Source organism: Aeromicrobium sp. IC_218 (assembly GCF_004336805.1).
Classification (GTDB): Bacteria; Actinomycetota; Actinomycetes; order Propionibacteriales; family Nocardioidaceae; genus Aeromicrobium.
Genome location: NZ_SJXM01000007.1, coordinates 1 through 56150 on the forward strand (window position 1 = coordinate 1; position 56150 = coordinate 56150).

Here is a 56150-nt window from a genome sequence, read left to right on the forward strand (position 1 = left end):
CCACCCCGCCCGGGAGGCACCATGAGCGACGAGGCGCCCATCCCCTACGAGCAGGCCCGCGACGAGCTGATCTCGGTCGTCCAGCGGCTCGAGACCGGCGGCACGTCGCTGGAGGAGTCGCTCGCGCTGTGGGAGCGCGGCGAGGAGCTGGCGGCGATCTGCCAGCACTGGCTCGACGGCGCGCGCACGCGCCTGGCGGCGGCCTCGGGTCAGCCGGCCGAGGGCGCGGCCGATGCCGGCTGACCGGCCGGCCGCAGGGTCGCCACGTAGTCCTCGACCTGGGCCCTCGGCGCCGTCGCGGTGACCAGCACCGCGGTGTCGTCGATCGTGGTCACCAGCACCACGGGGTTCTCGGCGCCCTTCAGCACGCGCCAGGTGCGCCCGTCGATGTCGACCGTGCCGGCGTCCTCCGCCCCGTCCGCGAACTCGCGGACGAGCTGAGCCTCGCTGCGCTTGAACTGCTCCAGGCCGATGTACTCGTCGTCGGCGGTCAGCACGCCCAGGTGCCAGCCGCCGCGCTCACCCGGCTCGAAACGGGCCGAGTTCGACTGCCAGCCATCGGGCAGCTCGGCCGGCACCAGCACGCCGAAGTCGGCCGCGCGCTGGGACGTCTGGGCGGCCGTGGCGTAGTCGACCTTCGGCGCCGGCGACTCGGGGTCACGGCCGTAGATCAGCTGGCCGATGCCGTAGATGACGACGAGCACGAGACCCAGCACGAGCACCGAGCGCAGGATGTCCCCCATCGCCGGGTTCCCACCGCTGTAGCCGCGTCCACTCACGTCCGTCTCCTTCGTCGTCGCCGCCGGCCAGCCTACGGGGACGTGCACAGCGCCCGACCGTCCGCCCGGCGCGACCGGCCTGGCGGCCCGGCGCTGCGCCGGTAGCATGCGGCCATGACTGAGCACAGCCTGCAGCCGGCCGCCCAAGCCCCCGACCGCAACCTCGCGCTCGACCTCGTGCGCGTGACGGAGGCCGGGGCCCTGGCCGCCGGCCGCTGGGTCGGACGCGGCGACAAGAACGGCGCCGACGGCGTGGCCGTCAACGCGATGCGCAGCCTCATCAACACCGTGCAGATGCGCGGCGTGGTCGTCATCGGCGAGGGCGAGAAGGACGACGCCCCCATGCTGTTCAACGGCGAGGAGGTCGGCGACGGCACCGGGCCCGAGTGCGACGTCGCGGTCGACCCGATCGACGGCACGACGCTGACCGCCAAGAGCATGCCGAACGCCGTCTCGGTCATGGCCGTCGCGCCGCGCGGCTCGATGTACGACCCGTCGGCCGTCTTCTACATGGAGAAGCTCGTCACCGGCCCCGAGGCCGCGGACGTCGTCGACATCCGCCTGCCGATCTCGGAGAACATCCGCCTCGTCGCCAAGGCCAAGGGCGTCTCGGCCGGCGACATCACCGTCTGCGTCCTGGACCGCCCGCGTCACGCCGAGCTGGTCGAGCAGATCCGCGCCACGGGCGCCCGCATCAAGTTCATCACCGACGGCGACGTCGCCGGCGCCATCACCGCCGCGCGTCCGGGCACCGGCGTCGACCTGCTGGTCGGCATCGGCGGCACGCCGGAGGGCATCATCGCCGCCTGCGCCATGAAGTGCGTCGACGGCGTCATCCAGGGCCGGCTGTGGCCCACGGACGACGACGAGCGCCAGCGGGCGATCGACGCCGGGCACGACTTGGACCGCGTGCTCTACACCGACGACCTGGTCACCGGCGACGACGCGTTCTTCGTCGCCACCGGCATCACCGACGGCGAGCTCATGGACGGCGTCCGCTACCTGCCGGGCCGCGCCGTGACCGAGTCGATCGTCATGCGCTCGCGCAGCGGCACGATCCGCAAGATCACCTCCGAGCACCGCCTCACCAAGCTCCAGGCGTACTCGGCGATCGACTACAACAGCTGACATGACCGAGCGCGTCGCGGCGCTGCCGTCCGGCATCGACCTGTGCTTCGAGACGTTCGGCGAGCCCACCGACCCGACGGTGCTGCTCGTCATGGGCGTCGGCGGGCCGATGGGCTGGTGGGACACCGACCTGTGCCGGATGATCGCCGACCGCGGCTACCAGGTCGTCCGCTACGACAACCGCGACACCGGGCGCTCGACCAAGCTCGAGGGCTTCGAGGTCTCGCGGGTCGACGTCGTCCGTGCCTGGCTCGGCCTGGGCAAGGCGCCGTACGGGCTGGACGCGCTCGCCGACGACGCGTTCGGCCTGCTCGACCACCTCGGCGTCCACCGCGCGCACGTGGTCGGGGTGTCGATGGGCGGGATGATCGCCCAGACCATGGCGATCGCCCACCCCGAGCGCGTGGCCTCGCTGGTCTCGATGTCGTCCACGACCGGGCGTCGGCGGGTCGGCTACCAGCACGCCAGCGTGCTCAAGCCGTTCCTGGCCGACGAGCCGATGGACCGCGACGCCTACGTGACCCGGACGATCCGGGGCAGCGCGCTCATCGGTTCGCCCGGGTTCCCGACGACCGAGGACGTCCACCGCAACCGCGCCGAGGAGACCTACGACCGTGGCTGGATCCGCGGGGGCTCGCTGCGCCACACCCTGGCCGTGCTGACCCAGCCCGACCGCACGCGCGACCTGGGCGACCTGACGATGCCGGTCGCCGTGGTGCACGGGCTGCGCGACCCGCTCGTCGACAAGTCGGGCGGGCGCGCGACCGCCGCCGCGATCCCCGGCGCCGAGCTGCTCGAGATCGCCGGCATGGGCCACGACCTGCCCGCCCCGCTGTGGCGCACGTTCGTGGACGTCGTCGCGCGCACCGCCGCCCGCGCCGGCGACCCACCGCGGTCCTGATCCTCGGTACCGTGCCGGACATGGACCGGATCGATCGCATCGCCTTCGTCGCCGCCTGTCGCACCGCCTTCGACCTGGCGTCGAGCCCCGAGGTCGCCGACGCCTGGACGTCCGAGAGCAGCTGCGAGGGCATGACCGTGGGCGGACTCGCCCAGCACCTGCTCGCGCAGGCCGAGCACGTCGTGCGCATCCTCGGCACCGAGCCGGCGGGCGACCCGATCCCGGCCATCGAGCACTACCGGCGCGCCGCCTGGGTGCGCGGCGACGAGTCGGCTCCGGCCAACGTCGGTATCCGCACGAGCGCGGACGAGGCGGCCCAGGCCGGTCCCGACGCCGTGCTGGCCGAGATCCGCGAGGTCCTCGACGCGCTGCCGGACGCGCTGTCCGCCCCCCGCTCCCCCGACGTCGTGGACGTCTCGTGGCAGGGCTGGTCGCTGACCACCGACGACTTCCTGCTCACCCGCTCCCTGGAGCTCGTGATCCACAGCGACGACCTGGCCAGCAGCGTCGGCCTGCCGACGCCGCCGATGCCCGAGCGCGTGGCCGAGCCCGTGCTGGCGCTGCTCTCGCGGCTGGCCGTCGAGCGGCACGGGCAGGCCGCGCTCGTGCGCACCCTCAGCCGTCCGCAGCGGGCGCCCGGCGTCGTGTCGGCCTTCCACGACGGGGACGCATGAGCGAGGCGCAGGCATGACCGAGGAGCACCCCGACGAGAACGGCGAGGACGAGGTGACGCTGCGCCGGCGCGAGGACGGCTCGGTCGAGCTGCGGGTCAACGGCGTCTTCGTCATGGACGACGTGGAGACCAGCAGCGAACGGCTGCTGGCCCGCGCCGTGGTCGACCTCGGCGCGTCCGAGGTGCTGGTCGGCGGGCTCGGGCTCGGGTTCACCGCCCGCGAGCTGCTGTCGGCGCCGTCGGTGCAGCGCGTCGTCGTGGCCGAGCTGCACGGCGAGATCGTGGGCTGGATGCGCGACGGCACGCTGCCGGGCGCCGAGCTGCTCGACGACCCGCGCCTGCAGGTCGTGGTCGGCGACGTGCGCGACGTGGTGTCCACGCAGCCCGAGGCGTCGCTCGACGCGATCGTGCTCGACGTCGACAACGGCCCGGACTTCCTCGTGCACGACCAGAACGCCGCCGTCTACGAACCCGACTTCGCCGACGTGTGCGCGTCCCGGCTGCGCCCCGGTGGCCACTTGTCGATCTGGTCGATGGCCGACTCCGCCGACGTCCGGGCCGTGCTCGAGGAGCGCTTCGAGCAGGTCGGCGCGACGGCTGTCCCGGTCGACCTGCAGGGCCGCGACGAGACCTACTGGGTGCTCACCGGGTCGGCTCCGCGACGCGCCGGTTGACCCCACGCGGGCGCGGGTGAAGAAGCCCACAGGCCTGTCCGGATGCGGTCGGATATGGTGCCGAGCATGACCGAATACCGCATCGAGCACGACACCATGGGCGAGGTCAAGGTCCCGGCCGACGCCCTGTGGCGGGCCCAGACCCAGCGCGCCGTCGAGAACTTCCCCATCTCCGGCACCCCCATCGAGTCGGCCCAGATCAAGGCGCTCGCGCAGATCAAGGCCGCGTGCGCGAAGGCCAACGCCGAGCTCGGCATCCTCCCGCAGGACGAGGCCGACGCCATCGTCGCCGCGGCGGCCGAGGTCGCGTCCGGCCAGCACGACGACCAGTTCCCGATCGACGTCTTCCAGACCGGCTCGGGCACGTCGTCGAACATGAACACCAACGAGGTCATCGCGACCCTGGCGTCCAAGAGCCTGGGCCGCGAGGTGCACCCGAACGACAAGGTGAACGCCTCGCAGTCGTCCAACGACGTCTTCCCGACGTCCATCCACGTGGCCGCCACGGCGTGCGCGCTGGAGAACCTCGTCCCCGACCTGACGCACCTGGCCGAGTCGCTGGAGCGCAAGGCCGAGGAGTTCAAGGACGTCGTCAAGTCCGGCCGCACCCACCTCATGGACGCCACCCCGGTCACCCTGGGCCAGGAGTTCGCCGGCTACGCCGCGCAGATCCGCAAGGGCGTCGCGCGCGTGCAGCAGTCGATCCCGGCCACGGCCGAGGTCCCGCTGGGCGGCACCGCCGTGGGCACCGGCATCAACACGCCCCAGGGCTTCCCGCAGCGGGTCATCGCGATCCTGGCCGAGGACACCGGCCTGCCGCTCACCGAGGCGGTCGACCACTTCGAGGCGCAGGGCGCGCGCGACGGCCTGGTCGAGATGTCCGGCCAGCTGCGCACCATCGCGGTCAGCCTCGTGAAGATCTGCAACGACCTGCGCTGGATGGGTTCGGGCCCGCGCACCGGCCTGGGCGAGATCGCGCTGCCCGACCTGCAGCCGGGCTCGAGCATCATGCCGGGCAAGGTCAACCCGGTGCTGCCCGAGGCCACGCTGCAGGTCTGCGCGCAGGTCATCGGCAACGACGCGGCCATCGCGTTCTCCGGCACGACGGGCAGCTTCGAGCTCAACGTCATGCTGCCGGTCATGGGCCGCAACCTGCTGGAGTCGATGCGCCTGCTCGGCAACGCCTCGCGCGTCCTGGCCGACCGCTGCATCGACGGCACCACGGCGAACGTCGAGCACTGCAAGCGCCTGGCCGAGTCGTCCCCGTCGGTCGTGACGCCGCTCAACCGCTTCATCGGCTACGAGAACGCGGCCAAGGTCGCCAAGACCGCGGTCAAGGAGCAGAAGACGATCCGCGAGGTCGTCATCGAGTCCGGCTTCGTCGAGCGCGGCGAGATCAGCGAGGCCGACCTCGACAAGGCGCTGGACGTCATGAGCATGACCCACCCGTGACGCGTCCCTGACGCAGCCGCGACGAGGCCCCCGGTCCGTGAGGACCGGGGGCCTCGTCGCGTCCTGGGAAGGTCGCGTCGGTTTACCTGGTAGACCAGGTAAACCGACAGGAGCCAGGCGAACATGCCCCGGTTCCGTCGGTTTACCACGTAAACCAGGTAAACCGACGACCCGAGCCCCCTACCGCCTCGCGGCGAGCTGGAAGCCCTCGTCGAGGTGCACGAGGTCGTAGGGGACGCCGAAGGTCTCGGTGGCCCAGGCCGCCGCGTCCGTGGGCGAGCCGTACTGGCCGGCCTCGACGAGCACGTAGTCCGGACGCGCGTCCGGCGTCACCGTGCCGATCCAGTACGCGTCGCGGTCGGTGACGAGGTGGGTGAGCGTCGCGATGTCGGCCACCACGGACGAGCCCGAGGGCACTCGGTCGACGGCGCCCTGCGCGGCCTGGGCGCGCACCGGCGTCTCGTACGTCGCGGGGTCGGCCAGGTCGCCGAGCGGCGAGGTCGGCAGCCGCACCAGCGCGACGGCCACCGCGACCGCGGGCACCCACCGCGCCACCCGCCACACGGCCGGGGTGGACCGTCGCCGCAGACGCACGAGCCCGTCGACCATGGCGACGAACACCACCGGCATCAGGAGCAGCGAGTAGTGCCACTCGGTGCCCCAGTAGAACGGCACCGCGCCGACGAACCGCCACGCGAAGGTCGGCAGCACCAGCAGCACCCACGGCGACCAGCACGCGGCGAACGCCGTGACGCCGAGCGTCAGCAGCACCGTGCCGAGCTTGACGTCCACGTCGGTGAAGAGCGTGCCGAGCACGCCGTCGTCACCCCCGAGGTTGCCGGTGTAGTCGTAGCCGCCGGACGTGTTGAGGGCCGGCAGCAGCACGGTCACCACGAGCACCCAGCCGAGCACGCCCGCGGCCGCCAGCGCCGCCCCGATGCGTCGGGCGCCACCGAGCCACACCACCGCGCCGATCACGGCGATCGTGAGCCCGAGGTCCTCCTTGACCAGCAGCAGCGGGAGCGACCACAGCGCCACCGCCCGCCAGTCGCGACGGACGTAGGCCGCACCGGCCAGCGCCAGCAGCGGCACGCCGAGCGCCACCTCGTGGAAGTCGGCGACGACGGCCGACTGCACCCCGAACGACAGGCCCATCGCCAGCGCCACGGCCACGCCGCTCCACGGACCCAGCTCGCGCGCCGCGAGACGTCCGACCACCGCGACGCCGACGCCGATCGCCACGACCTGGGCGATCAGCAGGGTCTGGGCGGACGGCACGAGCGCGTAGACCGGGGTGAGCAGCGCGATCGCCGGGTGGAAGTGGTCGCCCAGCAGGTTGTAGCCCGGCCCCTTGATCTCGACGAGCGGCCAGCCGCGGTCGGCGTACGACTGCAGCGCCTGCTCGAAGATCGCGTTGTCCCACGAGGACGGGTCGAAGCGGGCGAACCGGCGCAGCGAGAGCACGGCCAGCGCGAGGCTGGTCAGGACGGCCACGACGACCGGCGCCGCGGCGACCAGCGCGGTGCCACGACGCACGCGTCCGGTGGTCGAGGCGCTCATCGCCCCGATCCTGTCACGGGACGCCGTAGGGTCCGCTCATGAGCCGGGTCATCCTCATGTGCGGCCCGTCGGGCTCGGGCAAGTCCACGTACGCCCGCGGCCTGGAGGCCGGCGGGATGGTGCGGCTGTCGTTCGACCACGAGACCTGGCGCCGGGGGCTCACCGCGCCACTGAGCGTCGAGGCGGCGACCGAGATCGAGGCCGTCCTGCGCGCCCGGCTGCTCGAGCTCGTCCGGTCCGGCACGGACGTCGTGCTCGACTTCTCCTTCTCCACCCGGGCGCTGCGCGACGACTACCGCGCGCTGCTCGCCCCGCTGGGCGTCCTGCCCGAGACCGTCTACCTGGCCACCGACCGCGACACCGCCCTGGCCCGGCTGCGGTCGCGCCGAGGCCAGGGCGGCGACGACCTGGTGCTCGACGCGGACGTGGCCGCCCGGCACTTCGACACCTTCGAGGTGCCGACCCCGGACGAGGGCCCGCTCCGGGTCGTCGGCGACGACCCGGAGCGGGATCCGGACGTCAGAGGGTGACGTCCTCCAGCATCTCGGTGACGAGCGCCGCGACGGGCGAGCGCTCGGACCGGCTGAGCGTGACGTGTGCGAACAGCGGGTGCCCCTTGAGCTTCTCGACCACCGCGACGACGCCGTCGTAGCGGCCCACCCGCAGGTTGTCGCGCTGCGCGACGTCGTGGGTCAGCACGACCTTGGAGTTGGCACCGATGCGCGAGAGCACGGTCAGCAGGACGTTGCGCTCCAGCGACTGGGCCTCGTCGACGATGACGAACGCGTCGTGCAGCGAGCGTCCGCGGATGTGCGTCAGCGGCAGCACCTCGAGCATCCCGCGCTCGACGATCTCCTCGACGACGTACTCGCTGGCCACCGCGCCGAGGGTGTCGAACACCGCCTGCGCCCAGGGCCCCATCTTCTCGGACTCGCTGCCCGGCAGGTAGCCGAGCTCCTGGCCGCCGACGGCGTACAGCGGGCGGAAGACCACCACCTTCTTGTGCTGGTGGCGCTCCATCACCGCCTCCAGACCGGCGCACAGGGCCATGGCCGACTTGCCGGTGCCGGCGCGACCGCCCAGCGACACGATGCCGACCTCGGGGTCGAGCAGCAGGTCGAGCGCGACGCGCTGCTCGGCCGAGCGCCCGTGGACGCCGAACGCCTCGCGGTCGCCGCGCACGAGCTGCACCTGCTTGTCGGCGGTGACGCGTCCCAGGCCCGAGCCCTTGTCGCTGAGCAGCACCAGGCCGGTGTGGGTCGGCAGCTCGCGCGCCGCCTCGAGGTCGAGGCGGCCGTGCTCGTAGAGGTCGTCGAGGTCGAGCGAGTCGACCTCGAGCTCGACCATGCCGGTCCAGCCCGTCTCGACCGCCAGCTCGGCGCGGTACTCCTCGGCAGCCAGGCCGGACGCCGACGCCTTGACCCGCATCGGCAGGTCCTTGGACACGAGCGTCACCGTGCGTCCCTCGTCGGCCAGGTTCTTGGCCACGGCCAGGATGCGGGTGTCGTTGTCGCCGAGCCGGAAGCCGGCCGGCAGCGAGGAGGCGTCCACGTGGTTCAGCTCGACGCGCAGCGTGCCGCCCTCGTCGCCGATCGGCATCGGGGCGTCCAGGCCGCCGTGCTGCACGCGGAGGTCGTCGAGCAGCCGCAGCGCCTGCCGGGCGAAGTAGCCGAGCTCGGGGTGGTGGCGCTTGGCCTCCAGCTCGGTGATCACCACGACGGGGATGACGACCTCGTGCTCGTGGAAGCGGGTCACGGCGCCGGGATCGGCCAGCAGGACGCTGGTGTCCAGGACGTACGTGCGAGGGGTGCTCATGCTGTCGGCCACGATGTGCTCCTCGTGGGACCCGCGCGCGCCCTCGCCGGTCCCCTTACTCGGTAGGGGGGACCAGAACCTTCGGCTCCGGGGCGGGCGTCACAGGACGAACGTACGACCGCCGCGCGCCGCGACACGGGATTGCGGGCGTGTCGCGCGTTGCCGTCAGGTGAACAGTCGTCCCACGCGTCTCAGCGGCCGAAGCGGCGCTCGCGCCCGGCGTACGAGCGCAGCGCGCGCAGGAAGTCGACGCGGCGGAACGCCGGCCACAGCGCGTCGCAGAAGTAGAACTCCGAGTGGACGCTCTGCCACAGCAGGAAGCCCGACAGCCGCTGCTCGCCGGACGTGCGGATGACGAGGTCGGGGTCGGGCATGCCCTTGGTGTAGAGGTGCTCGGCGATGTCGTCGACGTCGAGCGTGTGGGCGACGTCGGCCAGGCTGCGGCCGGACTCGGCCTCGGTGAGCAGCAGCGACCGGATGGCGTCGGTCAGCTCCTGGCGCCCGCCGTACCCGACGCAGATGTTGACCACGGAGTCCGGGACGCCGCTGGTCGACTCGGCGGTGCGCTTGAGCCGCTCGGCGGTGTCGGGCGGCAGCAGGTCGAGGCTGCCGAGCAGCTGCACCCGCCGGCGTCCGGTGCCCGCGAGCGTCTCGGCGAGCTGCTCGATGACGGCGAGCAGACCGCGCAGCTCGTCGGCCGGACGAGCGAGGTTGTCGGTGGACAGCACCCACAGGGTGACGATCTCGATGCCCAGCTCGTCGCACCAGCCGACGAACTCCACGATCTTGTCCGCGCCGGCCTTGTAGCCCCCCACGAGGTCGGCTCCGGCACCCTTCGCCCAACGCCGGTTGCCGTCGACGATCGCACCGACGTGACGGGGCAGACGATCGGGCCGGATCTCGCGCTGGAGCCTGCGCTCGTACAGCTGGTAGACGAGGTGGTTCAGGCCCATGCGGGCTACTCTAGAGCCATGCCAGAGACCAGGACGCCGGACGCTGCCCACGAGCTCGGTGACCGCCTCCGGGACACGGCACAGGAGATCAAGCCCAAGCTGCGGGGGTGGCTGCACGCCGCCACCTCGCCGCTCGCGTTCTTCAGCTTCCTCGTGCTGCTGGTGCTTGCCGACGACACCCGGGTGCGGGTCGGTGCGGCCGTGTTCATGGTGTCGGCGCTGCTGCTGTTCACGGTCAGCGCGCTGTACCACACGCGCACCTGGTCGGACCAGGCTCGCGTGGTCTGGAAGCGCTTCGACCACGCCAACATCTTCATCCTGATCGCCGGCTCGTACACGCCGTTCTCGATCATGCTGCTCGAGCCCGACCACGCCGCGATCATGCTCAGCCTGGTCTGGGGCGGCGCCCTGCTGGGCGTGTTCTTCCGCATCTTCTGGGTCACCGCGCCGCGCTGGCTGTACGTGCCGCTGTACCTCGCGCTCGGCTGGGCCGCGGTCATCTACCTGCCCGAGTTCGCCGCGGAGGCGCCCACCTCGGTGTTCGTGCTGATGATCGTCGGCGGCGGCCTGTACTCGCTCGGCGCCGCGGTCTACGGCTTCAAGAAGCCCGACCCGTGGCCGCGCTGGTTCGGCTTCCACGAGGTGTTCCACACCTTCACCATCGCCGCGTTCATCGTGCACTACATCGGCGTGAGCATCCTGGCCTACCAGGGCTACTGAGCCCGGCTCCGACTCCGCTCCCGCTCCCGCTCCCTGAGCCTGTCGAAGGGATCCTCTCGACAGGCTCGAGGAGCGGACGCACCTGAGCCCCGCTCCCTGAGCCTGTCGAAGGGACTAGCCGCCGAGCAGGGACGCGAGCTCGGCCGGCGTCGTGACCGGCCGGTCGCAGACGAACCGACGGCACACGTACGCGGTCGCGTGCCCGTCGACCAGCCCGCGGTCGGCGAACAGCGGCACGTCGAGCCCCGGCTCCCCCGCCACCACCACCGCGCCCGGCGACGCGGACGTCAGCGCGGTGCGCCGCAGCGCCGCGAGCTCGTCCCCCGAGCCCACCAGCGCCACCTCGAGCGGACCGGCCAGCAGCGCCTCGGCGGCGGCCAGCGTCCACCCGGCGAAGCGCGGGTCCTGGCGGGCGATGCCGGCCGCCGACTGCACGCCGGACTCGGCCGCCTCGCGCCAGCGCTCCTCCCCCGTGACCGCGGCCATCGCCAGCAGGGCGTGGACGACGGCGGACGTGCCCGACGGGTAGGCGTTGTCGGACGGGTCCTGCGGGCGGACGAGCAGCGCGTCGGCCTCCGCGTCGGTGTCGTGGAAGCCGACCTCGGCGGCGAACCGGTCCAGCACCTGGTCCAGCAGCCCCTGTGCCCGCTCGAACCAGACCCGGTCACCGGTCACGCCGAGCAGCACGAGGTAGGCCTCGGCGACGCAGCCGTAGTCCTCGAGCACGCCCGCGTGCGCGCCGGCCCGGCCGTGGCGCGAGACGCGCAGCAGGCGACCGTCGTCGGACGTGTGGACGGTCGCCAGCAGCTCGGCCGCGGCGATCGCGGCGTCCAGGTAGTCGGGGCGCTCCAGCACGACCGACATCTCCGCCAGCGCGCTGACCGCGAGTCCGTTCCAGGCCGCCACGACCTTGTCGTCGACCGCCGGCTGGGGACGCTCGCCGCGCGCCTCCAGCAGCCGCCGGCGCACCCGGTCCAGCCGCTCGTCGTCGGCCGGTGGGTCGAGCAGCTGCAGGGTGGAGGTGCCGTGCTCGAACGTGCCCTGCTCGGTGACGGTGAAGACGTCCGCGGCCCAAGTGCCCTCGTCCGCGCCCAGCACCGCGACGAGCTGCTCGGGCGTCCAGACGTACGTCGCGCCCTCGACCCCCTCGGTGTCGGCGTCCAGGGCGGAGGCGAAGCCGCCCTCGGACGTCCGCAGGTCGCGCAGCAGGAAGTCCGCGACGTCGGCGGCGACGCGGCGGAACCGCTCGGCGTGCTCGCCGCGCCGGCTCGCGTGCGTGTAGACGCGGGCGAGCTGGGCGTTGTCGTAGAGCATCTTCTCGAAGTGCGGCACGCGCCAGAACCGGTCGACGCTGTAGCGGGCGAACCCGCCGGCGAGCTGGTCGTGCATGCCGCCGGCCGCCATCGCCAGCAGCGTGTGGTCGGCCAGGCGCGTCGCCCGCTCGTCGCCGGTGCGGGACTCGTGGCGCAGCAGCCACTCCAGCACCATCGACGGCGGGAACTTGGGGCTGGTGCCGAAGCCGCCGGCCTCCTCGTCGTAGGTGCGGGCGAGGGCGTCCAGCGCCCCGTCCAGGTCGGCGGCCGACAGCACCTCGCCGGGCACGTGCCCCGCGCTGCCGAGGTGGTCGACGACCTGCTGGCCGATGCGCAGCACCTCGTCGCGGCGGTTGCTCCAGGCGTCGTGGAGGGCCTGCAGCACCTGGGTGAACGCCGGCATGCCCTGGGCCGGCACGGGCGGGAAGTACGTGCCGCTGAAGAACGGCTCGCCCTCGGGCGTCAGCACGCAGGTCATGGGCCATCCGCCCTGGCCGGTCATGGCCTGCACCGCGCGCATGTAGACCGCGTCGACGTCCGGACGCTCCTCGCGGTCGACCTTGACGTTGACGAAGTGCTCGTTCATGTACGCCGCCGTGGCCGCGTCCTCGAACGACTCGTGGGCCATCACGTGGCACCAGTGGCACGCGGCGTACCCGACGCTCAGCAGGATCGGCCGGTCCGTCTCGCGGGCCAGCGCGAACGCCTCGGGGCCCCACTCGTACCAGTCGACCGGGTTGTCGGCATGCTGGAGCAGGTACGGGCTGGACGCCTGCGCGAGTCGGTTGGCCATGCCCGCCACGCTAGCGAGCACGGCCGCCCGCCGCCGCGCGAGACGTCGTGGCACCGCACCCTCCCGACGATCGGCGCGCGCCCGCCGCGAAGCCGCAGGTGGGGCACAGCCGGCCGACCGGTGAAGGTGTCGGTGCCCCGTGCGATCCGGCTCGGCTGCCCGGAGATGCCGGAGCCAGGAAGGAAGTCTCGCCGTGTCGCCAACAGGGCCCGCGTCCATCAGTAAGGTTTCGTCCGTGATCACGGGTGAGTTGAAGAGCAAGATCGACCGCGTCTGGGACGCCTTCTGGTCAGGGGGCATCAGCAACCCGCTGGAGGTCATCGAGCAGATCACCTACCTGCTCTTCATCCGCCGTCTCGACGACATCCAGACCCTGGCCGAGAAGAAGGCCCGCATCACCAAGACCGAGGTCGGGAACCCGGTCTTCCTGCCCGGTCAGGCCGATCTGCGCTGGAGCCAGCTCAAGAACACCTCCCCCGAGGTGATGCACAAGACCATCGCCGACGAGGTGTTTCCGTTCCTTCGCGCGCTCGGGGACGGCAGCACCTACAGCGAGCACATGAAGGATGCCCGCTTCACGATCCCAGCCCCGGCACTGCTGTCCAAGGTCGTCGACATGCTCGACGACATCCCAATGGCCGACCGCGACACCAACGGCGACCTGTACGAGTACCTGCTGTCTAAGATCGCCTCCGCTGGTGTCAACGGACAGTTCCGTACCCCTCGCCACATCATCGACCTGATGGTGAAGATGACCGCGCCGCAGCCCGCCGACGAGATCTGCGACCCGGCCTGCGGCACGGCCGGTTTCCTCGTCACCGCGAGCGAGTACGTCCGCGACAACCACGGCGCAGCTCTGCTCGATTCTGTTCAGCGCCAGCACTTCCACCAGTCGATGTTCCACGGCTACGACTTCGACTCCACCATGCTCCGCATCGGCAGCATGAACATGCTCCTGCACGGCATCGAGTCCCCCGACATCCGCTACCGCGACTCGCTCTCCGAAGGCGCGGCCACAGATGCCGACAAGTACACGCTGATCCTCGCCAACCCACCCTTCGCCGGGTCGCTCGACTACGAGTCGACCGCGAAGGACCTCCAGCGGGTCGTGAAGACGAAGAAGACCGAGCTGCTCTTCCTCGCCCTGTTCCTCAAGCTGCTCAAGCCCGGCGGACGGGCCGCCGTCATCGTGCCCGACGGCGTGCTGTTCGGCTCCTCGAAGGCCCACAAGGACCTGCGCCGAATCCTGGTCGAGGATCAGAAGCTCGACGCCGTCGTGAAGCTGCCCTCCGGGGTCTTCCGCCCGTACGCCGGCGTCTCGACCGCAATCCTGTTCTTCACCAAGACGAACTCGGGAGGCACGGACGACGTCTGGTTCTACGACGTCCGCGCCGACGGCTTCAGTCTCGACGACAAGCGCAACCCGGTCGAGGCCAACGACCTCCCCGACGTGCTGAGTCGGTGGTTGAACCTGTCGAAACCCGACTCGCCGGAGAAGGAGCGTGCCCGCACCGAGCAGTCCTTCCTCGTACCCAAGGCCGACATCGTCGCCCAGGGATACGACCTCTCCGTGAACCGCTACAAGGAGATCGTCCACGACGAGGTCGAGCACCGGGCCCCATCGGCGATCATCGCTGACATCGAGATTCTGGAGGAAGAGATCGCCAAGGGCCTCGCCGAGCTGAAGGCAATGCTCTCGTGAGGACCGTCGAACTTGGATCCGTCGCCACGATCGAGCGCAAGGGCGTTGACCCTCTCGCGGTACCTCCGGAAACCCTCTACATCGGACTGGAGCACATCGAACGCGGCGGACGCATCATTGGCCACGACACTGTGGCGGGCGCGGAGCTCGCGAGCACGAAGTTTCAGTTCAGCCCGGACCACGTCCTCTTCGGGAAACTCCGGCCCAACCTCGGGAAGGTCTGCCGCCCCAATTTCACCGGAGTGTGCAGTACGGACATTCTGCCAATCCGTCCCGGCAAGGATCTCGACCGAAACTACCTCGCTTACTATCTCGGGCAGCCGAGCATGGTTGAGTTCGCCGCTTCGCGCACGTCTGGCGCCAATCTCCCGCGCTTAAGCCCGACGGTGCTGGCAACGTTTCCGGTTCCCCTTCCGCCCCTCCCCGAGCAGCACCGCATCGCCGCGATCCTCGACCACGCCGACGCCCTCCGCGCCAAGCGCCGCCAAGTGCTCGCCCACCTCGACTCGTTGTCCCAGTCGATCTTCCACGACATGTTTGGCGATCTGCATGGAGGTCGATGGGAACGAGTGCCATTCGGCGAACTAGTCCCCCGAGTCGACAACGGCACTAGTCCGAACTGTGAGGCGCGGCCAGCAGCATCCGACGAGTGGGCCGTGCTCAAGCTCGGTGCTGTCACGTACGGCTACTTCAGGCCCGAGGAGAACAAGGCCTACCTCGGAGACCTCGGCAACATGGACTCAAACGAGGTTCGCAGCGGGGACGTCCTCATGACCCGCAAGAACACCCGCGAACTAGTTGGCGCCGTGGCGCTCGTCGACGAGGTTCGTCCCCATCTCCTACTGCCTGACCTCATCTTCCGTTTGCACCTCGACGGATCTCGCCTCGACCGGAGGTACTTCCAGGCTCTGATGATGAACCCGCAGAAGCGTCCTTCGGTGCGCGACTTGTCAAGCGGATCGGCGTCAAGCATGCCAAACATCTCGAAGGCGAGACTCGCCAAACTTCCGCTTGAGTTGCCGCCGCTCGCGCTCCAGCGAGAGTTCGCCGCCCGAGTCGATCTCATCGGAGGCCAGCGCGCTCGGGTGGAAGCTGCTTCCGCGGTCGACGACATGCTCTTCGCCTCCCTGCAGTCCCGCGCCTTCCGAGGGGATCTGTGACCGATGCCCGTTGAGATGAGGATGTGGCGCATCGACGGCGACGAGCCGAAGCCGCTGACCACCTCGGTGCTCCCTGCGGAGAAGGACCTGCACGAGTTCCTCAAGCGCGACCCGTCCCTCCTCGGCGAGCGCCTGCTGGTGATCGGCAGCGAGGTGATCACGCCGTACGGTCCTCGTCTCGACCTGCTGGCGATCGACGCCGAGGGCAACCTCCACCTGCTGGAGCTCAAACGCGACAAGACTCCTCGTGAAGTCGTTGCCCAAGTGCTCGACTACGGCTCGTGGGCGTCGACGCTGTCGCGTGACGACATCATCGACATCGCCACTAAGCACCTCGATCAACCGTTCGAGGCCGCGTTCGAGGACGTCTTCGGAACCGCCCCGCCCGATGAGCTCAACGGCGACCTCAGCCTCACCATCGTGGCTACCGAGCTCGACGCCAGCTCCGAGCGCATCGTCAACTACCTGCGCGACTTCGGCGTTCCGGTCAACGCCGTCTTCTTCTCCTACCTGGAGGACGACGGGCGTCGTTACCTCGCACGCTCCTGGCTTGCCGCGGCCGACGAGGACTCCCCTGCCACTCCCACCGTCAGCAAGAAGAGCAAGCGGGCGGCCTGGAACGGCGTCGACTGGTACGTCTCCTTCGGGGGCGGCAGGCCATGGGAGGACGCCCGCACGTTCGGCTTCGTCTCTGCCGGAGGCGGGAAGTTCTACTCCCAGTCCATCCGCTCCCTCCCAGCGGGATCGAGGATATGGGTCTGCATCCCCGGCGCCGGCTATGTCGCTGTGGGTACGACACTCGCGCCGGCCAGTCGCTTCGAGAAGGCGAAGGTCCAACTCGATGGCGTGTGGACCGACCTTCCCACGCAGCCCCTCGCCGGGTCATACAACGCCGGCGACGCCTTCGGTGACGATGACGTCGAGTGGGTCGTACCCGTGGACTGGATCGACACCCGCCCACTGAGCCAGGCGTTCTGGGAGAAAGGAATGTTCGCCAACCAGAACAGTGCCTGCAAGCTGCGGCAGGAGTTCACTCTCGGACGCTTGGCCGACCACTTCGACATCGAGGGTGAGTGATCGACGACCATGGGGAACTTCGACTTTGTCCGCCGGACGCTGCCCTCTCTGCACGACGACTGCGCCCGTGGCGAGTCGTATCTGTCGTCCGACCCGCGCTCGGCATGCTTCTACAGTCGCCGGGTGGTCGAGGAGCTCGTCGGCTACCTCTACGACGTCCTCTCTTTGCCCCTCCCCTACCGCGACGACCTCGCGGCGAAAATCAACGACGCTGCGTTCAAGGCCCGCGTGCCGCAGGGCATCACGCAGAAGCTGACTGCGATCCGGCGCATCGCCAACACGGCCGTCCACGAACAGAGGCAGATCCGGCCTGACGTGTCGCTGGCCGTGCTGCGCGAGCTGTTCAACGTCGTGGTGTGGACCTCGTACCACCACTCGCCGCAGCCGGACGTCGTGCCGTTGCAGGCGCAGTTCGATCCAGCACTTGCCGCGAAGGCGGCCCCCCTTTCCCGCGACGAGCTCGCTCGGCTGGCCGCGAGGTTCAAGGCACAGGACGAGGCGCACGCCCGAGCACTGGCCGAGAAGGACGAGCGGCTCGCTGCCCACGAGGCCGACATCGCCGATCTGAAGGCGCAGATCGCCGCGGCACAGGCCGCCGTCGCTCCGGACACCCGCGACTACGACGAGACCGCGGCCCGCGACCTCTTCATCGACGTCCTTCTTCACGAGGCGGGGTGGACGCTGGACGAGGCGCGCGACCGCGAGTACCCCGTCACCGGCATGCCGAACCCTGAGGGCAGAGGCTTCGTCGACTACGTGCTGTGGGGCGCCGATGGTCTTCCGCTGGCCGTGGTCGAGGCGAAGCGCACGTCGAAGTCCCCCGAAGTCGGTCAGCAGCAGGCCAAGCTCTACGCCGACTGCCTGGAAAAGCAGTTCGGTCGCCGCCCGGTGATCTTCTACACCAACGGCTACGAGCACCGGATCTGGGACGACTCCGGCGGCTACCCGCCGCGAAAGACCCAGGGCTTCTACACCCGCGACGAGTTGGAGCTGCTCGTACAGCGCCGCCGTACCAAGCTCCCGCTGTCGGGCGAGCCGGTGAACACCGACATCGCCGGCCGCCCGTACCAGGTCCGGGCGATCAAGGCGGTGAGCGACGCTTTCGACCGCAAGCAGCGCGAGGCCCTCCTGGTCATGGCGACCGGGTCCGGCAAGACCCGCACCACCATCGCGCTCGTCGACCTGCTGCAGAAGGCCAACTGGGCCAAGCGGGTGCTGTTCCTCGCCGACCGCAAGGCCCTAGTGCGCCAGGCGGCGAACGCGTTCAAGGAGCACCTGCCCGGCTCGACCACCATCAACCTCGTGACCGAGAAGGCGCTCGAGGGTCGCGTCTTCGTCTCGACGTACCCGACGATGATGAACCTCATCAACGAGATCGACGGCGGCCTGCGGCGGTTCGGGCCCGGCTACTTCGACCTCATCGTGATCGACGAGGCCCACCGCTCCGTGTACGCCAAGTACGGCGCGATCTTCGACTACTTCGACTCGATGCTCGTCGGCCTGACCGCGACACCGAAGGACGAGGTCGACCACAACACCTACCGCCTGTTCCACCTCGAGGACGGCGTGCCGACCGACAACTACTCCCTCGCCGAGGCCGTCGATGCCGGCTACCTGGTCCCGCCGAAGGGCGTCAGCGTCGGCACCCAGTTCTTGCGGTCCGGCATCAAGTACGACGACCTCACCGACGAGGAGAAGGACCAGTGGGACGCCCTCGACTGGGGTGACGACGGTCCGCCCGTCGAGGTGGGCGCCGAGGAGGTCAACCGGTTCCTGTTCAACGAGGACACCGTCGACAAGGTGCTCGAGACCCTGATGGTGCAGGGCTACAAGGTCGCCGGCGGTGACCGGCTCGGCAAGACGATCATCTTCGCCAAGAGCCAGCAGCACGCCGAGTTCATCGAGAAGCGTTTCAACCTCGCCTACCCCGAGTTCGCCGGCCACTTCGCTCGCGTCATCACCCACGGAACGCCGTACGCCCAGTCGCTGATCGACGACTTCTCGATCCAGGACAAGGCGCCACACATCGCGATCAGCGTCGACATGCTCGACACCGGCATCGACGTCTCCGAGGTCGTCAACCTTGTCTTCTTCAAGATGGTGCGCTCAAAGTCGAAGTTCTGGCAGATGATCGGACGAGGTACCCGTCTGAGCCCCGACCTGTACGGACCCGGCGAGGACAAGCAGGACTTCCTCGTCTTCGACTTCTGCGGCAACCTCGAGTACTTCAGCCAGGACCTCCCCGGCTCCCAGGGGCAGACCCAGAAGTCACTCTCGCAGCGCCTCTTCGAGGCGCGCCTCGGCCTGGTGACGACCCTCGGCGACACCGAACCGGGCCTCCGGTCATCCACCGTCGAGATCCTCCACACGGTCGTCGCGGGGATGAACCTCGACAACTTCGTCGTCCGCCCGCATCGGCGTCTGGTCGAGAAGTACGCGTCGCAGGAAGCCTGGGGCAGCATCGTGCCGGAGGACACCGAGGGATTGCTCACGCTGGCCGGACTCCCGTCGTCCGCCCGTGACGACGACGAGGACGCCAAGCGGTTCGACCTGCTCATCCTGCGCCGCCAGCTGGCCCAGCTCGACGGCGACGCTGTGCTGGCCGAACGGTTGCGCGAGACCGTCCAGCACATCGCCGCGGCGCTGCTCGGCAAGACAGCGATCCCGAGCGTCGCCGAACAGGCGGTCCTGCTGGAGTCGGTGGCCGGTGACGAGTGGTGGATCGACGTCACCCTGCCGATGCTGGAGCTCGCCCGAGTCCGCATCCGTGGTCTCGCGCGGTTCATCGAGAAGACGACCCGCAACCCGATCTACACCGACTTCGAGGACACCATCGGCGAGGGAGTCGAGGTGGTGCTCCCCCGCGTCACGCCTGGCACCAATTTCGAGCGCTTCCGGGCCAAGGCCGAGGTCTACCTCCGCGAACATCTCGACAACCTCGCCCTCCAGCGCCTGCGTCGGAACAAGCAGCTCACGCCCGGAGACCTGACGGAGCTGGAGCAGATGCTCGTCGACTCCGGAGGTCAGCAGGTCGACATCGCCTGGGCGACCGAGCAGGGTGACGGCCTCGGCATCTTCGTGCGCAGCCTCGTCGGACTCGACCGCGCCGCAGCCATCGAAGCGTTCGAGAACTACCTGGACGGCACCAGGTTCTCCGCAGATCAGGTGCGCTTCGTGAACCTCATCGTCGATGAGCTCACCCGGAACGGCGTCATGGAGCCGGGCCGCCTGTTCGAGTCTCCCTACACCGACCACGCCCCCACCGGCCCGGACTTCTTCTTCCCTGATGCCGACGTCGAGGTCATCGTCGAGACCCTGGACATGATCAAACGCACCGCCGTCCCTGAGGAAGTGGCATGAGGTGGCGAAGCCGACACTCCTCACGCTCAGAGTGGCTGGTTGAACATCGCAGCCCGTCATTTGGAGCAGCCTGGTGCAAGCCGTTGCGTTCGCGATCGCCCGGACGGCAGATCATCTGCTGCGGCAGCCCACATCTGATCAGCTGCTCGTAGACGCGCTTCGTCGTTGATGAGGTCGGGGTCCTCAGAGTCGAAGCAATCCTGCATGCCGACGCTCCAGAGCAGATTCGACACCCAGGACGGATCCCCCCGGGCACCCGATGCTCGACCCAGTCGATCAATATGCGACCTTGAGGCTCGGGGACTTCAGACCCCGCTCGTACGCCGACAACGCCGCCTGCAACGTACCGGCCTTCGCGGCGAGCTCCGCCTGCTTGAGACCACGGTGCCGTCGAGCGATTTCGAGCAGACATGCCGGATCCATCTCTCGACGGTATACCCGATCTTGCCTAATCGGCCCCCGTTGGAAAGTCCCGCACATCTACCTGTCGCCTCGCGGTCCTTGCGGAGTTTGCCTGAGCAGCAGGAACCATGAACGACAGCACGCACAACATCCCCTTTCACGAGCGGCAGGACGACGAGTTGCTCACGCTCGACGACATCGCGACGATCCTGATGACCCCAGGCAACACCGTGCGCTGGTGGCGCCAGATCGGCACCGGGCGGGAGTTCATCAAGATTGGCCGACGCCCCTTACACCACCGCCGGTGACCTGCGCCGCTTCATCCGCTCCCAGCGCCTCGCCTCCAACGCTGTACTGCCCAAGCCGAAGGCCGTGTGAGATCGATGCACTGGCCACCGGGGTGTGGGCGCCGACACCGACCCACGCCACGTCTTCCTCGACGCGTACGACGCGATAACGCGCTACGGCTGAGGTAAATCCAGGGGCTACCAGCACCTCAAGGACTGGACTTCGGTGCCTGTCCCGGTAATGACCCACCCCAAACACTGGCGCCTCGACCAGCTCCTGGCGCAGGAGGAAAGGAGGATCGCCCTGGCCGAGGCAGCATTCGACGCGCTCGTCGCGCCGCGACGCGAAACGTCGAGCATTAGCGATCTGCTCCCCCAGTCGAAGCGACGACCGCCATCGGCCTCATTAGGCGGCATGGCGCGGGATGCAAACGCGCCTATGACGCAATCAGTTGACTGACGTTGCCGAGACATCGTTGATAGCTGGAATTGGAGCTGATGCTGGATCAGCCAGCTGAACACGACCGTCCGCCGTTTTCCCCCGGGCAGTCCCGGACTCTGCTAGATATTCTCTGAGCGGCGGTGTCGCTCTGAGACGTCACACTGGTCCAGCTTCAGAAATTGACCGCGAACGGGAGCGATATGGCGACTAGGTGGCCCTCGGCTCTGCGCAAGGCAGCCACGCGCAGGAGAGAACGTGATGCCTTAACGATCGACTTGGAACGTGCCGGGTTCAGCACCCACGACAACGTAGTCGACCTGTTCCTCGCCACCGCACGAGCAGGTGCAATCACCGCCAGCTACTTGCTGCGTTCTGGTGCCCTGGCCGCCGCGACCACACCTGCCGTGCAGGTCGGCTACGCCATCGACGTGCTTTGGGGCGATCACGAACCGTCAACTCTAACGGCAGAGAGCGAATCAGTGCGCTGGCTCGACCACTGCCTCATCACTCTCGCCGCGTTCAATCCACGTTCGAACGCCGACTCCCCGTCGAGTCGGGTCACAGAGGTCGGCCTCTTTGAAGGTCTGCTCGGCGCCGCGGGCTCCGCAGCATTCGACGCTCGACGTCTCCAACAGGCCGGCCGTGACTTGGCAGAGCAAGCCGACTACGACTCCGGCCAGCTCGCACGCCGCGCCCAAGCAACTTGGTCCGCCATCGAGGACCTCAATAGCACCCAAACCGCCCTCGGCGACCTCGCCATTGCCCAGCTTGCGGGCAGCACGCTGGACGCTACAAAGCTGGGGGTTTTCGGCGAGACCATACGTGCCCTAGCCGCCCCGGCCGCGGCCTGGCACGAACGCGAAGTCCCCCCGCCGTCGTCAGGGGCCGCCACCGTCCGGGACGAAATCGGCGGGAGCCTTGTTCACTCTGCCGGCCCGATACGCGTGGCGCAGCGGTTCGAGCTTGACGACGTGCCTGAGTCCGACGACACCGACGGGGTGACGAGAATCTGGTATGGCACCGACCGCGCACCGATCCAAGGGGATCCTCGGAGAGGATTCGCCAACCGTCCGTCCAAGACCGGTGAGGTCTACTACGGACAGTGCTTGGTATCGATCCCGCAGTCGCATCGATTCGGCGAGATCGAGACACCCCTGTGGGACCGGCTCGTGCGTCGGCTTGGTAGCGGACGTCTACGCCTGGAAAGCATCGATCCCGTCGACTCGGCGGACGACTTCGCCGCTTCCATCGACTCTGCCATCGACGGAGTCAATGAGGGTGACCGAACCGCAACCGTGTTTGTACACGGTTACAACACCACTTTCGAAGCCGCCGCCATACGAGCAGCCCAGATAGGGTTCGACCTCCGGGTGTCCGGCGTAACTGCGCTGTTCAGTTGGCCTTCTGCCGCCAAGTGGCGCATGTATCCGCACGATGCTGACAACGTCGAGAACAGTAAGCCTGCGCTGACCCAGTTCCTCGACACGTTGCTAACAAAGACGAGCCTGACCCGGGTCAACTTCATTGTCCACTCGATGGGGAACCGTTTGGTGGCCCGCACACTGGAGTCGGTCGCACCGCTGTTTCAGGCAAAGGGCGTCAAGTTGGGGGCAATAATCCTCGCCGCCCCGGACATAAACGTCGACACCTTCAAGCAACTCGCCAACGTATATCCGTTGCTGTCTCTTAGCACCACGATGTACGTGTCCGAGGCGGACAAGGCGCTCGCCCTGTCGCACCGGTTAGTGTGGAACAGCCCCCGAGCAGGGTTCACGCCTCCAATCACCGTCGTGCCCGGCGTGCACACCATCGAAGCCACCGACGTTGACGTCTCATGGTTGGGCCATGGCTACTACGCCGCCGCCGCACCGGTTCTCTACGACATCCTGCAGGTCCTCCGGGGAGACACCGACCCTGCGAAGCGACCGCGACTTCGTCTAGCGAACAGTCCCGACGGCAACTATTGGCAGCTCACGCCGTGATTGGAAGGCGCCCACGCCCCTGCGGGTTGGGTCCCACGGCCTCTACGAGGATTTCCGCGGCCCGACGCCGCGCGAGACGTCCGGTGCGGACGGGCAGCGGCCCGGACGACGGGGCCGGGCCGCTGCCGTGCCGTCGGCTCAGCGGACTCGCACCGAGCCGCCCAGCGCGACGGTCGCCGACGACGGGCCCACGAGGATCCGCGTCCGGCCGGACGGCGTCACCCAGGCGTCCTCGTCGGTGTCCCAGTACGACAGCGCCTCCTTCGGGATGCGCACCGTGACCCGGCGCGACTGCCCGGGCGCGAGCCGCACCTTGGCGAACCCGGCGAGCTGCCGCGGCGGCGTGCGCACGTCTCCGGGCAGCCGCCCGACGTAGACCTGCGCGACCTCCGAGCCGGTCCGCCGTCCGGTGTTGCGGACGGTGAACGTGGCGGTCACCCGCCCACCGCGCCCGTCGCCCGACGAGACGCGCAGGTTCCGGTACGCGAACCGCGTGTACGACAGGCCGAACCCGAACGGGTAGCTGGGCCGCACCCGGTCCTCGAGGAACCCGCGGTACCCGACGAAGATCGACTCACGGAAGCGAGCCACCCCCGGCGGCGTGCCCGGCACCTGCCGCTCGTTGCGCGGCAGCGTCGCCGGCAGCTTGCCCGACGGGTTGACGTCGCCCCAGAGCACGTCGGCGATGGCCCGGCCCTGCTCCTGGCCGGGGTACCAGGCCTGGACGATGGCCCGCGTCCGAGCCGACCACGGCTCCGTCCGGGTGACCGCGCCGGTCTCGACCACCACGACGGTCCGGGGGTTGGCCCGGGCCACGTGGCGGATGAGCTGCTCCTGCTCCTTCGGCAGGGCCAGGTCGGGCCGGTCGTAGCCCTCGGTCTCGTAGTCGCGGACGACGACCACGGCGGTGTCGGCGTCACGAGCCGTCTCCACGGCCTCGGCCATGGCGGGCGACAGGACGTCCTCAGGGTGCTGCCAGAACAGCCGCACCTGGCCGCCCTGGTACGAGTTCAGTGCCGGCGCGCTGTACTCGATCCGCACCTCGTGCGGCTCGCCCTCCCGTAGCCTGACCCGCCGGCCGACCGACGACAGGTCGCCGGTGTGCTCGACCAGCAGCTCGCCGTCCAGGAAGAGCCGCGCGTCACCCCGGGCGGTGAGCCCGAGCCGGTACGTCGCGGTCTCCGGCGCGGTCAGCGTGCCCGTCCACCGCGCGGACAGGTCGCCCAGGAGCGCGAAGTCGCCGCGCGCCGTCGGGATCTTCGGCGACGCGACGTTGAACCCCGGGAAGTTCTGGAACCCGAAGTTCACGTTCACGTTCGGGTCGACCTGGGTCAGGTGCGGGTCGCCGGAGAAGGTCGTGTTGCTCCAGTAGCTCGCGGACAGGCCGTTCCCGTCACCGTCCGCCGGCGTCAGCACCGACGACGGCACCGGCGCGGCACCGGGCAGCAGGTCGCCCTCGGAGATGCCGTCCGTCCCGGCCGAGTACGTCACGTCGGCCCGCGAGCCGGCCCGCTCCTCGATCCCCTGCAGCGGCGACACCGAACGGGTCGGACGCGAGACGGTGGCCGAGCCGCCGCCCTGGGCGGATGTGTTGTCGGCGTCCGGGCCGATCACCGCGATCGACCGGTCACGACGCGACAGCGGCAGCACGTCGCGCTCGTTCTTCAGCAGCACCATGCCGTTGGCGGCGACGTCCCGGGCGACCCGGGCGTCCCGCTCGACCTGGATCGGTCGCAGCTGGGGCAGCCGGTCGAACAGCCCCAGGCCGATCATCGGGCGCAGGATGCGCCGCGCCATGTCGTCGAGCCGGGCCATGCTGACCTGCCCGGCCGCCACGGCGGCGACGAGGCGCTCGCCGAAGTTGGCCGACCCCGGCCCCTGGTCGCCGGGCTGCTCCTGGTCCAGGCCGGCGTTGGCCGCCTCGACCGTGCTCGGGGTGGCGTTGTAGTCGCTCATGATGAAGCCGCGCAGCCCGAACTGCTCCTTGAGGATCCGGGTCATCAGCGGGTTCTCGCAGGCGTAGACGCCGTTGACCCGGTTGAACGAGCACATCGCCGACCCCGGACGTCCCTGCCGGATCGCGATGCCGAACGGCCGGGAGTAGATCTCCTGCAGCGCGCGCTCGTCGACCTGGGCGTCGACGTTGAAGCGGTCGGTCTCCTGGTTGTACGCGAACGGGTGCTTGAGCGACGCCGAGACCGGGCTGGCCTGGATGCCGCGGATGACCTGGGCGGCCATCGACCCGATGAGCAGCGGGTCCTCGCCGAACCCCTCGAAGGCCCGGCCCCACAGCGGCGTGCGGGCGACGTCGGCCGACGGGGCGAGCTCGAAGTTGTGGCCCGTGCGGAACGCCTCGCGCCCCAGCACGTCGCCGAAGGCGTCGGCCAGGCGCAGGTCGAAGGACGCGGCCAGGCTCGACGCGGACGGCAGCTGGGTGGACCGCTGGTCGATGGTCGGGTTGGCGACGCGGACGCCGACCGGGCCGTCGGCCATGGTCTGCGCCGGGATGCCGAGCCGCTCGATCGGGTTGTTGTAGAAGCCGTAGTTGTTGTTGAGCTGGCCGGTCGCGAGGTCCGCCTTCTCCTCAGTGGTCATCCGGGCGAGGATCTCCTCGACCCGCCGCTCGACCGCCGGGGACGTGTCCCAGCTCGGTGTCCGTGGTGCGTCCACCTGCGAGGTGTCGACCCGCGGGGCTGTGAAGCGCGGCCCGCCGAAGCGGCTGCGCTGGTCCTGGTCGTCCCGGGCCGACGCGGCGGTGACGGTGGATCCCAGGATCGTGACGACGGACGTCGCGACGACGAGGATCATGGTGGCGTGGCGTGATCGGGTCCTGCGTTCGAGGAACATGAGCCCTCCGGCTCCGGACGGGTCCGAGGGGGCGGCGCGGCTGGGCGTCGAGCGCGACGAGGCGAGTCCGCTGGGGCGCGGCGGGGCCGACCGTGACGGTGGGCGTGCCGCGCGGAGTGGGTGCTGCTTCGGGATGGGGGACGGCGAGCGCGTCACCGTCGTACCTGCTGCGATCTCCGGGAATTTTCAGCGTAGGACGGGCGTCCGGGAGTGTCCAGGGGGCCGGCGCGGACGCGTCACGCAGGCCCTGCCTGACGTTCGCCCGGGCGTCGACCGGACGTCGCGTGCGGTCCACGTGGCCGGCCTACGGTCACGTCCATGCTGCAGCGCACGCCGCCGGGGACGGGCCGCCTGCGGACCGGCGTGCGGTCCCTGCGGTCCGGCCCGCTCGTCCTCGGCATCGGCCTCCTGGCCGTGCTCGTCCGCCTGCCCCGCCTGGACGCGCCGCTCTCGCCCGACGAGGGCGGGTTCCTCATGGTCGCGGCCCAGTGGGCACCCGGCTCGTCGCTCTACGGCGACTACTGGGTCGACCGTCCGCCGCTGCTGATGGGCATCTTCGCCGTCGCCGACGCGCTCGGGGGCAGCGTGCCGCTGCGCCTCCTGGGCGCCGCGGCAGTGCTCGTCTCGGTGCTGCTGGCCGGACGGGTGGCGGCCCTCGTGGCCCCCGGGCGGCCCTCCGCGCCCGTGCTCGTCGCCGTCGTCGTGGCCGCGCTGGCGTCCACCCCGCTGCACGGCGCGCAGGACGTCAACGGCGAGCTGCTCGCGATGCCGTTCGTCCTGGCCGGGCTGCTCGCGCTGGTCGCCGGCACCGGACCCGCCCGCTCGGACGCGCTCGCGTGGGCGGCGGCGGGCGTGCTCGCCGCCTGCGCGGTCACGATCAAGCAGTCCGTCGTCGAGGTCGTCGTGGCCGCGCTGGTCGCCGCCGTCTGGGTCGCCCGGCGCCGTCCGCGCGAGGCCCTCCGGCTGCTCGCCGCGGGCGCCGCCGGCGCTGTCGTCACGCTGGGACTGGTGCTCGGCTGGGCCGCGTCACGTGGCACCGGACCGCTCGATCTCTGGGACGCCACCGTGCTCTTCCGGATCGATGCCGGACGCGTCATCCAGACGTCGTCGACGAGCGCGACGGACGCCCGGGCGGCCGGGCTGGTGCTGGCCTTCGTCGCCAGCGGCGCCGCGGTCGTGGCCGTCGCGTGCCTGCTCCCCCGCCGCGGGGCCGTGCGGCGTCCGTCGCTCCCGCTCGTCCTGGCCCTGGCCGTGCTGGTGACCGAGCTGGTCGTCGTCGCGGGGGGCGGCAGCTACTGGCGGCACTACCTCGTGGGCACCGTGCCCGGGCTCGCCCTGCTGCTGGCCGCGACGCTCGAGCGGTCACCGCGTCCGAGCCGGCTGGTGCGTCTCGCGGTGACCGGCACGGCCGCCTCGGCGCTCGTCGCGCTGGTGCCGTCGCTGGCGACGGCGCAGGCGCCCACGGACGACGACCGGCTCGTGACATACCTGCACGAGAACGCCGGTCCGGAGGACACCGCGGTCACCGCGTTCGGCAACCCCGCGCTGCTGCGCGAGGCCGGGCTCACGAGTCCGTACGAGCACCTCTGGAGCCTGCCGGTGCGCGTCCGCGACCCCCGCCTGGACGAGCTGCGCGGCGTGCTCGAGCGCGAGCGTCCGACCTGGGTGCTGGTGAGCGGCCCGACCCTGCGGACCTGGGGCGTCGACGCCGCCGCGGCGCAGATCGTGCTCGACCGCGACTACGCCGTGGTCGCCGTCATCGGCGACCGGTACGTCTACCGCGTGCGGGCGTAGCTCAGGCGCCCGAGCGCGGCTCGTCGCGCTCGTCCGCCACGTCCGCGGACGCGGTGCGGTCGGCGCGCGGGTCGGGCTCCTCGACGAAGTCGACCTTCTTCAGCTGCTTGGTGAAGTTCCACAGCAGCAGGGCGAGCACGATGCCGAGCAGCACGACCAGGCCGAGCGCGCCCCACCCCGGCTTGACGATGTCGGGGTCGATGTTGGGACGGGAGCCGGACTGGGCCAGCAGGACGTACGTGCGCATGCCTCCAGCCTACGCGGCCCGGTCACGGACCCGGCCGCGCAGGGACGTCGGCACCCCGCTCGTCGAGCTCGTCGAGACGTCCCTTCGACAGGCTCAGGGAACGGACCGCACAGGCTCAGGGAGGTCAGCGCAGGCCGGCGAAGAGGTCGTCCTCGGGGACGGTCGTGTCGACGAACGACTTCACCAGCTCGAAGTCCTCGGTCGGCCACACCTCGGCCTGGATCTCGCGCGGCACGGCGAACCAGAATCCGTCCGGGTCGATCTGCGTGGCGTGGGCGATGAGCGCCTCGTCGCGCACGTGGAAGTACTCGGCGCACTCGACCCGCGTGGTCATCCGCTTGTCGCGCTCGGGGTCGAGCCAGCTCGCGCGCTCCTTGTACGGGTTCTCCAGGCCGTGCTCGTCCAGCGCCTTGGAGATCGCCTCGTGCCGGGCCACGCTCCAGCCCACGTGGTAGTAGAGCTTCTGCACCTGCCACGCCTCGCCCAGGTCGGGGTAGCGCTCGGGGTCGGCGGCCGCCTCGAAGGCGTACACGCTGATCTCGTGGCACTTGATGTGGTCGGGGTGCGGGTAGCCGCCGTTCTCGTCGTACGTCGTCAGGACGTGCGGACGGAACGAGCGGATCAGCTTCACCAGGGGCGCGGCGGCCTCCTCGATCGGCACCAGCGCGAAGCAGCCCTCGGGCAGCGGCGGCTTCGGGTCGCCCTCGGGCCAGCCGGAGTCGACGAAGCCGAGCCAGTCCTGCTTGATGCCGAGGATGTCACGGGCACGCGCCATCTCGTCGCGACGGATCTCGGTGATCAGCTCGGGGTTGTCCTCCAGCCCCGGGTGCTGGAACGAGGGGTTGAGGATCGATCCGCGCTCGCCGCCGGTGCAGGTGGCGACGTGGACGTCCACCCCCTCGGCGACGTACCTCGCGGTCGACGCAGCGCCCTTGCTGGACTCGTCGTCCGGGTGGGCGTGCACGTGCATGAGTCGCAGCTTCTCGCTCACGTCTCTCCTGTCCGTCGTTCGGCCGGGGCCATCCTTCCATGCAACGTCACCGACCACCGTCCCGCTTCCCGCACCTGGGACACTGGGCACGTGACGAACCTGGACGCCCGCTACGGCCGCCGCTCCAAGCCCGCCTGGTTCTGGTGGGCGTTCGCCGCCGTCGGCATCGTGCTGGGCATCGCCTGGGCGGCCTGGGTGGCCACGGCCGAGAAGCCGGTGAGCGCCTCGCTGCACAGCTACGACGTGGTCAGCGACACCGAGGTCGTGGTGCGCGTGGACGTCGTGGTCAACACCGACGACCCGGTCGAGTGCACGGTCTACGCCCAGAACATGGCCCACGCCGTCGTCGGCGAGAAGACGGTGCGGCTCGACTCCGACGACCGCGAGCAGGCGCTGTCGGTGGCGGTGCGCACCCAGGAGCGAGCCGTGAACGGCGTCCTGCGGTCCTGCCGGGTCGCGCGCTGAACTGGTAGCCTTGCGTATTCACCCCGGGCGGGCGCCCGGGGTGCCGTACGTAGAAGGAGGCATGCCATGACGCAGCCGACGCAGGACACCATCTGGGTGACGCAGGAGGCGTTCGACCGTCTCCAGGCCGAGCTCGCGCACCTCAAGGGCGAGGTCCGGGCCGACATCACGGCCAAGATCGCCGCCGCCCGCGACGAGGGCGACCTCAAGGAGAACGGTGGCTACCACGCCGCCCGCGAGGAGCAGGGCAAGACCGAGGCCCGCATCCGCCAGCTCGAGGACATGCTGCGTCGCGCCGAGGTGGGCGAGGCCCCCGCCGACGACGGCCTGGTCGAGGCCGGCATGAAGGTGACGATCAAGTTCGCCGGCGACTCCGAGACCGAGACCTTCCTGCTGGGCGCGCGCGAGCTGCTGAGCATGGACTCCAGCGTCGACCTCGACGTCTTCTCCCCCACGTCCCCGCTCGGTGCGGCGATCATGGGCAAGAAGCGCGGCGACTCCGCGTCCTACGAGGCGCCCAACGGCCGCACCATCGCGGTCGAGATCGTCGACGCCGTCCCGTTCTGAGCCTCACCGCCGCGCGGCTCCGCCGCGATCTGGACGCGAAGAGACCACGTTCCTGGGGGACGTGGTCTCTTTGCGTCCACATCCGGGTGGAACCGGGCTCGGGTGCGGGTCAGAGCAGGTCGTAGCCCAGGCCGGTGAGCGTCTCGCGCACCTGCGCCTGCTGGTCGGTGCCACGGGTCGAGACCTGCAGGGCCACCTCGACCTGGCGCACGCCCAACGACTCCGACGTCCGGTCGTGCTGCACGTTGAGGATGTTGACCTGCAGCTCGGCCAGGGCCACCAGCAGGCGCATGAGCTCGCCCGGCCGGTCGGGGATGCGCAGCCGGAAGGCCAGGAAGCGGCCGGCCGCGTTGAGGCCGTGGCGGATGACCTCCATGAGCACGAGCGCGTCGATGTTGCCGCCGGACAGCACGGCGACCACCGGGCCCTCGAACCGTCCGGGGTGCTCCATGAGGGCCGCGACGCCGGCCGCGCCGGACGGCTCCACGAGCATCTTGGTGCGCTCGAGCAGCTGCAGCAGCGCCTGGCTCATCGCCTCCTCGCTGACCGTCAGCACCTCGTCCAGGTGCTTCTCGATGACGTCGAACGGGATCTGGCCCGGTCGCGAGACCGCGATGCCGTCGGCCATCGTCGGGCCCAGGTCGACCTCGACCGGCGCGCCGCTGCTCAGCGACGGCACGTACGTGGACGCCGCCTCGGCCTGCACGCCGACGATGCGGACGTCCGGGTGCTGCTCGCGCAGGAGCGCGATGCCCGCGGCCAGCCCGCCGCCGCCGATGGGCACCAGGATCGTGCGGACGTCCGGCACCTGCTCGACGATCTCCAGGCCGACGGTGCCCTGCCCCGCGAGGATGTCGTCGTGGTCGAACGGGTGGATGAACTCCGCCCCGGTGCGCTCGGCGTAGGCCTGCGCCTCCTTGACCGCCTCGGTCACGCCACCGTGGACGAACTCGACGTCGGCGCCGTAACCGCGGGTCGCGCTGACCTTGGGGATCGCGGCGCCCTCGGGCATGAAGATGCGCGCCTTCGTGTCGAGCATCTTGGCGGCCAGCGCGACGCCCTGCGCGTGGTTGCCGGCGCTGGCCGCGACGACTCCGCGCGAGCGCTCCTCGGGGCTCAGCCGGGCGATGCGGACGTACGCGCCGCGGATCTTGAACGAGCCGGTGCGCTGCAGGTTCTCGCACTTGAGCCGCACGGTCGTCCCGGCCAGGTCGCTGAGCCAGCGCGAGCTGACGCAGGGGGTCGTGGTGGCGACCCCGTCGAGCAGGGACCGGGCGGTGACGACGTCGCTGAGCTGCACCCGGCCACCCTACGGCCGCCGGGAGCGACCCCGGCGGACGCTAGGCCTGCTCGGGCGAGGGCTCCTCGACGGGCGGATGGTGCTCGTCGGCCGGCAGTCCGTCCGCGGCGAACCGCTCCCCCTCCTCGGTGGCCAGGTGCCGGACGACGCCGTTGATGCACGCGGCGATCGGGACGGCCACGAGGGCGCCCACGACGCCACCCACGGTGATGCCGGCGACGATCGCCAGGATCACGCCGAGCGGGTGGACCGAGACGATCCGGCCCATCACGAACGGCTGCAACACGTGGCTCTCGATCTGCTGGATGGCCAGCACCGCGAGCAGCATGAACAGGGCCGTCCACGGCCCCTGCGCGACGAGCGCGACGCCGACGGCTACGAGCCCGGACGTGAACGCACCGATGATCGGCACGAACGCGCCCAGGAAGACCAGCACGCCGATGGCCAGCGCCAGCGGGACGTTCAGCAGCGACGCGGCCAGCGCGATGCCGACGGCGTCCACGAAGGCCACGACGATGGTGGCGCGGACGAACGCGGTCAGCGAGTGCCAGGCGGTCTCGCCCGAGGAGTGCACGCGGTCGCGCGCCGTGCGCGGGAACAGCAGCACGATCCAGGCCCAGATCCGCTTGCCGTCGTAGAGGAAGAAGATCGACGCGAACAGCACCACGAACAGACCGGCGACGAAGTGGCTGACCGTCACGCCGACCTCGCCGGCGGTCGCGAACAGGACGCCGTCGGCCTGCGCGATCTTCTCCTGCGCGGTGTCGATGTAGCGCTGCAGCTGCGCGTCGGTGAGGTGCAGCGGCCCGGTCTGCAGCCAGTCCTGCAGGTCGGCGATGCCGTCGACGACGCGGCGGCGCAGGTCGTCGAACTGGCGCGAGACCTGCGAGCCCACCAGCAGCACCAGGCCGGCGACGATCGCCAGGAACCCCAGGACGACCGCGAGCGTGCCCACCGAGCGCGGCACGTGCCAGCGCTCCAGCCGGTCGACCACCCCGGACGTCAGCGCGGTCAGCAGCAGGGCGACGGCGATCGGCACGGTGATCGCCGAGAAGAAGTTGAGCAGCCACAGCAGCGCGTAGGTGGCGACGCCGAGCAGCAGCAGCCGCCACGCCCAGCCGGTCGCGATCTCCATGCCCCGCGGGAACGTCGGACGGCCGGCCTCTCGTCGCTCGCTCACACCGGCGACACTATCGGGAACACGGCAAGCCGCTCGGTGGTTGAGAGCGGTGGACCGGCTTCCCGGCCGGCGGAAAGGTGACCATGATCTTCGGCTTCGACAAGACCGCCATGCCCGAGCGCGAGAAGGCGCTCCCGGGCCGTCCGACCCGCCCGTTCGCGGTCGGCGACAAGCACCTCGTCACCGGCAACCCGATCGAGACCGACGGCCCCGAGGGCTTCGAGGTCGCCGTGTTCGGCCTCGGCTGCTTCTGGGGCGAGGAGAAGACGTTCTGGGAGCAGCCCGGCGTCTGGTCCACGTCCGTGGGCTACGCGGGCGGCTACACCCCGAACCCCACGTACGAGGAGACCTGCACCGGCCGCACCGGCCACGCCGAGGTCGTCCGGGTGATCTTCGACCCGAGCGTGACCTCGTACGACGACCTGCTCAAGGTCTTCTGGGAGAACCACGACCCGACGCAGGGCATGCGCCAGGGCAACGACCGCGGCAGCCAGTACCGCTCGGTGCTGCTGACCACGTCGCCCGAGCAGCAGGCGAAGGCGGAGGCGTCGCGCGACCGCTACCAAGAGCAGATGACGAAGTCCGGCTACGGCACGATCACCACCGAGATCAAGCCCCTGCAGGACTACTTCTACGCCGAGGAGTACCACCAGCAGTACCTGGTGAAGAACCCCTTCGGCTACTGCCCGCTGCACGCCACGGGCGTCTCGTACGCCTGACCGAGCAGCACCGAGGGCCCCGTCGATCCACGGATCGGCGGGGCCCTCGTCGTCGGTCGGACGTCCGCGGACGCGCCCCGGTGCGTCCGCGGTCTGGCACGCTGGCGTCATGGCCTGGGGTGAGCTCGCTGTCGACGCGTGGCGCCTCCTGCTGTGGGTCGTCATCCCGGCGGCGGTCGGCGTCGCGTGCTTCCGGCGCAGCCGCCACCTGAGCGGTCGCCCGGTGCCGACCAGCCTGCTCATCGCCGTCGCCGCCGCGCTCGTGCCGTTGCTCTGGCTAGTCGTGTGGGTGGTCAACAAGGACCGCACGGACCGCGAGTGGCAGCGTCACCGGCTCGAGCGCGCGACCGTCGCCCCGGGCTGAGCGGCCCGCTTCGACCCGGGCATATGGTTGAAGCATGAACAATCTTGTCGCGCGGGTCTCGGGACCGAGCGCCGTGGACCTGGTCGAGGAGCCCGACGTCGAGACGCTGCCCGCGGGACGCGTCGAGGTCACGATCACGTACTGCGGCGTCTGCGCCACCGACACCCACAACTACACCTCCGGACCGGGCCCCATCCCGGCCTCGGTCTTCGGCCACGAGTGGACCGGCACGATCGCGCGGGTCGCGGACGACGTCACGACCGTGGCCGTGGGCGACCGGGTCGTCGCCTGCGTCGGTCCGGCCTGCGGCACCTGCGCCATGTGCGTCGCCGGCCACCCCGAGCACTGCGACACCGCGTTCGCCGAGGCCAACGGCGTCACGCCGGACAGCCCCACCCACGGTGGCTTCGCCCAGCGGCTCGTCGTCCCGGCCCGCCGGGTCATGAAGGTGCTGCCCGGCGTCTCGGACGTCCAGGCGGCCATGGTCGAGCCGACCGCGGTGACCTACCACGCGGTCAAGCGCACGAAGCAGCCCCTGGGCGCGATCGTCGTCGTGCAGGGCGCGGGTCCGATCGGCCTGCTGGCCGCCCAGCACGCGCGGCACGCGGGCGCCGGACGGCTCGTCGTCATCGAGCCGAACGAGCAGCGTCGCGCCGCCGCCGAGGCGCTGGGCTTCACCGAGGTCTTCGCGCCCGGCGACGAGGTCGCCGCCCACCTGGCCGAGATCACCGACGGGCTCGGCGCGGACGTGCTCTACGAGTGCACCGGCGTGGCCGCCCTGCTGCAGCCGTCGGCGGCGATGGTGCGCCGCGGCGGGACGCTGTCGCTGCTCGGCTTCCCGATGACCGACTCGACGGTCAGCTACGGCGACTGGCAGGTGCGTGAGCTGACCGTGATCGGCTCGCTCGCGTACAACCACGAGGACTTCCTCGGGTCGATGCGCGCGATCGCGGACGGCTCCGTGGACGTCACCGGGCTGCACACCGGCACCGTGGGCCTCGGCGAGCTGGCCGGGCTCATGGACGAGCTCGACTCCGGCCGGACCTCGCACGCCAAGGTGCTGGTCGACCCGACGCGCTGACCGTCGCGGACCCGGCCGGAGCGGCCGGGTCCCGGCGCGAGCCGGGGTGCGTGGGACGTGGGGTCAGACGACGATGTGGTCGTGATCGGACGTACCGAAGACGACGGTGCCCGCGACGATGGTCAGCGACAGGACGGCTACGACGATGATCCAGCTCATGGGTCCACCGTAGGCCGCCCGAGGGCCAGGGCAAGGGCCTCGCGGTGGACGCGCGATGAACTCTCGTCGTACGCGGGTCACACCATCCCGGACCTGGTGGGTCCCGGCCTGCGCCTGCTCTTCGTCGGCATCAATCCGGGGCTGGTGAGCGCGGCGACCGGCCTGCACTTCGCCCGCAACGGCAACCGCTTCTACCCCGCGCTGCGGGCCGCGGGCATCCTGCCGGCGGACGTCCTGAAGCCCGAGGACGCCGTGCCGGCGCTGCTCGAGCGCGGCGTCGGCATCACCAACCTCGTCCCGCGTGCGTCCGCCCGGGCCGACGAGCTCGACGACGACGAGCTCCGCGAGGGACGCGCCCGGCTGGAGCGGCTCGTGGCCGAGCATCGTCCGCGCGTCGTCGCCGTCGCCGGCATCACCGCCTACCGCACCGCGTTCGGCGAGCGGCGGGCCTCCGCGGGCGAGCAGGAGCGCACGATCGGCGACGCCCGGCTCTGGGTCGTCCCCAACCCGAGCGGGCTCAACGCCCACGCGACGGTGGCGTCGCTCGCCGACGCGTACGGAGAGGCGGCCGACGCGGCTGGACTCCAGCGACTTCATGCATAGAATCCCTGTCATGGGAATTGAGTCGCATCGACTCATGTTGAACAGGATGCCGGTCGAGGTGGCCGGCCTGATCGACCAGGAGGTTGGTTTCCATGACGACGCTCTCCCGCTTCAACCGCCGCGACCCGTTCGCCGAGTTCGACTCGCTGATGCGCAACGCGTTCGCCGGCACCGCGCCGATGACGACCGAGCGCACCGACTTCATGCCGGCCGCCGAGACCCTGCGCGACGGTGACGACGCCGTCGTCCGGCTCGAGCTGCCCGGCATGGACGTCGAGAACGACGTCACCGTCGAGGCCGTCTCCGGACGTCTCGTCATCCGCGGCGAGCGCCGCGACGAGCGGGCCGAGGACGACCGCGGGCGCCACGTCCGCGAGATCCGCTACGGACGCTTCGAGCGCACCTTCGCCCTGCCCGCCCACGTCGGACCCGACGCGATCAGCGCCGGCTACGACGCCGGCGTGCTGAGCATCCGGGTCGCCGGCGTGTACGCCGGCACCGAGCCCACCCGCATCGCGGTGAGCTCGACCTCGCCCAAGGCCGTCGAGACGGTCAGCGGCGAGACCGCCGACGACGCGTCCTGACGCACCGGCACGAAGGCCGCCACCCTCACGCAGGGCGGCGGCCTTCGTCGCGTCCGGACCCCTTCGACAGGCTCAGGGAGCGGAGGACTGCTCAGGTCCTCGAGCACACCAGCCACTCCTCGAGCTTGTCGAGAGGAGTCCCTTCGACAGGCTCAGGCAGCGGAGGACAGCTCAGGAACCCGGGGGACAGCTCAGGGAACGGAAGCAGGTCAGCAGCGGAGTGGGCCTAAGGGGCGTGGTGGACGGGGCAGCCACCGGCCTCGGCGACCGGCTCGTCGACCGGCTCCGCGGCGGTCGCGGCCGCAGCGGCCGGACGCCGGCGCGTCACCGTGACCTCGAACCCCTGCGGCATCATCGTCAGCCGCTCGGCGATGCGCAGGTCGTAGCCGGGGTCGCCGGACAGGTCGTAGCGGTGCAGCAGCCGGGCCAGGACGAGCACCGCCTCGTGCAGCGCGAACTGGCGTCCGATGCACGCCCGCTCCCCCGTGCCGAACGGCTTGTACACGTGCGGCGGACGTCCCTTGCTCCGCGCGGGCAGGAAGCGGTCCGGGTCGAACTCCTCGGCGTCCTCGCCCCAGACCTCGGGGTCGCGGTGCACCAGCGGCAGCAGGACGAGCGCCCAGTCCTGCGGACGCATGCGCCAGCGTCCGCCGATCGTCGTCTCCTCGCGCGGCGAGCGCGCGAAGCCGGGCGCGGTGGGCCACAGCCGCAGCGCCTCGTCGAGCACCCGGCGGACGTAGCGCAGCTTCGGCACCTGGGTGAACGTCGGCGCCGCGTCCGGTTCGGGGCCGAGCACCGCGTCGACCTCCGCCTGCGCCGTCGCGACCACCTCGGGGTGGCGCGAGAGGTAGTAGAGCGCGAACGACAGCGCCCCGGACGTCGTCTCGTGCCCGGCGATGAGGAAGGTCAGGATCTGGTGCCGGATGTTCTCGTCCGGCAGCCGCTCGCCGGTCTCGGGGTGCGCGGTCTGCAGCATGAGGCCGAGCAGGTCGTCGTCCCGCCCGTCGTCGGCGGCCCGCCGCGCGCGCACGACCTCGTCGAGCATCCCGTCGAGGTAGGCCAGGTGCGGGGCGTTCGCGCGGTCGATGCGGCGCCGGACGATCGAGGCGCCGGGCACACCGTCGAGGCTGGACTTGCGCTGCGCCGACTTCAGCGCCGCGACCATCGCGGGGATGAACGGGTGCGGCTCGTCGCTGGCGAAGGAGCCGAAGTCCTGGCTGAACGCGGTGCGGCTCAGCGTCTCGAGGGTCAGCTTGGTCATGTCGCGCGAGACGTCGACCGGCGCCTGCGCCGCGTCCCAGCGGGCGAACAGCTCGTCGGAGGTCTGCACCATCACTGGGTGGTAGCGCTCCATCGCCTGCTTGGAGAAGGCGGGGCGCAGCAGGTCGTGGGCCAGGCGCCACTCGGGCTCGTCGTTGTGCGCGGTGAACAGGCCCGCCCCGCCCAGCTCGCGCAGCGACTCCAGGGCCGGCGACAGGGCCTTCTCGAACCGGTGCTCGTCGCACAGCTCGGCGGAGAGGCTCGCGCCGGCCACGATCACGAACTGCTGGCGGAAGGCGCGCACCGAGAAGATCGGGCCGAGTCCCTCGCCGCGCCGCATGATGCCCTGCAGCGGGGTGTCGCGCAGGTCCGGGTCGACGTCACCCGTGAGCAGACGCCGGCCCGCCGGGTGCGGGAAGGCCTGGCCGGACCAGTCGTTGTGGATCACATACCCACGGTATGCGAGTGGAGGGTCCCTTCGACAGGCTCAGGGCAGGCTCCTTCGACAGGCTCGGGGAACGGGCGCTCCCCGAGCCTGTCGAGGGGAGGTCAGCCGGCCTGGCGGTACCGGTCGCGCAGCCAGGCCTTGCGGGCCTGGACGGCCTCGTCCGGGAAGTCGGAGAAGATGCCGTCGACCCCGGCGTCGAGCAGGGCCAGCAGCTCGCCCCGCACGTCGCCGTGGGCGTTCGGGTCGGTGCCGCGCCGGAAGTTCGTCGGCAGGAACTGGTTCTCCGCCCGCACCGTCCAGACGTGGACGTCCAGCCCGACCCGGTGCGCGTCCCGCACCACGCTGCTCGGCGCGCCGGTCGCCCCGGCCGCGTCGCGCGGCAGCACGACCTTCTTCTCCGCCCCGATGCCGTCGGCGTAACGGGCGATCTCGCGCAGGCCGCGCGGCGTGACGAGGTCGGCGTACGTGCGCGGGTCGCCGGCCGCCCGCAGGTCGTACGGCGCCCCGGCCGCGTCGACGAGCTGGGCCAGGCGGACGCGGGTCATGCGCGACAGGTCACGCAGGTTGCCGGTCTCGAAGGACTGCACGATCACCGGCGACGTGGGGCGGTTCAGGCCGTGACGGCGCAGGGTGCGCACCAGCGGCTCCTCCAGCGACAGGCCGATCGAGTCGAAGTAGGTCGGGTGCTTGGTCTCGGGGTAGACCGAGATCGTCCGGCCCTCTCGGCGCGAGGCGCGCTTCGCCAGGTCGAGCACCTCCTCGAAGGTCGGCACCTCGAACCGTCCGTCGTAGGCGGTGTTGTCCGGGCGGACCTGCGGCAGGCGCTCCTTGGCTCGCAGCGTCTTGAGCTCACGCAGCGTGAAGTCCTCGGTGAACCAGCCGGTCACCGTCACCCCGTCGATGGTCTTGGTGGCCCGCCGGGCGGCGAACTCCGGGTGCTGCGCGACGTCCGTCGTCGTGCTGATCTCGTTCTCGTGCCGGGCGACCAGGACTCCGTCCTTGGTGGGCACGAGGTCGGGCTCGATGAAGTCCGCGCCCTGGCGGATGGCGACGCGGTAGGCCTCGAGCGTGTGCTCGGGCCGGTAGCCGGACGCGCCGCGGTGGGCGATGACCACCGGCGCGGCCTGGTGGTGGGACCCACGGTCGTGGGCCTCGGCGCTGCCCGCGCCGAGTGGGACGAGGCCGGCCGCGAGTGCGAGGCCGGCGAGTGGACCGATGACGTGCAGCCGCGTGGAGCGGCTCCCCCGAGTGCTCATGGCCCCAGGACAGCACGCGGTCAGGTCAGCCGGGCGGACGCCCGGTGAACGCTGCGTGTCGGCTGCGGACGGTTCAGTCGACCAGCGAGGTGCGCAGCCGGTCGAGCAGCTTCTCGTCGGCACCGGCCCGCGTGGCCCAGCCCTCGACCCCGCCGTCGGCGGCGTCCCAGCGGTCGAGCACGCTCTCGATCGCCTCGACCGGAGTGGTGAAGAAGGACGCCGGCAGGTGCGCGCGGTTCGCGGCGCCCGGGCCCTGGCTGAGCCGGGCGTCGATCGCGTCGTACTCCTTCTCGGTGGCCAGGTAGTCGGCGACCACGTGCTCGTGCTCGACGCCGAGCAGGCGCAGCACGAGGGCGACGCTCACGCCGGTGCGGTCCTTGCCCGCGGCGCAGTGCAGCAGGGCGGGTCCGTCGGTGTCGGCGACCTCGCGGAGCACCTCGACGAAACGCGCGCTGGAGTGGTCGAGCATGACCCGGTAGAGGTCGGTGAGGTCGCGGACCGGGTGCGCGTCAGGGCGCAGCGCCTCGAGCAGCGGGACGTTGACCACACGGGTGGACGGTCCGGCCAGGGGGTGGACGCTCGCCAGCTCGCCGGCCGATCGCAGGTCGAGGACGACCGCGGGCGGCCAGACCAGGCCCTCGGGCACCGCGTCGCCGGCCATGGGGGCGGCGCTGCGCAGCACCCGCCCGGCCCGCACGCGTCCGCCACCGGGGACGGGCAGCCCGCCGACGTCGCGCAGGTTCGGCAGGAAGGTCGTCATGTCCCGACCCTAGCCACCGGGTCCGACGGCGTGGCCGAGCCCACGTCGTCTCGACTCGCAACCAGGGGGGTGCCTGTTCGTATGATGTGCGGCGTGCCCTCGCCCAGGAAAGTAGCCGCCACCGCGCTCGTGGGCAGCACCGCCGCCCTGACGGGCTTCTACGGCACCGTGCTGGCCGAGGCCGTGATGGCGCGCAAGGTGATCGGCGTGACGGACGACCGTCCGCCCTCCCCCGACGGCCTGTACGGCGACGACCTGCCCGGCGAGCCCGTGCGCGTGCTGGTCGCCGGTGACTCCGCCGCCGTGGGCTACGGCACCGACCGTGCCGACCAGACCCCGCCCGGCCTCATCGGCATCGGGCTCTCGCACGTGCTGGACTGCCCCGTCGACGTGCGCAGCGTCGCCGTCGTCGGCGCCCAGACGTCCGACCTGCCCGGCCAGCTCGAGATCGGCCTGGAGCACAAGCCGGACGTCGTCGTCATCATCGTCGGCGCGAACGACGTCACCCACCGCGTGAGTCCGCGGACGTCCGCTCGCCGGCTCGGCGCGGTGGTGCGCGACCTGACGTCCCGCAACATCGAGGTCGTCGTGGGCACCTGCCCCGACCTGGGCCTCGTCCGTCCGCTGCAGCAGCCGCTACGCTGGTACGCCCACCAGGTCAGCACCCACCTGGCCAAGCGGCAGACCGTCGCGGTGGCCCGCAACGGCGGACGCGCGGTGTCGCTCGGCGAGCTGCTCGGCCGGCTGTTCCTGGAGCACCACGACACGATGTTCGGTGCCGACCGCTTCCACCCGTCCGCGCGGGGCTACGCGAACATGGCCGCCGTGCTGCTGCCGGCGATCACCGGCGCGCTGCGCGAGCACGAGACCGGCCGTGTGCCGTTCTTCGACGTCCCCCGCGACCTCATGCCGCTCGGCGCGGCCGCCGCCCAGGCCTCGCACGAGGCCGGCACCGAGGTGGTCGGCGCGGGTCGCTGGGCGACCGTCCGCCGCCGTCGCGGCTGAGCCGCCACGAACGCCGACGGGCCGGCTCCCCCGAGGGGGAACCGGCCCGTCGTGCGTGGTGCTGGGGTCAGTCGTCGCCGCGCAGGATGGCGAGGATGCGCAGCAGCTCCAGGTACAGCCACACGAGGGTGACCGTGAGGCCGAAGGCCGCGCGCCACGACTCACGCTCCGGGAGCCCGGCGCGGACGCCCTGCTCGACGTAGTCGAAGTCGAGGATCAGCATGAACACGGCCAGGACGACCGCGACCACCGAGACGAGCAGGCCCAGCGTGCCCATGCCGCGCAGGCCACCGGACTCGAGGACGCCGGTCAGGCTCAGGATCAGGTTGACGACCATGACGCCCAGGAAGGCGAACATCGAGATCAGGACGACCTTGCGGAACTTGGCCGTGACCTGGATGTCGAAGAACTTGTAGGCGCCCAGCGTCGCGGCGAAGGCGACGATGGTGGCCAGCACGGCCTGGAAGACGATCGTCTGGTCGCCGACGTAGCTCGCGATGACCTTCGAGAAGGCGCCGACGAACGCGCCCTCCGCCACGGCGTAGGCCATGACCAGCGCGGGGCTGATGATCTTCTTGAACGAGTTGACCATCGACAGCACGAAGCCGATGAGCGCGCCGCCCATGGCGAACATCCACGCCTTCTGGATGTTCTCGTTCGAGGCGGTGATGTCACCGATGAGGAACCAGGTGACGGCCGCGGAGATCGCGACCAGGCCGAGCGTGATGGCCGTCTTCTCGACCACCGTGTCGACGGTCATGCGGCGCTGGTCGGTCACGGGCTGCGAGCCGTACGTGGTGGGCTCGCCGTTGAGGTCGATCTGCCACTGCGACGGGTCGGTGCGCAACTGGCCACGACCGTTGAACTCCTCGCTGCGCGAGAAGACGGGGTTGCTGCTCTGCATGGTTCCTCCGGATAGGGCGGGACGTGCGTCCACCCTATAGAACGCAGCACCCCCGTGCTTTGTGCCCGAATCAGCGGTTGTTCTGGGCAACCTCAGGCGGGTTCATCGGCTCGACGGAGGCCGGTGCGAGCGGGGCCACCGCCGGCACCTTGAGCAGGGGCGGGTCGACCTCACGCGTCGGCGCGCCGACGACCGGCGACTCGCTGCCGTACTCGTCCGGCCTCCACTCGATCAGCCGGAGCGGGAAGACATTCCAGGCGCTCTGCCCGTTCTCCAAGGCCCGCGAGGTGAGCGCCCCGGACTCGGTGCACGCCTCGTCGAGACAGTCGGCGTACTGCGGAGCCTCGACCACGAGCGGACGACCAAGGGCGTCGTAGAGCTGGACGTCCCGGATCGGGTTGCCCTGGGCGTCGTAGGCGAAGACGTTCGTGACCGGCTCGCCGTCGAGCACCAGCCCGGGCCCGGCGTAGCCCGAGGCGTCGACCTCGTCCCACGAGACGCTCTGGTAGGCGATCTCGCCGACCAGCGGGACGACGGCCAGGGCTGTCACCAGGTTCGCTCCCACGAGGGCCCGTCGCCACCAGGTGCCGCGCGACCGGGCCCGGCTCCACTGCACGCTCGCGACCACGAGCAGCACCGCCAGCGTCCACTCCCCCACGTCCCGGGGCACGGGCGCGCCGTTGCGTCCGCTCAGGATGATCAGCCAGCCGGTGACGACGAGCCCTCGGGCGACCCACCAGACCGGGCGGACCGTCTCGAGGAAGTCCAGCACCGCCGATCCGGCCGGGTTGCCGCTCAGACGGGACACGAGGTCGGTCCAGGTCTCACCCGGGCTCATCCGTCGACGCGCGACCGGCTCCGGGCGCGGGAAGCCCGCGGCCGTGCGCAGCTCGTCGGCGTAGGCCGCCGGGTCGGGCAGCTCGCGACGCAGGTCCTCGGCGAAGCCCTCGGCCAGGTCGGCCTCGAGCCCGTCGGTGAGCTCCTCCACCTCCTCGGCCGGCAGGTCCGACAGGGCCGCGCGGACGCGGCGGGCGAAGTCGGCGATCTGCGCCGGCACGGTCGTGGTGGTCATGCTGCCTCCCCGGTGAGCACGTGCTCCATGGTGGTGGTGAAGTCCGCCCAGACCTTGCGCTGCGCGGCGAGAGTGGCCCGTCCTTGGTCGTTCATCCCGTAGTACTTGCGGTGCGGGCCCTCCTCGGACGGGACGACGTACGACGTCAGCGCCCCGGCGGAGTAGAGCCGGCGCAGCGTCCCGTAGACCGACGCCTCGCCCACCTCCCCGAGCCCGGCCGCCCGCAGGCGGCGCACGACGTCGTACCCGTAGCCGTCCTCCTTCTCGACCACCGCCAGCACGGCCAGGTCGAGCACGCCCTTGAGCAGCTGCGTCGCATCCATGCGTCGGACGGTACCACGCAGTGCGCACTACCGCGGACGAAAAGACACCGGCGAGTCCGGGCGGGACGGCTCAGGCGATGCGGTGGGGGTTGGCGTAGACGTTGAAGCCGCCGCCGCGGTTGAAGCCGGCCAGCGTGACGCCGGACGACTCGGCCAGCTCGACGGCCAGCGACGACGGGGCCGAGACGGCCGAGAGCATGGCGATGCCGGCCATGTGGGCCTTCTGGACGAGCTCGAACGAGGCCCGTCCCGACACCTGCAGCACGGTGCCGGTCAGCGGCAGGCGTCCCTGGCCCAGCGCCCACCCGACGACCTTGTCGACGGCGTTGTGCCGTCCGACGTCCTCGCGCAGGCAGAGCAGCTCGCCGGACGCGTCGAACAGGCCGGCCGCGTGGACGCCACCGGTGCGGTCGAAGACCTTCTGCTCGGTGCGCAGCAGCTCGGGCAGCCGGCCGACGAGCGCGGCCGCGAACGTCGTGTGGTCGTCGACCCGGCCGAAGTGCGCGGCCTTGTGCACGGCGTCGATCGACGCGGTGCCGCAGATGCCGCAGGCGCTGGACGTGTAGACGTGCCGCTCCATGGACGTGTCGGGCAGCGCGACGCCGGGCGCGAGCTGGACGTCGATGACGTTGTACGTCTGCAGGCCGTCCTCGTCGGTGCCGGCGCAGTAGCGCTGCGCGGCGAGGTGGTCCGGCGAGGAGATCACGCCCTCGGAGACCAGGAAGCCGGCGACGAGGTCGAAGTCGTCGCCCGGCGTCCGCATGGTGACGGTGAAGGAGCGACCCCCGAGGCGGACCTCGAGCGGCTCCTCGGCGGCCAGCACGTCCTCGCGACGGCTGACCGTGCCGTCGGGCCGGTGCCGCTGGACGCGCACCCGGCGGGTCACGCGGCCGGCCACGTCACTCCTCCCCGAGACGGTCGATGAGCGCCTCGGCGCGGGCGACCGCGTCGGCGACGTCGGCGTCCTTGGCCCCGGCCCGGCCCGCGGCCAGCCCGACCAGGAAGGTCGTCAACGGGGCCGCCGGGCGCACGATGCCGTGCGCGGCGTCGGCGGCCAGGTCGAGCACCTGCTCGACGTCGACGGCGTCCGGCTCGAGACCGAGCTCGGCGGCCAGGGACGCGGCCCACTGCTCCAGGGAGATGTCGCTCATCCGTGGTCTCCTCTCGCTCTCTCGAGATCGTGCCACGTGTCGACGTCCTGCGTCAGACGAGCCGGCAGCGGCTGCTCGGCCAGGTCGAGCGGGGCCAGGAGGCGGCGCAGCGGGGCGCCGTCCAGGTCGCCCGCGTCATGCGCCGCGGACCGCAGCGCCGCGGCCCGCACCAGGCACAGCAGGTGCTGGCGGTGGCCGGTCTCGTCGAGGGCCACGACGCCGTCGGGCCCCCGGTCGGCGGCGAGCAGGGCGGGGACGGCGTCCACGGCTCGCGGCAGGTCGCAGGCGAGCAGCAGCACCCACGGCGCCTCGACGAGGGCGAGCCCGGCGCCCACGGCCGCCGCCGGCCCGGCGAACGGCGGGTCCTCGCGCGTCACCAGCAGGCCGGGACGCGGCGCGACGTCACCGACCACGACGACCCGCTCGCAGGAGCGGACGGCCTCCAGCACGCCGTCGAGCAGCGTGCGGCCGTCGACCTCCAGGGCCCCTTTGTCGACGCCGCCGAGCCGCGTCCCCCGCCCACCGGCGAGGACGACCGCGTCGACGGCGCCGGCGCTCACTGGTCGGCGCGGACGTCGTGCAGGTGGTGCTCGAGGTCGTGCCAGAAGTACTGCGCGAGCGTGGCCACGGTGAACACCGAGCCGTTGCTGCGGCGCCCCGTCCGGTCCCAGGCGTCGTCGGGCACCGACTCGAACGACGCGGCGGCCAGCTCGGCCGCGGCCGCCAGCTGCGGCAGGACCGTGGCTGCGTGCTGCGCGGCGTAGTCCTGCTCCATCGCGGTGGCGTCCTGGTCCCAGTTGGCGAACGTGGGGTCGTCCTGCGTGAGCATGAGCGCGACCCGCTCGGAGAAGAGCGTGAACACGTCGCGCACGTGGCAGGCGTACTCGACGACCGACCACGTGCTCTCGTCCGGACGCTCGGCCGCGTCGCCGCGCTCGAGCGCCAGCTGCCAGCGCGGGACGCTCTGGCGCACCAGCCCCGCGACCTCGCGCGGGTCGAGCCGCGCCGGGTCGAAGCCGCACTCGGGGCAGGGCTCGGACAGGACCCAGGTCCAGTCCTTGGAGTCGGGGGTGATCGCCATGGCCAGACCCTACGACAGCCGCCGGTAGGCTGCTCCGGTGTCCGAAGCGCTCCCCTACCGCACCGAGCCGGTCTCCTTCACCCGCCGCGGCGGCCGCCTGAACGAGCGCCAGCAGAGCGCCTGGGACGAGCTGGCCGGCCGCTACGTGCTGGACGTGCCGCGCATCGGCCCGAGCACGTCCGTCGACCCGGCCCACGAGCTCGACGTCGAGGCGACGTTCGGGCGCGAGGCGCCGCTGGTGGTCGAGATCGGGAGCGGACGCGGCGAGGCCGTCGTCGCCGCGGCCCAGGAGCGTCCCGACCACGACTTCCTGGCCCTCGAGGTCTACAAGCCCGGCGTCGCCCAGACCCTCGTGCAGGTGCGCCAGCACCGGCTCACCAACGTCCGGCTGGCCATCGTCAACGCGGCCGAGGCCCTGGCCACGATGGTCCCGGCCGAGCGGGCCGACGAGGTGTGGGTGTTCTTCCCCGACCCGTGGCACAAGAAGCGCCACCACAAGCGACGCCTGGTCGACGACTCGTTCCTGCCGCTGGTGCGGCGGGTGCTGCGGCCGGGCGGCACGCTGCGCCTGGCGACCGACTGGCTCGACTACGCCGAGCAGATGGACGAGGTGCTCGCGCGCGCCGAGGGCTTCGACCACGCCGGGCGCACCGAGCGCTTCGCCGGGCGCACGGTCACGCGCTTCGAGACGAAGGGCACGACCGTCGGACGCGACATCTGGGACTTGACGGCGACGCGTCGCTAGGCTGTGCCCGTGCCTGAGCCCACCACCGCCGAGATGCTCGGCATCGGCGAGGGGTACGCCGTCTGGGTGGTCGGCGGCTCCCTCGAGACCGACAGCCTGCTCGACCCGCTGCCCGAGGGCGCCTTCGTCATCGAGGAGCCCGAGGACGACGGCGACCCGAGCGAGCGCGCCGACGCCGCCGTGCTGGTCGCCGACGGCCAGGCCGACCTGCGCCGGCTGCTCGACGACACCCTGTCCGAGCTGGGCTCGGTCGAGCCGGTCTGGATCGTCTACCCCGACGACGGCTACGGCACCATGACGCCCGAGGACGTGTACGACGTCCTGGACGAGTTCGCGTGGGCGGCCTACGAGCACCACCGCCTCGGCGGCGCCTGGTCGGCCATGCGCATCGCCCAGCTCTGAGCGTTCGGCGGACCCTAGGGTGGCCCCCATGACCCCGGCCGAGCCGTCCCCCGGCGCGCACCACGTGCAGTCGCTGGAGCGCGGCCTGGCCGTCATCACCGCGTTCGACCGCGACCACCCGGCCATGACGCTCACCGAGGTCGCGCAGCGCACCGGACTCAGCCGCGCGACCGCCCGGCGGTTCCTGCTCACGCTCGTCGACCTGGGCTTCGTCCGGCTCGACGGCACCCGGTTCTCGCTGACGCCCCAGGTGCTGCGCCTGGGCACGGCGTACCTGAGCGGGCTCGACCTGCCGCAGATCGCCCAGCCGCACCTGGAGCGGCTCAGCGCCGCGCTGCACGAGTCGACGTCCGCCGCGGTGCTCGACGGCACCGACATCGTGTACGTCGCGCGGGTGAGCACGCGGCGCATCATGTCGGTCGGCATCACCGTGGGCACCCGGTTCCCCGCGCACGCCACGTCCATGGGCCGTGTGCTGCTCGCCCACCTGGAGCCGGACGCGCTGGACGCGTACTTTGCCGCGGCCGAGCTGACCGCCCTCACCGACGCCACGGTGCACGACGAGGCGACGCTGCGCGACGCGCTGGCGCAGGTGCGGGCCCAGGGCTGGGCCAGCGTCGAGCAGGAGCTCGAGCCGGGCCTGGCCTCGGTCGCCGCTCCCCTGCACGACGCCGACGGCCGGGTCGTGGCGGCGGTCAACGTCTCGGCGACCTACGCCGGACGCTCGCTGCCCGAGTCGTACCGGTCCGAGCTGCTGGCCGCGGCCGCGGCGATCTCGGCCGACCTCGCGGTCGCCCCGCACGCCGTCGTCTGACCCTGGCCCGCAGGCCCCCGGCTTGGTAGGCTTGCGTTCGCACAGCAAACACTTGTTCGCATCGTGAACTTCTCCTCCAGGAGGAACCCATGGCCTACGTGTACGCGGCCGCCCGCACCCCGTTCGGCAAGTTCAACGGCGCCCTGGCCGGCGTCCGTCCCGACGACCTGGCCGCCACCGCGCTGAGCGGCGTGCTGGCCAAGGCCCCCGACCTCGACCCGGCCCGCATCGACGACGTGCTGTGGGGCAACGCCAACGGCGCCGGCGAGGACAACCGCAACGTCGGACGCATGGCCGTCCTGCTCGCCGGGCTGCCGACGTCCGTCCCCGCGACGTCCATCAACCGGCTGTGCGGCTCGAGCCTCGACGCGGTCATCCAGGCCTCCCGCGCGGTCGACACCGGTGACGCGGACGTCGTGGTGGCCGGTGGCGTGGAGTCCATGACCCGCGCGCCGTGGGTGCTGCCCAAGCCGTCCCGCGCGTTCCCGGCCGGCGACACGACCGCCGTCTCCACGACGCTCGGCTGGCGCCTGGTCAACCCGCGCATGCCGAAGGAGTGGACGATCTCGCTCGGCGAGTGCAACGAGCAGCTGGCCGAGGCCAACGGCATCAGCCGCGAGCGCCAGGACGCGTTCGCCGCCCGCTCGCACGAGCTCGCCGCGAAGGCCTGGGACGACGGCTTCTACGCCGACCTGGCCGTGGCCGTCGAGGGCGTCGAGCTCGACCGCGACGAGAGCATCCGCCCCGGCACCACGGTCAAGAAGCTCGCCGGCCTCAAGCCCGCCTTCCGGCCCGACGGCAGCATCACCGCCGGCAACGCCTCGCCGCTCAACGACGGCGCGTCCGCGGTCGTCATCGGCTCCGAGGCCGCGTCGGCGACGCTCGGGCTCGAGCCGCTGGCCCGCATCGCCGGGCGCGGCGTGCACGCGCTCGACCCGACCGAGTTCGGCTTCGCGCCGGTCGAGGCGGCCAACGCGGCGCTGCGCCGGGCCGGCATCTCATGGTCCGACATCGGCGCGGTCGAGCTGAACGAGGCCTTCGCCGCCCAGTCGCTGGCCTGCGTGGACGCCTGGGACGTCGACCCCGAGATCGTCAACACCCGCGGCGGCGCGATCGCCATCGGCCACCCGCTCGGCGCGTCCGGCGCCCGCGTGGTCGGCACGCTCGCCCACGTCCTGCGCGAGCGCAAGCAGCGCTGGGGCGTCGCAGGCATCTGCATCGGCGTCGGCCAGGGCCTGGCCGTCGTCCTCGAGAACACCGCGGCGGACGCCCGATGACGCGGGCGACGGTGCTCGACACGGCGCGCGAGGCCGTGGACGGGATCGAGGACGGCTCGACGGTGCTGGTCGGCGGCTTCGGCCTGGCCGGCATGCCGTTCGACCTGATCGAGGCGCTCATCGATCAGGGCGCGAAGGACCTCACCGTGGTCAGCAACAACGCCGGCAACGGCGAGTGGGGGCTGGCCGCGCTGCTGAAGGCGGGCCGCGTCCGCAAGGTCGTCTGCTCCTTCCCGCGGCAGAGCGACTCGTACGTCTTCGACGAGCTGTACCGCTCGGGGAGGATCGAGCTCGAGGTCGTCCCGCAGGGCAACCTGGCCGAGCGCATGCGCGCCGCCGGTGCGGGCATCGGGGCGTTCTACTGCCCCACCGCCGTCGGCACGCCGCTGGCCGAGGGCAAGGAGGTGCGCGAGATCGACGGCCGCACCTACGTGCTGGAGATGCCGATCAAGGGCGACGTCGCGCTCATCTCGGCCCACACCGCCGACCGCATGGGCAACCTGGTCTACCGCAAGACGGCCCGGAACTTCGGGCCGGTCATGGCCACCGCGGCCACCACGGTGGTCGCCCAGGTGTCCGAGGTCGTCGAGGTCGGCACGCTCGACCCCGAGGCCGTCGTGACCCCGAGCATCTACGTCGACCGCGTGGTGCGGGTCGAGCCGCGTCACCTGCAGGTGGAAGGAGCCCGCTGATGAGCACGCAGGAGCACACCGACCGCGGTCCGCTGGACCGCGACGAGCTCGCCGCCCGCGTGGCGCAGGACATCCCCGACGGCTCGTACGTGAACCTGGGCATCGGCCAGCCGACGAAGGTCGCCGACCACCTCGCGGCCGACTCCGGAGTCGTCCTGCACACCGAGAACGGCATGCTCGGCATGGGTCCGGCCGCGCAGGACGACGAGGTCGACACCGACCTCACCAACGCCGGCAAGGTGCCCGTCACCGAGCTGCCCGGCGCCGCGTACTTCCACCACGCCGACTCGTTCGCGATGATGCGCGGCGGCCACCTGGACGTCTGCGTGCTGGGCGCCTTCCAGGTCGCGGGCAACGGCGACCTGGCCAACTGGCACACCGGCGCGCCCGACGCCATCCCCGCCGTCGGCGGCGCGATGGACCTGGCCATCGGCGCCAAGGACGTGCTGGTGATGATGAGCCTGTTCGCCAAGGACGGCTCGGCCAAGATCGTGCCCGCGTGCACCTACCCGCTCACCGGCGTCGGCTGCGTCAGCCGGGTCTACACCGATCACGGCGTCTTCGCGGTGGGCCCCGACGGCGTCACCGTGCTGGAGACGTACGGCCTGTCGTTCGACGAGCTGGCCGAGCGCATGGACGTCCCGCTGCAGCGCGCCTGACGGAACGGCCCGGACGCGCGTGGGCGCCGATAGACTCGCGACCATGCCTGCACGCGCTGCGTCGGCGCCCCGGCGTCCCGAGCTGCTCACGACGCACACGCGTCGCGTGCTGTTCGCCCCGCTGGACGCGCACGGGCGCGCCGAGACCGTCGCTGAGCGGCTCCGCACGGCGATCTCGCTGGGCGTCCTGGCCGAGGGCGACCTGCTGCCGCCGGAGCCCGAGCTGGCGGCGCAGTTCAACATCTCCCCCGTCACGCTCCGCGAGGCACTGAACCGCCTGCGCGACCAGGGCCTGGTCACGACCCGGCGCGGACGCGGCGGCGGCACGGTCGTCACGGCACCCACCGTGAGCCAGATCCGCGTGGCCATCGACCAGGTGCGCGCCCTCACCGCGCTCGACCTGCGCGACCTGGCCGACTGGCGCCGGGCGCTGTCGCTGGAGTCGGTGCGGCTCGCCGCGCGGCGGGCGTCCACCGAGGACGTCGCGCCGATGCCGCGCAGCGTCGAGCGGTTGCACGAGGCCGGCGACGGCATCGAGGGGCGCCGCGCCGAGAGCCGCTTCTACATCGAGCTGGGCGCCGCGTCGCAGTCGACCCGGCTCAGCACCGCCCTGATCAACGCCCAGGTGGAGTACAGCCCGGTGCTCACCCTCGTCTACCACGCGGTCGAGACGCGCGAGCACGTCGCGCGGCTGCTCGAGCCGGTGGCCGAGCACCTGCGCGAGGTGCGCGTCCGCGAGGCCGAGCAGGCCGTCACGGACGCCATCGGGTTCGTCGCCGCCCGGGCCGGCACGCTGCGCTCGAACGGATGGCAGGCATGAGGCGAGACATGGAGCAGCGCGCCCAGCGCATCGTCGGCGTGACCGACGTGCTCTTCACCGACCTGGAGCGGATCGCGGCCACGACCGCACCCGCGCTGGCCGGGGGCACCGACGCCGAGGCGCTGGCCGCCCTGACCGAGCCGCAGGTGTTCGCCCACCTGGAGGCGCACCCGCTGGCCGTCGGCGCCGGAATGGCCGTCGCCCCCGAGGCAGCCGGGCTCGGCCCGCTGGGCACGATGGTCTGGTGGCGCCGGGCCGGCGACGAGGTGCGCCGCAAGCAGCACGTCGACAACCCGGCCTCGGACTCGTACTACGACTTCGCGCAGTCGCGCTGGTTCCGCACCGCGGTGCAGACCCGCCAGCGCACGCTCATCGCCCCGTTCGTCGACTCCTGGGGCACCGACGACCTGACGATGGTCGCCGCCGTGCCGGTCGTCGTCGACGACGTGGTGCTCGGCGTGGTGGCCGCCGACCTGGTCGTCCGCACCTGGCTGGCCGCGGTCGACGACCTGCTCGACCCGATGAGCCGCGAGCTCCTGCTGGACGCCGAGGACCGCGTCGTCGCCAGCTCGGACCCGACGATCGAGCTGTCCGTGCGCCTGCGGGCGCTCGAGGACGCCCGCGTCGAGCGCCGCGTCGCCGTCGGCGCGTCCGGCTGGGCGCTCGTCCACCTCGCCTGACGTCCCTGCCCCACGCACGACGACGGGACGCCGTCCGCAGTGCGGACGACGTCCCGTCGGGACCGTGACGTGGTCAGCTGACGAGGCGCGCCTCGCCCACCTCGGCCGCCGTCTCGGGCAGGCCGTGGTCGCCGAGGATCTCGACCAGGCGGCCGTCCTCACGCATGGCGGCGACCAGCTCGTCGAGCGCCTTCACCAGCGCCTCGTCCTTGGGGTGGACGAGCATGCTGGTCTGGCTCGGCTCGTTGGTGGCCGGCACGCGGTCGTCCTCCTCGAGCACGGCGAGCTCGAAGTCGGTGCCCTTGGCCGAGATGGTCGCGGCGCCGTAGCCGTCCAGCGCGGCGTCCAGGCGTCCGGCCTTCAGGTCGTTGGCCAGGGCGCCGGAGTCGGCGTAGACGCGCAGGTCGGTGCCGGGCAGCGCCTTGAGGGCGTCGACCCACAGGTAGCCCTCGACGGTGCCGATCTTCTTGCCCAGCAGGTCGTCGACGGTCGAGTAGCCGTCCTCGGACATGACGGTCAGCTCGTCCACGTACAGCGGGGCGCTCAGCGTCGTCTCCTGGGCGCGCGCCTCGGTGCGGTAGAAGCCGCCGACGGCGACGTCCACGCGACCGGTGTTCACCGCGGGGATCGCCGCGGCGTACGTGTACGGCGCGTGCTCGATCTCCAGGCACTCCTCCTCGGCGAGGACCTTGAGGATGTCGGAGTCGATGCCGGCGATCTCGCGGTCCTCCTCGAACGAGTAGGGCGGCGTGTTGGTGAGGCCGACGGTCAGGACCCCCTCCTTGACCGTCGAGACGTCGTGCGCGGGCTTGCAGTCGGCCGCGACGCTGGACTCCGAGTCGGAGCCACAGGCCGACAGCACGAGGGCGGCGGCGGCGAGGACGCCACCGACGCGCAGCACAGAGGACTTCATGGTTTCTCCTTGTGGGGTGGTGGATGACTCACAGGTGCCGGTTGAGGCGCCGTTCGAGTCGGGCTACGAGCCAGCTCGCAGGGATCGTGACGGCCAGGTAGAACAGCCCGGCCAGGACCAGCACGTCGAGGTAGCGGTACGTCGCCGCCCCGACCGAGTAGGCCTGGCTCAGCAGCTCCGGCAGGCCGACGGAGTAGGCCAGCGCACTGATCTGGAAGATCAGGATCGCGAAGCCCATGAGGGTGGGCAGGGCGATGCGCAGGCCCTGCGGGATCACGACGAACCGCTGCGTGTCGCCGCCGGACATGCCCAGGGCGGAGGCCGCCTCGAGCTGGCCGGACGGCACGGCGCGCAGGCCGGCCCGGATGATCTCGCTGGTGTACGCCGCCGTGGTCAGCGACAGCGCCACCACGACCGCCGGGAAGGTCTCGAGGGTGAGACCCGCGTCGGGCAGGCCGAAGTAGATGAGCTGCAGCATGACCAGGGCGGGCATGCCGCGACCGACCTCGACCAGCACGATGGCCGGCAGCCGGACGGGCAGGCGCTTGGCCGACGACCACAGCGCCAGCACGAGGCCGAGCGTGAGGCCGATCGCCAGGCTGAGCCCGGTGACCTTGAGGCTCAGGCCCAGGCCGTCGAGCAGCCGCGGCGCCCAGTCGGCCCAGTCGTTCAGCAGGGACGTCGACATCAGCGGCTCCTCTCGATGCTGAGCCTGTCCTCCAGGTAGCGCGAGAGCAGCGCCAGCGGAGTGCCGAGCGCGATGTAGACCGCGCTGGCCAGGACGAACGGGAGCAGGCCGGCGCCGGTGGAGCGCGCGTCCTGCCCGGCGACGAGCATGATCTCGGCGACGCCGATGGTGGAGACCAGCGCCGAGTCCTTCAGCAGGCTGATCGCCCAGGTGACCATGCCGGGCACGGCGACGCGGGCGGCCTGCGGGGCGATGACCCGGGCGTACGTCGTCCGCCGGCCCAGGCCGAGCGCCTGGCAGGCCTCGAACTGTCCGCGGTGCACCGCGAGCAGGCTGCCGCGGTAGACCTCCGACAGGTGCGCGGCCGAGACGAGCCCGAGCGCGATGACGGCGGCCTGGAACGGGTCGAGCCGGATCGCGCCGCTGCCGATGCCGAAGAAGACGATGAACAGCAGCACGATCGGCGGGATGCCGCGCAGGACGTCCACGACCAGGCGGGCCAGGCCGCGCACGAGCAGCCACGGCGTGCGTCGCAGCAGCACCAGGACGAGCCCGACCAGCGCACCGACCGCGAAGGACGCGCCGGTGACGGCGAGCGTCGTCGGCACCGCCTCGAGGATGATGACGAGGTGGTCCATCAGCGGTCCCGGATGGCCGACAGGAACGTGCGGGTGCGCTCGACCTGGGGGTCGGCGAGGACGGCCTTGGGGTCGCCCTGCTCGATGATCCGGCCGTCGGACATGACGACCAGGCGGTCGGCGACCTCGGTGGCGAAGTGGATCTCGTGGGTGACCACGATCATCGTCATGCCCTTGTCGGCGAGCTGACGCATGACGGCCAGCACCTCCAAGCCGAGCTCGGGGTCCAGCGCCGAGGTCGGCTCGTCGAACAGCATCACCTTGGGGTCGAGGGCGAGCGCGCGGGCGATGGCCACGCGCTGCTGCTGGCCGCCGGAGCACTTGGGCGGGTAGGCGGACGCCTTGCTCGCCAGGCCGACCTGCTCGAGCAGCGCCATGGACCGCTCGTCGGCCTCCTTGCGCGAGCGACCCAGGACACGCTCCTGCGGCAGCGACACGTTGCGCAGCACGGTCAGGTGCGGGAACAGGTTGAACGACTGGAACACCATGCCCACGTCGCGGCGCAGCTGCATGAGCTCGGCGTGCTTGACGCCGCGGGCGGTGTCGAGCGTGCGGCCGAGGACGCTGACGGTGCCCGAGTCCGGCACCTCGAGCAGGTTGATGCAGCGCAGCGTCGTGCTCTTGCCCGAGCCGGACGGGCCGATGATCGCCACGACCTCGCCCGCCGACACGGTGAGGTCGACGTCGTCGACGGCCACGTGCCCGGCGTACTCCTTGCGGACGTTCGACAGGCTGAGGATCGCCTGCCCGGCAGAGGGGTCGGTCGTCACGCGGGGGTCTCCTTCTTCACGGTGCGGACGGCGTCCACCAGCGCGCTGGCGATGGTGCGGACGTCGTCCTCGGTCATCGGCGTCGACAGGGCGACGAGGCCGTTCGTGCCCGCCATGACGCCGCGGCGGTAGGCCTGCCACCACAGCTCCCCCACGTCGACGGGCTCGCGCAGGCGCGTGAGCGAGCCGCCGCCGGTGGCGGCGACGCCACCCTCGGCGAGCAGGCCGCGCAGCAGCTCGCCCAGCCGGTCCAGACGGGCGATCGCGGTCTCGTCGAGGTGCTCCAGCGCCACCCGTCCGGCGGTCATCGTGACCGGGTTGGCGCTGAACGTGCCGCCCCAGCCGACGGCCCCGCTGCGGCGCGGGTCGAACACGTCCATGATCTCGGCCCGGCCGCCGAGGCCACCGACCGGGTAGCCGCCGCCGATGACCTTGCCGAAGGTCACGAGGTCGGGCTCGATGCCGTAGCGCTGGTGCAGCCCGCCGACGCCGAGCCGGTAGGTGATGACCTCGTCGACGACCAGCACGGCACCGAGCCGGCGGGTGGTCTCGCGCAGGTGGGTGACGAAGTCCGGGTCGGCCGGGACGAGCCCGGCCCGGTTGGGCATGAGGTCGACCAGGACGCCCGCCAGGTCGTCCCCGTGCTCGGCGAGCGCGGCGTCGTACGCGGCCCGGTCGCCCTGCGGGACGACCACGACGGTCTGGCCCACCGCGGCCGGGACGCCGGGCGCCGCCACGTCCACGACCGCGTCGGTCGTGCCGTGGTAGCTGCCGGCGAAGCGGATGATCACGTCACGGCCGGTCGCGGCCCGCGCCCCGCGCAGCGCCGTCATGACCGCCTCGGTGCCCGAGTTGGAGAAGCGCCACAGGTCCAGGCCCGTGCGCTGCTGCAGCAGCTCGGCCAGGGCGACGTCCTCGCCCGTCGGCAGCCCGAAGGCGGTGCCGCGCGGCACGACGTCCGCGACGGCGCGTTGCACCGGCTCGAAGGCGTGACCGTGGACGAGCGCGGTGTAGTTGTTGTTGCAGTCGAGCACGCGGTGCCCGAGCTGGTCCTCGACCCACGCGCCCTCGCCACGGACGGCGAACGGCGGCGTCGGCGGGACGAACAGCGTCGAGCGGGTGTTGCCGCCGGGCATGACGGCGCGCGCCCGTGCCGCCAACGGGTGGTCGGCGTACGCCGCCTGCTCGGGGCCCGTCACGCGTCCACCACGATGGTGCGGCTCTGCTCGCGCATGAAGCCCTGCAGGTAGTGCACGCCCAGGCCGCCCTTGCCGGTCGAGCCGCTGCGCTTCCAGCCGCAGAAGGACTGCACGCCCGGCCACGCACCGGTCGTGGCGCCCGCGGCGCGGTTGACGTACAGGACGCCGGCCTCGATCTCGTCCAGGAAGGTGTCGACCTGCTCGGGATCGGCCGAGAAGACGCCGGCGGACAGGCCGTACTCGACCGCGTTGGCCTCGGTCATGGCGTCCTCGAAGGAGTCCACGGCGATGATCGTCAGGAACGGCGCGAACAGCTCCTCGCGGGTCAGGCGGTGGCCGATCGGCAGGTCGGTGACGACGACCGGGCGGAACCAGTTGCCCGGCAGGTCGTCGGCGCGTCCGCCGGTCAGCACGCGTCCGTCGGCGGCGGCGAGCGCGATCGCCTCGTCCACACGGGTGGCGATGGTGTCGTCGATGACCGGTCCGAGGCCCGCGGCCGGGTCGATCGGGTCGGCCAGG

The 56150-nt window shown here is 71.4% G+C and carries 57 protein-coding genes (1 of these 57 running past the window's edge); 31 read left to right on the forward strand and 26 right to left on the reverse strand.

Annotated elements, in window-relative coordinates:
- The first annotated feature begins 21 nt into the window (after positions 1–21).
- Complete coding sequence (locus tag E0W78_RS09600) at positions 22–243, forward strand: exodeoxyribonuclease VII small subunit (protein WP_131403718.1); 222 nt, start codon at positions 22–24, stop codon at positions 241–243.
- On the opposite strand, the gene E0W78_RS09605 is transcribed toward E0W78_RS09600, so the two are convergent.
- On the reverse strand, positions 210–779 hold the full coding sequence (locus E0W78_RS09605) for a DUF4245 domain-containing protein (protein ID WP_165570456.1): 570 nt from the start codon (positions 777–779) through the stop codon (positions 210–212). The genes E0W78_RS09600 and E0W78_RS09605 overlap by 34 nt on opposite strands.
- 114 nt (positions 780–893) lie before the next feature.
- On the opposite strand from E0W78_RS09605, the gene glpX reads away from it, so the two are divergent.
- The 5 genes from glpX to E0W78_RS09630 all read left to right on the forward strand — a co-directional run bounded on the left by glpX (position 894) and on the right by E0W78_RS09630 (position 5607).
- Complete coding sequence (gene glpX / locus E0W78_RS09610) at positions 894–1907, forward strand: class II fructose-bisphosphatase (protein WP_131403721.1); 1014 nt, start codon at positions 894–896, stop codon at positions 1905–1907.
- A 1-nt stretch (position 1908) separates the two neighbouring features.
- Complete coding sequence (locus E0W78_RS09615) at positions 1909–2808, forward strand: alpha/beta fold hydrolase (protein WP_131403723.1); 900 nt, start codon at positions 1909–1911, stop codon at positions 2806–2808.
- A 20-nt stretch (positions 2809–2828) separates the two neighbouring features.
- Positions 2829–3482, forward strand: coding sequence for a maleylpyruvate isomerase N-terminal domain-containing protein (locus E0W78_RS09620; RefSeq protein ID WP_131403725.1), 654 nt, complete (start codon positions 2829–2831; stop codon positions 3480–3482).
- 13 nt (positions 3483–3495) lie between these two features.
- On the forward strand, positions 3496–4155 hold the full coding sequence (locus tag E0W78_RS09625) for a hypothetical protein (RefSeq protein ID WP_131403726.1): 660 nt from the start codon (positions 3496–3498) through the stop codon (positions 4153–4155).
- Between the two features lie 66 nt (positions 4156–4221).
- Positions 4222–5607 (forward strand): class II fumarate hydratase, encoded by a 1386-nt coding sequence (locus tag E0W78_RS09630; protein WP_131403728.1) that lies wholly within the window; start codon positions 4222–4224, stop codon positions 5605–5607.
- 180 nt (positions 5608–5787) lie between these two features.
- Here the strand turns inward: E0W78_RS09630 and E0W78_RS09635 are convergent, their stop codons facing one another.
- Positions 5788–7167: a DUF2079 domain-containing protein gene (locus E0W78_RS09635; RefSeq protein ID WP_131403729.1), complete on the reverse strand. Its 1380-nt coding sequence runs from the start codon at positions 7165–7167 to the stop codon at positions 5788–5790.
- A 38-nt stretch (positions 7168–7205) separates the two neighbouring features.
- Between E0W78_RS09635 and E0W78_RS09640 the strand changes: the two genes are divergently transcribed.
- Positions 7206–7697 carry an ATP-binding protein gene (locus tag E0W78_RS09640; protein WP_207392708.1) on the forward strand — a complete coding sequence of 164 codons (492 nt, stop codon included), beginning with the start codon at positions 7206–7208 and terminating at the stop codon, positions 7695–7697.
- On the opposite strand, the gene E0W78_RS09645 is transcribed toward E0W78_RS09640, so the two are convergent.
- Positions 7687–8982 (reverse strand): PhoH family protein, encoded by a 1296-nt coding sequence (locus E0W78_RS09645; protein WP_131403883.1) that lies wholly within the window; start codon positions 8980–8982, stop codon positions 7687–7689. The genes E0W78_RS09640 and E0W78_RS09645 overlap by 11 nt on opposite strands.
- A 191-nt stretch (positions 8983–9173) precedes the next feature.
- Positions 9174–9935, reverse strand: coding sequence for an isoprenyl transferase (locus E0W78_RS09650; protein WP_131403731.1), 762 nt, complete (start codon positions 9933–9935; stop codon positions 9174–9176).
- 18 nt (positions 9936–9953) lie between these two features.
- On the opposite strand from E0W78_RS09650, the gene E0W78_RS09655 reads away from it, so the two are divergent.
- Positions 9954–10655, forward strand: a complete 702-nt coding sequence (locus tag E0W78_RS09655) for a hemolysin III family protein (RefSeq protein ID WP_131403732.1) — start codon at positions 9954–9956, stop codon at positions 10653–10655.
- Positions 10656–10769: 114 nt separating this feature from the next.
- Here E0W78_RS09655 and E0W78_RS09660 read toward each other — a convergent pair whose 3' ends face one another.
- Positions 10770–12761 carry a thioredoxin domain-containing protein gene (locus E0W78_RS09660; protein ID WP_131403734.1) on the reverse strand — a complete coding sequence of 664 codons (1992 nt, stop codon included), beginning with the start codon at positions 12759–12761 and terminating at the stop codon, positions 10770–10772.
- 193 nt (positions 12762–12954) lie between these two features.
- Here E0W78_RS09660 and E0W78_RS09665 point away from each other — a divergent pair, with 193 nt between their 5' ends.
- From E0W78_RS09665 to E0W78_RS09700, 6 genes are all read left to right on the forward strand, one after another.
- A complete protein-coding gene (locus E0W78_RS09665; RefSeq protein WP_242686298.1) occupies positions 12955–14463 on the forward strand; it encodes a class I SAM-dependent DNA methyltransferase in 1509 nt (502 codons plus the stop codon).
- Positions 14460–15623 (forward strand): restriction endonuclease subunit S, encoded by a 1164-nt coding sequence (locus E0W78_RS09670; RefSeq protein WP_131403736.1) that lies wholly within the window; start codon positions 14460–14462, stop codon positions 15621–15623. The genes E0W78_RS09665 and E0W78_RS09670 overlap by 4 nt, the downstream gene beginning before the upstream one ends.
- 21 nt (positions 15624–15644) lie before the next feature.
- On the forward strand, positions 15645–16700 hold the full coding sequence (locus E0W78_RS09675; RefSeq protein ID WP_242686299.1) for an endonuclease NucS: 1056 nt from the start codon (positions 15645–15647) through the stop codon (positions 16698–16700).
- A 9-nt stretch (positions 16701–16709) separates the two neighbouring features.
- Entirely contained in the window at positions 16710–20060 is a 3351-nt protein-coding gene (locus E0W78_RS09680) for a DEAD/DEAH box helicase family protein (RefSeq protein WP_131403739.1), read from the forward strand.
- 530 nt (positions 20061–20590) lie between these two features.
- Positions 20591–20770 carry a DNA-binding protein gene (locus E0W78_RS09690; protein WP_242686301.1) on the forward strand — a complete coding sequence of 60 codons (180 nt, stop codon included), beginning with the start codon at positions 20591–20593 and terminating at the stop codon, positions 20768–20770.
- Positions 20771–21466: 696 nt separating this feature from the next.
- On the forward strand, positions 21467–23173 hold the full coding sequence (locus tag E0W78_RS09700) for an alpha/beta hydrolase (protein WP_165570458.1): 1707 nt from the start codon (positions 21467–21469) through the stop codon (positions 23171–23173).
- 138 nt (positions 23174–23311) lie between these two features.
- Here E0W78_RS09700 and E0W78_RS09705 read toward each other — a convergent pair whose 3' ends face one another.
- Positions 23312–25981, reverse strand: a complete 2670-nt coding sequence (locus E0W78_RS09705; protein ID WP_165570459.1) for a glycoside hydrolase family 3 C-terminal domain-containing protein — start codon at positions 25979–25981, stop codon at positions 23312–23314.
- 357 nt (positions 25982–26338) lie between these two features.
- Here E0W78_RS09705 and E0W78_RS09710 point away from each other — a divergent pair, with 357 nt between their 5' ends.
- Positions 26339–27814, forward strand: a complete 1476-nt coding sequence (locus E0W78_RS09710; RefSeq protein WP_131403745.1) for a hypothetical protein — start codon at positions 26339–26341, stop codon at positions 27812–27814.
- Position 27815: 1 nt separating this feature from the next.
- On the opposite strand, the gene E0W78_RS09715 is transcribed toward E0W78_RS09710, so the two are convergent.
- Together E0W78_RS09715 and mca are read right to left on the reverse strand one after the other, a co-directional pair.
- Positions 27816–28061, reverse strand: a complete 246-nt coding sequence (locus E0W78_RS09715) for a hypothetical protein (RefSeq protein WP_131403747.1) — start codon at positions 28059–28061, stop codon at positions 27816–27818.
- Between the two features lie 124 nt (positions 28062–28185).
- Positions 28186–29052: a mycothiol conjugate amidase Mca gene (gene mca / locus E0W78_RS09720; protein ID WP_131403749.1), complete on the reverse strand. Its 867-nt coding sequence runs from the start codon at positions 29050–29052 to the stop codon at positions 28186–28188.
- Between the two features lie 90 nt (positions 29053–29142).
- On the opposite strand from mca, the gene E0W78_RS09725 reads away from it, so the two are divergent.
- Both E0W78_RS09725 and greA read left to right on the forward strand, forming a co-directional pair.
- Positions 29143–29517, forward strand: a complete 375-nt coding sequence (locus E0W78_RS09725) for a DUF4307 domain-containing protein (RefSeq protein WP_165570460.1) — start codon at positions 29143–29145, stop codon at positions 29515–29517.
- A gap of 66 nt (positions 29518–29583) precedes the next feature.
- Complete coding sequence (greA, locus tag E0W78_RS09730) at positions 29584–30084, forward strand: transcription elongation factor GreA (protein WP_131403753.1); 501 nt, start codon at positions 29584–29586, stop codon at positions 30082–30084.
- Positions 30085–30193: 109 nt separating this feature from the next.
- On the opposite strand, the gene ilvA is transcribed toward greA, so the two are convergent.
- The gene (gene ilvA, locus E0W78_RS09735; RefSeq protein ID WP_131403755.1) at positions 30194–31384 is read right to left on the reverse strand and encodes a threonine ammonia-lyase; all 1191 of its coding nucleotides are present in this window, start codon (positions 31382–31384) and stop codon (positions 30194–30196) included.
- A gap of 40 nt (positions 31385–31424) precedes the next feature.
- Complete coding sequence (locus E0W78_RS09740) at positions 31425–32564, reverse strand: AI-2E family transporter (protein ID WP_242686302.1); 1140 nt, start codon at positions 32562–32564, stop codon at positions 31425–31427.
- 83 nt (positions 32565–32647) lie between these two features.
- Between E0W78_RS09740 and msrA the strand changes: the two genes are divergently transcribed.
- The 5 genes from msrA to E0W78_RS09765 all read left to right on the forward strand — a co-directional run bounded on the left by msrA (position 32648) and on the right by E0W78_RS09765 (position 36074).
- Positions 32648–33283 carry a peptide-methionine (S)-S-oxide reductase MsrA gene (gene msrA, locus E0W78_RS09745; RefSeq protein ID WP_131403757.1) on the forward strand — a complete coding sequence of 212 codons (636 nt, stop codon included), beginning with the start codon at positions 32648–32650 and terminating at the stop codon, positions 33281–33283.
- Positions 33284–33392: 109 nt separating this feature from the next.
- On the forward strand, positions 33393–33647 hold the full coding sequence (locus E0W78_RS09750; RefSeq protein ID WP_131403759.1) for a hypothetical protein: 255 nt from the start codon (positions 33393–33395) through the stop codon (positions 33645–33647).
- Between the two features lie 34 nt (positions 33648–33681).
- Positions 33682–34728 carry a zinc-binding dehydrogenase gene (locus tag E0W78_RS09755; protein WP_131403761.1) on the forward strand — a complete coding sequence of 349 codons (1047 nt, stop codon included), beginning with the start codon at positions 33682–33684 and terminating at the stop codon, positions 34726–34728.
- 255 nt (positions 34729–34983) lie between these two features.
- On the forward strand, positions 34984–35490 hold the full coding sequence (locus tag E0W78_RS09760) for a mismatch-specific DNA-glycosylase (RefSeq protein WP_242686303.1): 507 nt from the start codon (positions 34984–34986) through the stop codon (positions 35488–35490).
- 92 nt (positions 35491–35582) lie between these two features.
- Positions 35583–36074 carry an Hsp20/alpha crystallin family protein gene (locus E0W78_RS09765; RefSeq protein WP_131403763.1) on the forward strand — a complete coding sequence of 164 codons (492 nt, stop codon included), beginning with the start codon at positions 35583–35585 and terminating at the stop codon, positions 36072–36074.
- Between the two features lie 226 nt (positions 36075–36300).
- On the opposite strand, the gene E0W78_RS09770 is transcribed toward E0W78_RS09765, so the two are convergent.
- The 3 genes from E0W78_RS09770 to E0W78_RS09780 all read right to left on the reverse strand — a co-directional run bounded on the left by E0W78_RS09770 (position 36301) and on the right by E0W78_RS09780 (position 39798).
- Positions 36301–37782 (reverse strand): cytochrome P450, encoded by a 1482-nt coding sequence (locus E0W78_RS09770; RefSeq protein ID WP_242686304.1) that lies wholly within the window; start codon positions 37780–37782, stop codon positions 36301–36303.
- Positions 37783–37883: 101 nt separating this feature from the next.
- Positions 37884–39038, reverse strand: a complete 1155-nt coding sequence (locus E0W78_RS09775; RefSeq protein ID WP_131403765.1) for a glycerophosphodiester phosphodiesterase — start codon at positions 39036–39038, stop codon at positions 37884–37886.
- Positions 39039–39111: 73 nt separating this feature from the next.
- On the reverse strand, positions 39112–39798 hold the full coding sequence (locus E0W78_RS09780; protein ID WP_131403767.1) for a tyrosine-protein phosphatase: 687 nt from the start codon (positions 39796–39798) through the stop codon (positions 39112–39114).
- Between the two features lie 93 nt (positions 39799–39891).
- Here E0W78_RS09780 and E0W78_RS09785 point away from each other — a divergent pair, with 93 nt between their 5' ends.
- Complete coding sequence (locus E0W78_RS09785; protein ID WP_165570461.1) at positions 39892–40803, forward strand: SGNH/GDSL hydrolase family protein; 912 nt, start codon at positions 39892–39894, stop codon at positions 40801–40803.
- Positions 40804–40870: 67 nt separating this feature from the next.
- Here the strand turns inward: E0W78_RS09785 and E0W78_RS09790 are convergent, their stop codons facing one another.
- The 7 genes from E0W78_RS09790 to E0W78_RS09815 form a co-directional block, all read right to left on the reverse strand.
- A complete protein-coding gene (locus tag E0W78_RS09790) occupies positions 40871–41707 on the reverse strand; it encodes a Bax inhibitor-1/YccA family protein (protein ID WP_131403771.1) in 837 nt (278 codons plus the stop codon).
- A gap of 70 nt (positions 41708–41777) precedes the next feature.
- The gene (locus E0W78_RS09795; protein WP_131403773.1) at positions 41778–42779 is read right to left on the reverse strand and encodes a hypothetical protein; all 1002 of its coding nucleotides are present in this window, start codon (positions 42777–42779) and stop codon (positions 41778–41780) included.
- Positions 42776–43102, reverse strand: a complete 327-nt coding sequence (locus E0W78_RS09800) for a PadR family transcriptional regulator (protein ID WP_131403774.1) — start codon at positions 43100–43102, stop codon at positions 42776–42778. The genes E0W78_RS09795 and E0W78_RS09800 overlap by 4 nt, the downstream gene beginning before the upstream one ends.
- Before the next feature lie 70 nt (positions 43103–43172).
- Positions 43173–44000, reverse strand: a complete 828-nt coding sequence (gene fdhD / locus E0W78_RS09805) for a formate dehydrogenase accessory sulfurtransferase FdhD (RefSeq protein ID WP_131403775.1) — start codon at positions 43998–44000, stop codon at positions 43173–43175.
- Between the two features lies 1 nt (position 44001).
- A complete protein-coding gene (locus E0W78_RS16750) occupies positions 44002–44253 on the reverse strand; it encodes a DUF6457 domain-containing protein (RefSeq protein ID WP_207392709.1) in 252 nt (83 codons plus the stop codon).
- Positions 44250–44813: an NTP transferase domain-containing protein gene (locus E0W78_RS09810; protein ID WP_207392710.1), complete on the reverse strand. Its 564-nt coding sequence runs from the start codon at positions 44811–44813 to the stop codon at positions 44250–44252. Before E0W78_RS09810 ends, E0W78_RS16750 begins: the two co-directional genes overlap by 4 nt.
- A complete protein-coding gene (locus tag E0W78_RS09815) occupies positions 44810–45334 on the reverse strand; it encodes a DinB family protein (RefSeq protein WP_131403776.1) in 525 nt (174 codons plus the stop codon). The genes E0W78_RS09810 and E0W78_RS09815 overlap by 4 nt, the downstream gene beginning before the upstream one ends.
- Before the next feature lie 37 nt (positions 45335–45371).
- Here E0W78_RS09815 and trmB point away from each other — a divergent pair, with 37 nt between their 5' ends.
- The 8 genes from trmB to E0W78_RS09855 all read left to right on the forward strand — a co-directional run bounded on the left by trmB (position 45372) and on the right by E0W78_RS09855 (position 51423).
- A complete protein-coding gene (gene trmB, locus E0W78_RS09820) occupies positions 45372–46079 on the forward strand; it encodes a tRNA (guanosine(46)-N7)-methyltransferase TrmB (RefSeq protein ID WP_131403777.1) in 708 nt (235 codons plus the stop codon).
- Positions 46080–46088: 9 nt separating this feature from the next.
- Entirely contained in the window at positions 46089–46481 is a 393-nt protein-coding gene (locus tag E0W78_RS09825) for a hypothetical protein (RefSeq protein WP_131403778.1), read from the forward strand.
- Positions 46482–46509: 28 nt separating this feature from the next.
- On the forward strand, positions 46510–47295 hold the full coding sequence (locus tag E0W78_RS09830) for an IclR family transcriptional regulator C-terminal domain-containing protein (RefSeq protein ID WP_131403779.1): 786 nt from the start codon (positions 46510–46512) through the stop codon (positions 47293–47295).
- Positions 47296–47384: 89 nt separating this feature from the next.
- Entirely contained in the window at positions 47385–48572 is a 1188-nt protein-coding gene (locus E0W78_RS09835) for a thiolase family protein (protein ID WP_131403780.1), read from the forward strand.
- A complete protein-coding gene (locus E0W78_RS09840) occupies positions 48569–49264 on the forward strand; it encodes a 3-oxoacid CoA-transferase subunit A (protein ID WP_131403781.1) in 696 nt (231 codons plus the stop codon). The genes E0W78_RS09835 and E0W78_RS09840 overlap by 4 nt, the downstream gene beginning before the upstream one ends.
- Positions 49264–49923, forward strand: a complete 660-nt coding sequence (locus tag E0W78_RS09845; RefSeq protein ID WP_131403782.1) for a 3-oxoacid CoA-transferase subunit B — start codon at positions 49264–49266, stop codon at positions 49921–49923. The genes E0W78_RS09840 and E0W78_RS09845 overlap by 1 nt, the downstream gene beginning before the upstream one ends.
- Before the next feature lie 43 nt (positions 49924–49966).
- Positions 49967–50743: a GntR family transcriptional regulator gene (locus E0W78_RS09850; RefSeq protein WP_131403783.1), complete on the forward strand. Its 777-nt coding sequence runs from the start codon at positions 49967–49969 to the stop codon at positions 50741–50743.
- Positions 50740–51423 (forward strand): hypothetical protein, encoded by a 684-nt coding sequence (locus E0W78_RS09855; protein WP_131403784.1) that lies wholly within the window; start codon positions 50740–50742, stop codon positions 51421–51423. The genes E0W78_RS09850 and E0W78_RS09855 overlap by 4 nt, the downstream gene beginning before the upstream one ends.
- A gap of 73 nt (positions 51424–51496) precedes the next feature.
- Here E0W78_RS09855 and E0W78_RS09860 read toward each other — a convergent pair whose 3' ends face one another.
- The 6 genes in view from E0W78_RS09860 to E0W78_RS09885 are tightly spaced (at most 28 nt apart) and all read right to left on the reverse strand, a layout consistent with a single transcriptional unit that may run on beyond the window.
- Positions 51497–52336 carry an ABC transporter substrate-binding protein gene (locus tag E0W78_RS09860; protein WP_131403785.1) on the reverse strand — a complete coding sequence of 280 codons (840 nt, stop codon included), beginning with the start codon at positions 52334–52336 and terminating at the stop codon, positions 51497–51499.
- A gap of 28 nt (positions 52337–52364) precedes the next feature.
- Positions 52365–53024 (reverse strand): amino acid ABC transporter permease, encoded by a 660-nt coding sequence (locus tag E0W78_RS09865; protein WP_131403786.1) that lies wholly within the window; start codon positions 53022–53024, stop codon positions 52365–52367.
- The gene (locus E0W78_RS09870; protein ID WP_131403787.1) at positions 53024–53662 is read right to left on the reverse strand and encodes an amino acid ABC transporter permease; all 639 of its coding nucleotides are present in this window, start codon (positions 53660–53662) and stop codon (positions 53024–53026) included. Before E0W78_RS09870 ends, E0W78_RS09865 begins: the two co-directional genes overlap by 1 nt.
- Positions 53662–54432, reverse strand: coding sequence for an amino acid ABC transporter ATP-binding protein (locus E0W78_RS09875; RefSeq protein ID WP_131403788.1), 771 nt, complete (start codon positions 54430–54432; stop codon positions 53662–53664). The genes E0W78_RS09870 and E0W78_RS09875 overlap by 1 nt, the downstream gene beginning before the upstream one ends.
- Positions 54429–55631: an aminotransferase class III-fold pyridoxal phosphate-dependent enzyme gene (locus E0W78_RS09880; RefSeq protein ID WP_207392711.1), complete on the reverse strand. Its 1203-nt coding sequence runs from the start codon at positions 55629–55631 to the stop codon at positions 54429–54431. The genes E0W78_RS09875 and E0W78_RS09880 overlap by 4 nt, the downstream gene beginning before the upstream one ends.
- Positions 55628–56150, reverse strand: partial view of an aldehyde dehydrogenase family protein gene (locus tag E0W78_RS09885; protein ID WP_131403789.1) — the 3' portion only. It continues 1022 nt past the right edge of the window; the window shows 523 of its 1545 coding nt (coding positions 1023–1545); the start codon falls outside the window, past its right edge — the gene reads right to left on this strand; the stop codon is at positions 55628–55630. The genes E0W78_RS09880 and E0W78_RS09885 overlap by 4 nt, the downstream gene beginning before the upstream one ends.

Excerpts from the sequence above, each read along its gene's own strand:
- E0W78_RS09600 (WP_131403718.1), top strand. The coding sequence starts at position 22 with ATGAGCGACGAGGCGCCCATCCCCTACGAGCAGGCCCGCGACGAGCTG.
- glpX (WP_131403721.1), top strand. The coding sequence starts at position 894 with ATGACTGAGCACAGCCTGCAGCCGGCCGCCCAAGCCCCCGACCGCAAC.
- E0W78_RS09615 (WP_131403723.1), top strand. The coding sequence starts at position 1,909 with ATGACCGAGCGCGTCGCGGCGCTGCCGTCCGGCATCGACCTGTGCTTC.
- E0W78_RS09620 (WP_131403725.1), top strand. The coding sequence starts at position 2,829 with ATGGACCGGATCGATCGCATCGCCTTCGTCGCCGCCTGTCGCACCGCC.
- E0W78_RS09625 (WP_131403726.1), top strand. The coding sequence starts at position 3,496 with ATGACCGAGGAGCACCCCGACGAGAACGGCGAGGACGAGGTGACGCTG.
- E0W78_RS09630 (WP_131403728.1), top strand. The coding sequence starts at position 4,222 with ATGACCGAATACCGCATCGAGCACGACACCATGGGCGAGGTCAAGGTC.
- E0W78_RS09635 (WP_131403729.1), bottom strand. The coding sequence starts at position 7,167 with ATGAGCGCCTCGACCACCGGACGCGTGCGTCGTGGCACCGCGCTGGTC.
- E0W78_RS09640 (WP_207392708.1), top strand. The coding sequence starts at position 7,206 with ATGAGCCGGGTCATCCTCATGTGCGGCCCGTCGGGCTCGGGCAAGTCC.
- E0W78_RS09645 (WP_131403883.1), bottom strand. The coding sequence starts at position 8,982 with ATGAGCACCCCTCGCACGTACGTCCTGGACACCAGCGTCCTGCTGGCC.
- E0W78_RS09650 (WP_131403731.1), bottom strand. The coding sequence starts at position 9,935 with ATGGGCCTGAACCACCTCGTCTACCAGCTGTACGAGCGCAGGCTCCAG.
- E0W78_RS09655 (WP_131403732.1), top strand. The coding sequence starts at position 9,954 with ATGCCAGAGACCAGGACGCCGGACGCTGCCCACGAGCTCGGTGACCGC.
- E0W78_RS09660 (WP_131403734.1), bottom strand. The coding sequence starts at position 12,761 with ATGGCCAACCGACTCGCGCAGGCGTCCAGCCCGTACCTGCTCCAGCAT.
- E0W78_RS09675 (WP_242686299.1), top strand. The coding sequence starts at position 15,645 with ATGTGGCGCATCGACGGCGACGAGCCGAAGCCGCTGACCACCTCGGTG.
- E0W78_RS09680 (WP_131403739.1), top strand. The coding sequence starts at position 16,710 with ATGGGGAACTTCGACTTTGTCCGCCGGACGCTGCCCTCTCTGCACGAC.
- E0W78_RS09690 (WP_242686301.1), top strand. The coding sequence starts at position 20,591 with ATGAACGACAGCACGCACAACATCCCCTTTCACGAGCGGCAGGACGAC.
- E0W78_RS09705 (WP_165570459.1), bottom strand. The coding sequence starts at position 25,981 with ATGATCCTCGTCGTCGCGACGTCCGTCGTCACGATCCTGGGATCCACC.
- E0W78_RS09710 (WP_131403745.1), top strand. The coding sequence starts at position 26,339 with ATGCTGCAGCGCACGCCGCCGGGGACGGGCCGCCTGCGGACCGGCGTG.
- E0W78_RS09715 (WP_131403747.1), bottom strand. The coding sequence starts at position 28,061 with ATGCGCACGTACGTCCTGCTGGCCCAGTCCGGCTCCCGTCCCAACATC.
- greA (WP_131403753.1), top strand. The coding sequence starts at position 29,584 with ATGACGCAGCCGACGCAGGACACCATCTGGGTGACGCAGGAGGCGTTC.
- msrA (WP_131403757.1), top strand. The coding sequence starts at position 32,648 with ATGATCTTCGGCTTCGACAAGACCGCCATGCCCGAGCGCGAGAAGGCG.
- E0W78_RS09750 (WP_131403759.1), top strand. The coding sequence starts at position 33,393 with ATGGCCTGGGGTGAGCTCGCTGTCGACGCGTGGCGCCTCCTGCTGTGG.
- E0W78_RS09755 (WP_131403761.1), top strand. The coding sequence starts at position 33,682 with ATGAACAATCTTGTCGCGCGGGTCTCGGGACCGAGCGCCGTGGACCTG.
- E0W78_RS09765 (WP_131403763.1), top strand. The coding sequence starts at position 35,583 with ATGACGACGCTCTCCCGCTTCAACCGCCGCGACCCGTTCGCCGAGTTC.
- E0W78_RS09775 (WP_131403765.1), bottom strand. The coding sequence starts at position 39,038 with ATGAGCACTCGGGGGAGCCGCTCCACGCGGCTGCACGTCATCGGTCCA.
- E0W78_RS09780 (WP_131403767.1), bottom strand. The coding sequence starts at position 39,798 with ATGACGACCTTCCTGCCGAACCTGCGCGACGTCGGCGGGCTGCCCGTC.
- E0W78_RS09790 (WP_131403771.1), bottom strand. The coding sequence starts at position 41,707 with ATGCAGAGCAGCAACCCCGTCTTCTCGCGCAGCGAGGAGTTCAACGGT.
- E0W78_RS09795 (WP_131403773.1), bottom strand. The coding sequence starts at position 42,779 with ATGACCACCACGACCGTGCCGGCGCAGATCGCCGACTTCGCCCGCCGC.
- E0W78_RS09800 (WP_131403774.1), bottom strand. The coding sequence starts at position 43,102 with ATGGATGCGACGCAGCTGCTCAAGGGCGTGCTCGACCTGGCCGTGCTG.
- E0W78_RS16750 (WP_207392709.1), bottom strand. The coding sequence starts at position 44,253 with ATGAGCGACATCTCCCTGGAGCAGTGGGCCGCGTCCCTGGCCGCCGAG.
- E0W78_RS09815 (WP_131403776.1), bottom strand. The coding sequence starts at position 45,334 with ATGGCGATCACCCCCGACTCCAAGGACTGGACCTGGGTCCTGTCCGAG.
- E0W78_RS09830 (WP_131403779.1), top strand. The coding sequence starts at position 46,510 with ATGACCCCGGCCGAGCCGTCCCCCGGCGCGCACCACGTGCAGTCGCTG.
- E0W78_RS09835 (WP_131403780.1), top strand. The coding sequence starts at position 47,385 with ATGGCCTACGTGTACGCGGCCGCCCGCACCCCGTTCGGCAAGTTCAAC.
- E0W78_RS09840 (WP_131403781.1), top strand. The coding sequence starts at position 48,569 with ATGACGCGGGCGACGGTGCTCGACACGGCGCGCGAGGCCGTGGACGGG.
- E0W78_RS09845 (WP_131403782.1), top strand. The coding sequence starts at position 49,264 with ATGAGCACGCAGGAGCACACCGACCGCGGTCCGCTGGACCGCGACGAG.
- E0W78_RS09850 (WP_131403783.1), top strand. The coding sequence starts at position 49,967 with ATGCCTGCACGCGCTGCGTCGGCGCCCCGGCGTCCCGAGCTGCTCACG.
- E0W78_RS09855 (WP_131403784.1), top strand. The coding sequence starts at position 50,740 with ATGAGGCGAGACATGGAGCAGCGCGCCCAGCGCATCGTCGGCGTGACC.
- E0W78_RS09860 (WP_131403785.1), bottom strand. The coding sequence starts at position 52,336 with ATGAAGTCCTCTGTGCTGCGCGTCGGTGGCGTCCTCGCCGCCGCCGCC.
- E0W78_RS09865 (WP_131403786.1), bottom strand. The coding sequence starts at position 53,024 with ATGTCGACGTCCCTGCTGAACGACTGGGCCGACTGGGCGCCGCGGCTG.
- E0W78_RS09870 (WP_131403787.1), bottom strand. The coding sequence starts at position 53,662 with ATGGACCACCTCGTCATCATCCTCGAGGCGGTGCCGACGACGCTCGCC.